This window comes from Streptomyces sp. NPDC058307 (assembly GCF_042880295.1).
In the GTDB taxonomy this organism is placed as follows: domain Bacteria; phylum Actinomycetota; class Actinomycetes; order Streptomycetales; family Streptomycetaceae; genus Streptomyces.
This window is the reverse complement of sequence record NZ_JBHVYZ010000047.1, coordinates 1,319-57,574: the sequence shown is the minus strand read 5'-3', so window position 1 is coordinate 57,574 and position 56,256 is coordinate 1,319. Positions and strand designations below refer to the sequence as shown.

Genomic DNA, 56,256 nt, shown 5'->3' with positions numbered 1-56,256 from the left:
TGCTCAAGAGTTCGGAAAGAATCAGAACGGCGTCGTCGATGACCGATTCCGCCACGCCACCGCTGCGCAGTTGCACGCGCATACGGTGTCTCGCTTCCCCCACGCCCGCAGGGCCATGGGGTACGGCCATGCTCGACGACGTGGGCACCTCCTGTGCCACCACAAACGCCACCCCCGAGACCTCCTTCGCCCCACGCCACGGTGTGGATGCCCCATTGGCCTGTACCGGAAACCGGCCACTCACGTTCCGCCGACGCATTCGTAACGATCGAACACGCACCGAACGCGCCGGGGCACACCCTGTGACAGAGGCGACGTCAGCGGCCCAGCCGGTCGAGCACCGCGCGCGGGCGGTTGGTGATGATGGCGTCGACGCCCAACTCGACGCAGAGGTCCACGTCCTCGGGCTCGTTCACGGTCCACACGTGCACCTGGTGGCCCGCCCGCTTCAGGCGCTCGATGTAGCCGGGGTGATTGCGCACGATCCGGATCGAGGGACCCGCGATCCGCACGCCCGCCGGCAGCCGGCCGTCCCGCAGCCGCGGTGAGACGAACTGGAGCAGATAGACCGTCGGCAGGGTCGGCGAGGCGGCACGCACGCGATGCAGCGACCGGGCCGAGAAACTCATGACCCTGATCGGCGACTCGGCGGCGGAGGCGGGAGCGTCCAGGCCGAACCGCTTCAGCAGCTCGAGCAGCCGCTCCTCGACCTGGCCGGCCCAGCGCGTCGGGTGCTTGGTCTCGATGGCCATCTCCACCCGCCGCCCCGCGTCGGCGACGAGTTCGAGCAGCCGCTCCAGGGTGAGCACGGAGGTGTCCTCCCGGTCCTCGGGCCGGTACACCCAGTCCGGCTCCTCGTCTTTGGTGCGCCAGAACTCCCGGGTCCTGCGCGAGCCGAAGTCGAGTGCGGCGAGGTCGGCGAGTTCCAGGGCCGAGACCGCGCCGCGTCCGTTGGACGTACGGTTGACCCGTCGGTCGTGGACGCACACGAGATGACCGTCGGCGGTGAGGCGTACATCGCATTCGAGGGCGTCCGCACCGTCCTCGATCGCCTTCCGGTAGGCGGCGAGAGTGTGCTCGGGAGCGTCTTCCGAGGCTCCGCGGTGGGCGACGACTTGAGTCAGCTGCTGCCGTGCGTGGGTCACCGCGTCATGGTGCCACCGCTCGGGGGTACGCGTGCGAACGGAGGCATATGGATTGCGCCTCATTTGTCTTGCATGGCCTATATAAAGAGCAGCCGCGGACGCACAGGCACCGCTTATGGTGCCCTGACGGCCTGTGGGAAAAGCTGACGGCATACAAAAGGACATGCACAGCTGACGCACGCCGGACACGAATGCGGCCTGGCCGGGCGTGACCGAGTGCGACCGACAATCGACAGCCGTGGACCGAGGAGAGAAGCTGTGAGCACCGAGAACGAGGGCACCGCGGTACCCCCCGCCCCGTCCGCACCCCCCGTGCCGGTGGACGCTCCCGCGGCTTCGGCACCCCAGGCCCCCGAGACGGGCGCCGCCGCCACCCCGGCCCCGCAGCACGCCGCCCCCGGTGGTGCCCAGGGCCCGGAACTCGTGCACGCGGGGCCGGCTCCGGCGTATGCCTCGGCGGAGGGCCGGCCGCACGGCGGCGCGGGCGGTCCCGAGGGCGCCTGGCCGCCCCCGCAGCCGCCGCAGGGTCCGCACACCCCGTCGTACGACGGTGGTGCGGGCGGCGCCGGTCCGACGGGTGTCTGGGGTGCGGGCTACCAGCAGCCCGCACCGAAGCCGAAGAACGGCCGCGGTGGTCTCGTCGCCGCGATCCTGGTGGCCGCGCTGGTCGCGGGCGGTCTCGGCGGCGGTCTCGGCTACACCCTGGCCAAGAACAACGACGACGGCTCCTCCACGACCCTGTCCGCCTCCGACAGCGGCGGCAGCGTCAAGCGTGACGCGGGCACCGTCGCCGGCGTGGTGCAAAAGGCCCTGCCCAGCACGGTCACCATCGAGGCCGAGTCCACCAGCGGCGAGGGCGGCACCGGAACCGGGTTCGTCTTCGACAAGCAGGGCCACATCGTCACCAACAACCACGTGGTCGCCGACGCGGTCGACGGCGGCAAGCTGACCGCCACCTTCCCGGACGGCAAGAAGTACAACGCCGAGGTGGTCGGTCACGCGCAGGGCTACGACGTGGCGGTCATCAAGCTCAAGAACGCGCCGGGCGACCTCGAGCCGCTCACCCTGGGCAACTCCGACCAGGTGGCGGTCGGCGACTCCACGATCGCGATCGGTGCCCCCTTCGGCCTGTCGAACACCGTCACGACGGGCATCATCAGCGCGAAGAACCGCCCGGTGGCCTCCAGCGACGGCAGCGGCAGCAACGCCTCCTACATGAGCGCGCTGCAGACGGACGCGTCGATCAACCCGGGCAATTCGGGAGGCCCCCTCCTTGACGCGCACGGCAATGTGATCGGCATCAACTCGGCCATCCAGTCCACCGGCAGCGGCGGCCTCGGCGGCACCAGCCAGTCCGGCTCGATCGGCCTCGGCTTCGCCATCCCGATCAACCAGGCCAAGTACGTCGCCCAGCAGCTGATCCAGACCGGCAAGCCGGTCTACGCCAAGATCGGCGCGTCCGTCTCCCTGGAGGACTCCTCGGGCGGCGCGAAGATCACCACCGAGGGCGCCGGCGGCTCCGCCTCGGTCGAGGCGGGCGGCCCCGCCGCCAAGGCCGGTCTCAAGCCCGGCGACGTCATCACCAAGCTGGACGACCACGTCATCGACTCCGGCCCCACCCTCATCGGCGAGATCTGGACCCACAAGCCGGGCGACAAGGTCAAGATCACCTACGAGCGCGACGGCCGGACCCACACGGTCGATCTCACCCTGGGCTCCCGCACGGGCGACAGCTGACCCCCACCCGCCCGCCCCGACCCGTTACTCTGGTCCCCGCGCCGCGATCACCGGTGGCGCGGGGTGGGTTGCCCGAGCGGCCTAAGGGAACGGTCTTGAAAACCGTCGTGGCGCGAGTCACCGTGGGTTCAAATCCCACACCCACCGCAGGTGAACGGCCCCTGACCAGGTAAATCGGTCGGGGGCCGTCGTCGTGAACGCTGACCGTGAGTGCCTGCGGTTCCCCGGTGTACCCCGCACGATCGGGCACGCGAGGGGCACGTCTATCGGCTCACCTGGGGACGTCGGCTGTTCCCAGCTTGGCTACCGCTGCAGCAAGGGCCAGAAGTGCCTCAACCTGAGCGGCTGCTATGGCGCTCTCGGGTGAGGCGAATTTCCCGCTGATCACTCTGGGATTCATCCCGGCGAGCAACTCGTGGGCCCTCTGAGCGTGCGTGGCGTAGTCAGCCATGAGACCTCCCGTGTCGGTGATCTGCACACTAGCGATCACGCAAGGTCGGCGGAACGACTTTGGGCGGGAGCTGCCATGGGGCGAGTGATCATGGCCCCGTAAGCTTCCGGCGAGTCGGGCAGTCTGCCGGTCTGACCGGCGTGACCTCACACGATCTCCGGGCCTCGCACGGGACTTGGGTCGCCGACAAGTACGGTGTCATGACGGCCGCGCACCGCCTCGGGCACTCGAACGCGAGCGTGACCACTCGGCACTATGCCCGCCCGGTCGCCGGTCGTGATGACCAGGTGGCCGAAGCCTCGGATGCGTGGGTCAACGGGCACGATCTCGACCGTGGGGCACGTAGCGGGCACGACGATGATGACGACGGCTTGGCAGACGCACTCGTACCCGTTTGACCTGCGGCGGAGACCTCACCGCTCTTGATCGGCGAAAGGTCTTGAAAACCGTCGTGGCAGCGATGTCATCGTGGGTTCAAATCCCACACCCACCGCATCGCAGGTCAGAAGCTTGCAGGTCAGAAGGGGTGCCACTCTCCGGAGTGGCACCCCTTCGGCGTGGCCGTGTCTCACCCTGGCTCGCCGGTGTCCCACCTCTGACCAGCGCGTGCGGCCAACCTGCGGCCAGGATTCACGGCTCCGCCGTCAGGTCGGCGGCGGTGTCGGGAAGATCGTCGTCGTGGGTGTCTGCCACGAGTTCAGCGAGCATGAAGTGAGCCTCCTTGGTAGACATCCTCTTTTCGACGCGCACAAAGTAGCTGCGTTCAGAGACGCGGAAGACCTGTCTCCTCTGGCGTCGACGCCCTGCTGCGGTGGCAGCCTCTTCAAAGGTGTCGATGATGCGCAGCATCCCGGCCAGGGCTTCGGTTTCGGTCCCCTCGAGTTCACGGCAGACGGTGTAATGGGAAATCTCTGCCAGACCGAGGGCTCGCATAACGGCCCATCCGGGCATGGTGTTCTCCAGTCCGTGAGACGACGTGAGCCTCGAAGTCCCGTACCCCGTCGCGCAGTCGACCCGAATCCGGCTTCCGGCTCGGTGATCTTGGCGCGGGGAGACTATCGGAGAGGGAGCGGCTTGGTGCCTCCCTTCTGGCCTTTACGGGCGTGATCCTCGGTCCTCATGCTCTGCCCGCCCCGAACCGGGTGGCGACCTCTGGATCCTGACCGGTGCCGGTTCCCCCAAGCACGAGCCGATCCGGGCAGCGGGCCGCTTCTCCCCGCTGGACGAGACCGTGGGCCGCGTTCGGCATGACTGACGGTGGCCACCAGCAGGGGCGCCGCTGGGTTTTGCCCAGGTCTGGTTGTCGCCATGGGTCACCTCGCCGTGAAGAGGGGAAGACTCGTGGTGACGTGAGCCGCACCGGTGACAACGCACGGCTTCCAGGGAGGACTTGAGGCCACTGCCGTCGAGATCAAGCCGCACACGAGCGAACGGCCTCTGCGCGCTGGTCGTCGGTTGATCTGTGTGCTTCCCTGAAACGAGAACTGCACAGCGCCACCTTTTCCGCAACTCGGCGTCCGGGCGCCCGGTTGCGGCCCGACGCATGTTGACATCCACGGAGTCCGGGACCACGGCCGGGGTCCGCGGGGGCTAGCGACACGGGGGGTTCATGGAGACGTCAGGAACTGACGTGGAGTTCGACTTCGACGTGGTGAACCTCAGCGGTTCCGCAGACGTAGATATGGACGAGTTGCCCAAAAACGCCCTCGGCCGATCCATTCAGCGGGTTCGGCGGGACACTTTGGAGCACCACCGCGCAGGGGATGTGTCCATGTTCCAGTCGGCGCTCTGACTTGGGTACGTAGGCAGCGGAGGCCCGTGGCAGGAGGTGGCACGTGCGTGATGCGAACCCCTTCGTCGAGTGGATAGTCAAGGTTGCTCAGCCATGCAACCTGGCGTGTGACTACTGCTACGTCTACGAGCTGCGCGACCGCACCTGGCGGGACAAGCCGGCCGTCATGGCGGACGGGACCGCGGATCAACTGGCCCGCCGCATAGCCGAGCACGCCCGACGTCACGCCCTGCCCCGGGTCCGGGTGACGCTGCACGGGGGTGAGCCGTTGCTCGCCGGCCTGTCTCGAATCGAACATCTTCTGGAAGTCCTGACGCGGGAGCTGCGCGGCACGGCTGAGTGTGATATTTCCCTTCAGAGCAATGGGACACTTCTGAATCCCCCATGGATGGACCTGTTCCGCCGACACGGGGTGTCGGTGGGCGTCAGCCTCGACGGCAGTCGTGCGACCAACGACCGTCACAGGCGTGCCAGGAACGGACGGAGCAGCTACGACTCCGTCCAGAGGGGATTGGAACTCTTGGCGAGGCCCGAGAACAAGGCGCTGTTCGCGGGCCTGTTGTGCACGGTCGACATCGACCATCCGCCGCTCCAGGTCTTCGAGGCGCTTCTTGCGCACGAACCGCCGGCCGTCAACTTCCTGCTGCCGCACGCCACCTGGGAGCATCCTCCGCCCGGCCACGATCCGAATCGAACGCCGTACGCGAACTGGCTTCTGGCGGTGTTCGAAAGGTGGTACGCCGCGCCGCGTCAGGAGACCAGGATCCGTCTGTTCGAGGACCTGATGGACCTCGCGCTCGGCGGTCACGTCCGGTCGGAGAGCACGGGACTGGCCGACACGGATTTCCTCGTGGTCGAGAGCGACGGCACGATCGAGCTGTCCGACTCGCTCAAGGCGACCCGGAACGGCGGTGCCGCCACCGGCGTCGACATCTTCGCTCACGACTTCGACACCGTGGCGCGGCACCCGGTCGTGGCCGAGGCCCGCCGCGGGGGCCTGGCGGCCCTCGCCGACGTCTGCCGCGGTTGTGAGGTCGTGCGCCTGTGCGGCGGCGGACTGCGCGCGCACCGCTTCAGCCCCGGAAACGGCTTTGCCAACCCCAGCGTCTACTGCGCCGACCTGCGCGTTCTCGTCACTCATATCCGGGACCGCGTCCTGGCCGATGCCGGCGCCCTGCTGGGGAGTGCCTCGTGACGGCCCCGGCGACTTTGCGGATGACCGCAGACGACTTCGCGAGTCTGGCTGTCTGTCACCCGTCCCCGGCCGCCCTTCGGGTCCTACGGGACGGGCAGGTCTCGCGACGCCTGCTGATGCTGATGAGCGTGGCCGAGGCGGCCCGCGGCAGTGCGCCGGAATTCTGGGAGGCGCGGGGCGCGGCGGCCTGGGAGCTGTGCAACCGGGCCCGCAGAGCGGACGTCGGCGCTTTCGAGGACGTACTCCTCCATCCCCATGTCGGCGTATGGCTGGGCCGGTGTCTGCGAGCCCTGAACGATGCGTGCCCCGCCGCCCGGGCGGGCGCGGACCTCGACCGGCTCCCGGGAGTGGCGGCCGCGGCCGCGTTACGCGCCGGACTGCGCCCGCACCTCACCCTCCCGGCACCGGGCTCGCTCGTCTGGCTGCCCACGCTGGGGGTCGTCCGGTTGGCGGGCGGCGCGGCCGAGGCATGCCTGCGAGGTGACGTACTGGACCTGGGCGGGCGGTCGACGGCCATCGGGGAGCGGGGCGGGCCGGCGGCCCATGACATGACCTGGGAGGGCCCGCGCCGTATCACCGTCGGTGCCCTCGGAGGCGCGCCGCCGTTGTCAGTGGTCCTGGAGGACGCCGATCCCTACCGGGACGCGCACGGCCATCCCGTGTCGCCCGGTCAGACGGCCGGGGAACTGCGTGCCTGGCAGACGGTGGTGGCCTCGGCCTGGCAGGTGGTGACCCGCCTGGTGCCGGAGCGTGCCGCCGCCTGCGCCTGGCTGTGGACGGCGCTGGTGCCGCTGCGGCCTCCGCGGACCGGGCGGGGTGTGAGTTCCTCCGCGCGGGAGGCGTACGGGGCGATCGCGGCCTCCTTCGCCGCCGACCCGGTGCGGTTGGCCGAGACCGTGGTGCACGAGAGCGCGCACATCGCCTTCGGAGCCCTCGCCGATCTGACCGATCTCGCGGATCCGGAGGATCGCACACTGCAGCGTGTCGGCTGGCGCAAGGACCCCCGGCCGGTCGGCGCGATGCTCACGGGAACCCATGCACATCTGGCCCTTCTGGAATTCTGGCGCCGACGCGGGCAGGAACTGAGCGGCGCGGGGGCCCGTGCGGCGCGGGCCCGGTTGCACCACTACGGCGCACAGGTCATGGACGCTCTGCGGATCCTCCAGGCCCATCCCGCGCTCACGCCCATGGGGGCGCACTTCGTCTCGGTCATGGCGGACGAGTCGGCGCGCTGTGGCTTTTCCCCGCGCACGTTCGCCTCCGTTCGCCCCAACCGCCCCTCACACCATCGGGTGGTATCGCGGGAAACGCCGGACGTCGTTCGAAGGCGCGGAGTGTCCTCGTCCGAACAGGGCGGGGCGGGCTTAGCTGTGGGCTCAGCCGGGTGCCGGGAGAAGACTGTCGACGAGACGACACCGGGGGCGAGCTGATACATGAGGACGCGGTGGCACGGCGGAAAGACGATGGCACAGCGGAAAGCCGCGAACGCCCGGGGAGCGGCGAGAGCGCGGGGCGCAGGCACGCCACCAGATTTTCGCCATGTCCGGAACAAACATCGACGTGGTGGGGCCGGTGGTGACGCGTCGCACGACCTGTGCGCCGCACCCTCTCGGCCCGTCGCCCGATCCGGCTCGTCCCGGGACCGCGTCGCCCTACGGGAGCAGCCATCGTGAGCCACTTCTACTTGAGTCACGTTCGCACCGTCGACGAGGAGTGGGTCGCGTCGTTCTTTCACGACCTCTGCCAGCTCGTCGCTCGGCGGACCGGACGCTCCCCGGAGGCCGTGGGCGTCCGTGGGAAGCCGCAGTCGGCCGATGTGTCGGTGGACCTGCTGGGCCGGTCCACCGTCCTCGTCGTGCTGCACTCACCGCGGTATTTCAGCCAGTCGTACTGCCGGGCCGAGCTGTCCTACTTCCAGCGCCGACTCAACATGCAGCGGTCCCGGACCGGCCGCAGTGCCGACGCGGTCGTCGCCGTCACGTGGGAGCCCGACCTCACGCACTCCCTGGAGGCCGTCGGCCCGTACCAGCCCCTCGGTGTGCGGTCGGAGGCCTACCGGCGTGACGGGCTGCTGCATCTGCTGCGGCTGAAGGCGCGCTACCGGTCCGAGTACGAGGAAGTGCTGGGGGCCGTCGCCGACCGGATCGTCGCGGCCGCCGAACAGCTGCCCGAGGTCCATGGATTCGACGCGACCGGGAGCCATTCGCCCATGGGCGCGCCCGCGCACGTAGGCAGCCAGGAGGTCCGTTTCGTCGTCGCGTCCACGGCCAAGGACGACGTGTCCGACGAACGGCGCTCGCTCCAGTACTACGGGAAGACGGCCCTTGACTGGTCTCCCTACGCGCCGGGGGAACACGAGGCCCTGGTCTCCCTGGTGAAGAACACCGCCACCGCGCTGGACTTCACCGCGACCGTGCTGCCGCTGGACGAGGAGACCGTCGACCGGATCGTCGGGACACAGGACGCCGAGCAACTCGTCGTGCTGCTTGTTGACGCGTGGGTGGCGATGCGGCGGGAGGAACACCGGCTTCTGGCGGCCGTCGACGAGCGCAACCCCGATGCGACCACCGCGCTCGAACCGAGGGCCCGCGACGACACCGAGTCGGCCGAATGGGCTGACACCCTCGACGATCTCCTGGACCGCACGCTCCCTCGCATGCGGGGACGGCACAGCGAGTACGAACGCTGGAAGCTGCTGGACGCGGAGAGTTTCACCTCCTCTCTCCGCAAGGTGCTCATCCGCCTTCAGAACGAAGCGCTCAAGTCAGTGGAAGCCGTTCAGCCGCCGGCAACGCCGACTGAAGGCCTCCCTACGTTTCCCCTGCTCGGAAGGTATTCCTCATGACGTTCGACTCGGGTGACGCCGGCGCCCGCGAGTCCGGCACGATCGTCACGTTCTACTCCTTCAAGGGTGGAACCGGTCGCACCATGGCCCTGGCGAACGTCGCTTGGATCCTGGCCAGCAACGGAAAACGTGTATTGGCCATGGACTGGGACCTGGAGGCTCCGGGGCTGCACCGCTACTTCGCTCCCTTCCTCGGCGACCCGGAGCTTCGCTCCACCCCGGGCGTCATCGACCTGATCCGCGGGTTCGACCTTTCCCGGCCGAGGCCGACCGGGGGCGACTACAGCCGACAGGCCCGCGTGGAGCGCTACGCCTCCGCCCTGACGTGGTCCTTCGACAGCGGCGGTTACGTCCTCTTCGTCTCTCCCGGGCGAAGGACCCCCGAGTACTCCGAGACCATCAACACCTACGACTGGAAGGGGTTCTACGAACAGCGCGACGGTGCCGCGTTCCTGCGTGCCCTGCGCGAGGACATGCGGAGCAACTACGACTACGCGCTGATCGACAGCCGTACGGGCTGGAGCGACACCTCCGGCATCACCACGGTGCTGATGCCGGACGTGCTGGTCAACTGCTTCACCCTGAACACCCAGTCGGTGGACGGCAGCGCCAGCGTGGCCGCGGACGTACGGCGGATCGCCCCGCACGTGAAGATCCTTCCCGTGCCCATGCGGGTGGAGGACGCGGAGCAGGAGAAGCTGGCGGTGAGCCGGGGACATGCCCGGCATCGCTTCCAGGAGTTCCTGAAGGACACGCCGAGGGCGGTGGATCCCGACGGCTACTGGGGTGCGGTGGAGATCCCCTACAAGCCTTTCTTCGCCTATGAGGAGGTCCTGGCCACCGTCGCGGACACGCCTCGCCAGCCCGCCTCGCTGCTGGGCGCCTACGAGCGCCTCACGTCCGTGATCACGGACGGTCGCGTCACCTCTCTGCGGCCGGTGGAGGAGCCGGTGCGCAGGCAACTGCTCTCCCGCTTCCAGCGGGTTCCGGTGCCCGGTGGCCGCATCGTGCCGCGCGTGCGGGTCGACTTCGCGTTGCGTGACGGCGCCTGGGCGGAGTGGATCGCGGCCCAGCTGCAGGGCGGGGGGATCGCTGTGACGCTGCACGGCAGCAGTCCGTCGGTACCGCTGCCCGGTGGCCCGGCGGACGGCGCCGACGTGGTCATCGCCCTGCTCTCGCCCGACTTCGCCACCACGCCGGTCGCCGACGAGGTGCGTGCACTGGCGGCGGCTCCCGACGGGCCCAAGATCATCGGGCTGCGCACCCGGGAGCATCAGCCGGAGCCGGCCCTGCGCGGACTGCCCGGTTTCACCCTGGCGGACGTACCCGCTCAGCACGTGCTCCACCAGGTTTTCGCCCTGCTCGAACTGGAAGTGCCGTCCTCCGCCCTCGGCGAGGGCATCGCCTATCCGGGCCTGGTTCCCCGGATCTTCAACGTGCCGCGCCGCAACAACGCCTTCACCGGCCGTGACGTACAGCTGGACCGGCTGCGGTACGAGCTGAGCGCCGACTCGCTGCGTGCGGACACGCCCGTCGGGAAAGTGTTTTTGTATGGTTTGGGGGGAATTGGCAAAACTCAGATCGCGCAGGAGTACGTCCACCGTTACGGTTCCCAGTACGACCTCGTGCACTGGATCCCGGCGGAACAACCCAACCGGATTCCGCAGCTCCTGGCGGAGCTCGGGATGGAGCTGGGCATTCCGGGTGACACGGTCGACGAACGTGTCCAGGCGACGATCAACGCTCTCCAGAACGGCGAGTATGGTCGCTGGTTGCTGGTTTTCGACAACGTCACCGAAAACCAGGACGCGTACGGAGAGACCCCGCACAGTGACGAGGGAGACACAACGGTGGAACGGTACCTTCCAGCCGAGGGGCCGGGGCACGTCATTCTCACCGCCCGGCGCTCTCCCCACGAGGAGAACCAGATCGCCGTCGAGATCGACGCCTTCCACCGGTCCGAGAGCATCGCCCTGCTGCGCCGCCGGGTGGACGGGCTCTCGGTGGAGGACGCCGACCGGATCGCCGACACGCTCGGTGACTTCCCCATGGCCATGGAGATCGCGGCGGCCTGGCTGCGCCAGACGGCCATGCCCTTGGACACCTACCTCGACCGGGTCAACAACCAGGTCAGCGCGGTACTCAACGGCTCCGGAGGCGCCGGCGACAGTCAGCAGGAGTCCCTCCTCGCGGTCTGGCGGCTCACTGTCGACCGGCTCGGCAACGAACGGCCCGCCGCGGTCCGGCTTCTCGAACTGTGTGCCTACCTGTCCCCCGAGCCGATCGCGCACTCCCTGCTCTACAGCGACGCCATGCGGAACCGGCTCGCCGAGGAGACGGGGGACGAGTCGGTGCTCGACCCCATGGTGATGGGGTACCTGATCCGTGACCTCGGCCGGTACGCGCTCGCAACCGTGGACCAGCAGAGCGGATCCATCCAGGTGCACCGACTGGTCCAGGCCGCGGTGCGGGAATGGCTGAGCGAGGATCCCGAACGCGAGAAGCGGACCCGGCGTCAGGCACAGCTGGTGCTGGCGGGAGCGCTGCCTTCGGCCGCCTTCCAGGAGGACAGCGATGCCGCCCGGCAGAGGTTCGCAGAGCTGCTGCCCCACCTGGAGCCCTCGGAGGCGCTTTCCAACACCGATGCGCGGGTGTGCGAGTGGGTCATCCGCCAGGTACGCAACCAGTGGCGGATCGGCGACCACCGGGCCGCCGCCGCACTGGGCCAGAAGGCGCTCGACGCCTGGACACAGTCCCTCGGCGCGGACCATCACCTCAGGCTGCGGCTGGCCGCCCAGGTGGCCAACCCGCTGCGCTCCCTGGGCCGTTACCGGGAAGCCCACGAACTGGACGCCGACACGCTGCGGCGTCAGCGCCAGCAACTCGGTGAGGACGACGGATACACGCTGGTGACCGCCCGCAACTACGGTGGTGACCTGCGTGGCCTCGGCCGCTACCAGGAGGCGTACGACGAGGACTCCAGGACGTACGAGCTCTACAAGAACAGCCCGCACTTCGGCCCCGACCACGAGGACACCCTTCGGGCCGCGCACAACCTCGGGGTGTCGCTCATTCTGGCGGGCAGGCCCGCCGAGGCCCTGGAGCGGGCCACCGAGACCTATCAGAGGGCACGGCAGGCGCTGGGCCTCAAGCACCGGCTCACCTGGGCCTTCGCGGTCAGCACGGCCCTCGACCGCCGGGAGACGGGCGACTACCAGGGAGCCCTGGATCTGCTCTTCGAGATCCGCAAACGGTTCGCCGGTGTCCTGAAGGACGAGAACTCCGACGACGTGCTGAGCACGGACGCGTCCCTCGCGGTGACACAGCGCCGTCTCGGCCACTACGTCGAGGCGGAGGCCCTGACGCGTTCCACCCTGAACGTGTACCGGCAGCGCTACGGTGAAGCGCACCCCGACACGATGTCGTGCACGGCGAACCTCGCCTGCGACCTGCTCGCCCTCTCGCTGACGGATCCGGCCAGGGGGGAGGAGGCGGAGAAACGCGGGCGCCAGAACCTCGTCGGCTATCGGGAACGCCTCGGAGCCGGACACCCGTTCTCGCTGGCGGCCGCGACCAACCTTGTGGCCATCCTCAGAAGCCGGGGAGAGATCGGGGAGGCGATGGAACTCGCCGACGAGACCCTCCCGCGCCTCGTCGAGCGGCTGGGCGCCTCTCACCCTGCCACTGTGGCCTGTCGGGCCAACCGGGCCGGCGTGCTGTCCGAGCTGGGCCGTTACGAGGAGGCGCTGGCCGAGGACGAGGACACGCACGAGGCGTACCGCGTCCTCTACCGGGACCATCACCCGCGGGTGCTCTGCGCGGTGTACAACGTCGCTCTGGACCGCATGCTGATGGGCGACGACGACGCCGAGCAGACCCTCACAAGGGTGACGTTCGACGCGGAGCAGGAGTTCGGTCGGGAACATCCCACGGTCCAGGTGATGCGCGACCGCAAGCGGATCGACTTCGACCTGGAGATGCCGCCGACCTGATGCGACCGTACGACCTGACCGCCCCGGGGCGGTCAGGTCAGTTGCTCGCGGTCGTCCCGTACCGCCGCACGAATCGCCGCACCGTCCGGTTCATCTCCTCCTCCCGCCAGGCGGGCAGGCCCTCCAGGCGGGTGTGGGTCCCGGTGGCGCCGAGCAGTTCGCCGTCCACCACGAACAGGAACAGCAGCCCCCCGGGGTACGCCGTGTCGAGCGCTCTGACCAGGTCGGCGTCCGGGGGATGCGGGATGATCACGACCACCGGGCCGAAGTCGTGCTCGTGTTCCCGCAGGGTCTCCTCGTCGTGGATGTCGAACTCCTCCCGGAGTGCTTCGCCGATACGTTCCACCAGATCGGCCAGGACACCGGTGCCCGCGGTCAGCGGGACGACGAAGTGGTCCCAGGGCAGCGGAAGTTCACTGGCCCGGTGGATGTAGCGGCGTGCCGTGTCCATGGAGAGCGCCGGCAGCACCGCGACCCTGGGGGAGCCGGCGCCCAGTACCCCGCGCATTCGGGCCGCCTCGGCCAGGGGTACCCGGGCATGGGTCACGCTCAGCTGGATGAGTTCCCGCGAGGCGTCCGGGCCGGACAGGGGCAGCAGTTCGGTGAGGGCCGCGCGCAGCGGATCGGCCTCGGGCTCGCTCGGGCGCTCGGCCAGCAGGCCCGAGGCGAGTCGGTGACGCATCAGCGGGGACAGGGTCTCCAGAGGGACACCCAGCGTCGCACCGGCCCGGCTCAGGCTCTCCGCGTCCACCTCCCGCAGATGATGGACCACCCGGTGGTGCACCTTGGCACCCGTCGACTCGGCCCGCATCAGGTCCAGTTGGGGTCTTATGTCATGCCGTACGGCTTCGAGGTCGTCCTTGCCCGGCCACTCCACCATCTGCCGCCGGTGCGGGCTGAGGGAACCGAGCCCGCTCTTCTCCAGGGCGTCCAGGGTCACTTCCGGCAGCATCAGCAGGATCACCGGGAAACCGTCGTGCCGGTTGCGCAGTTCCGCCATGGCCAGTTCGTTCTGCACGTGCTCGGACCGCAGGGCGTGATCCGACACGATCAGGAGCATGCCGTGCGCGCTTCCCATGCCGTCGGAGATGGCCGCCATCCAGTCCTGCCCGGGAACCAGCGACTCCCGGTCCACGACGACCGGTTCGCATCCCTCCTGGTGCAGCAGTTCCTCCATGGCGCGGCGGGCCGGCCAGCAGCTGCAGGTGCAGCCGAGAGGCTCGCTGCGGCTGAGGAAGACATGGGGACCGGACATGGGACTCCTAGCAGGGGGCCGTGTCGCGTCAGCGGGCGGGCGGGGCGAAGGGATCCGTGGGTTCGTCCGGGGGCGGGTGGGTGTCCGTGCGGATCCGGAACCAGCGGGTGCGACCCGCGTCGAGCTCCACCGTGACCAGCCCGTCACCGGTGGGCCGCAGGACCCGTGGCGGCGCGTCGGGCGGGTGGTCCGGGGTGTCGTGGACGATCTCGATCAGCTCGGTCGCGCCGGTCGCGGCGGTCGCGTCCGGCAGCGGTACCCGGGCGGTGACCGGAACGTCCACCGTGCTCGTCAGGCACAGGACGGTCTGCCCGGCGTGGTCCCTGCGGACAGCGGTCACCCCGGTGACGCCGGCGGGCACCCGCTCGACTCCGCCGGTTCGCAGAGCGAGCTGTTTGGCGCGCGCCGCGAGCAACGGTCGTAGCACCGAAGGCGCCCGGCCGGCCGGAGCCAGGACCGAGGCGGGCACCTCGTGACAGCCCGGGAGCGCCAGCAACAGAGCCGCCTGCGGATCTGCGACATCCGAGGGGAGGGCCCACGCGCGGTATCGCGCAGGGGGGCCGGGGGCAGCCGCGGGGTCGGGCGGGGGGCCCAGGCAGAGGTGGCCGGGAGGGTCGGGGTGGGTCGCGGCCGTGGTTGTCGTGACCAGCGCCGCCTGCGGGTAGGCGCCCAGCAGATGGCGCAGGCGGGTGAGCAGCGACGCGGGCCACCGGTCCGTGTCGCTGAGCCGGAGTCCGTCGATCGGTTCCTCCAGCAGGTCGCAGGCGCGCCTGAGCAGTTCGCCGTACGGGGAGTCCTCGTCCGGGGGTGCCAGTTCCACCAGTACGCGCAGCCCCAGCTCACGGGCCCGTGCCAGCAGCGCGGCGAACTCCTCCGAGTCCGCCGGCAGGGCGGCGGGCAGGCATATGTGTCCGATGCCCCAGCGCCGGATCCCTGGTGGCAGCACGGCGTTGCGGGCCGGCAGGACCACCCCGACACTGTCCCGGAGCCAGCCCGGCCCCGCTCCGTCCGGCGGGGAGGCAACCGGTCCCGGGGTGAGCAGATGGCTCCGGCCGTCCTCCGCGCGGATCTCCACCTCGCCGCCGTGCCCCGACACGAGAAGCAGCCCGCCTGCCGCCGGATGGACCTCCCGGACCCGGAAAGGCATCGGCACCGCCGTGACCGCCCCGCCCTCCGGCCAGCCCAACCGCAGCAGTCGCTCACTCCCGTCCGCGGCCACGACCAGACCGGTCTCGGGAAGCAGCGCGAGTGAGGACGCCGGCGCGGGCAGCAGGCCCAGCACGGCGGCGTCACCGGCCGATCGGGACGAAGGGTCCGCCGTACCGCCGGACCCGGCTGTAGAGGGCTCGGCAGACCCTTTGGATCCACCCGCCGCGGAACCCGTCACCCCCATACCCGGCCCGGCCCACACGCGGCCGTCCGCCGTGCCCCACACCACCGCCCCCGACCGCGGATCGCCGCACAGGGCGGTGATCTCGGTCCCCGCGTGCCATCGGCCGGCCCCCGGGTCGGAAGGCGAGGCCAGGTGATGGACCGTCACGGCGCCGCTCGCGTCCGCCGCGGCCACCAGGGCCGAGCGGACCGAGCACCACAGCCGTACGACCGGGGCCGGATGCGAGAGGATGCGCAGGGTCCGGTCGGGGTCGCCGTCGTCGACGAGCAGGACGTCGGCGCCCGTGGCGAGGCAGAGCACGCCGCGTTCCGCCGTCCGGGACCAGCCCACCGCCGTCGGCTGCACCGCCAGAGGGTGCAGGACGGTGTCGGCGGTTCCGTCCACGGCCGTCGTCACCACGTGCAGCCCCTTGCCACTGACCACCGCCGTGGCCGCGGGGCCGTTGTCGGCGACCGTGAGCAGCCGTGGCCGGTCGGGCAGTTCGACCGAGAGCACGGACTCGCCGTCGTCGATCCGTAGCACGGTCCGGCCGTCCGCCGTCGTCGCGGCCGCCGCCCGGTGGCCCGCCCGCGCGCACAGCAGGGCACCGCCCAGCTCCGTCTGCGCGGCCAGGAGCGTGCCGTCGGCGCGGGCCTCGGCAGCCACGCTCAGGTCCAGCGCGGTCTGTTCGCCGTGGTGCAGGTCCAGTTCGTGCCACTGGGTGCCGGGCAGGGCGCCGCGCAGCCGCAACCGGACCCGGCCCGCACCGCTGGCTCCGCACACCAGGGCGTCCCGTTCCGGAGGGCGGCTGATGACCAGGCCGTCCGCCACGGCCCGGACTCCGATGTCCACCTCGGTGTGGACCAGCGTCCGCACCGCCCGGATCTCGTCGGCGTCGGCCCGCGTCACCAGAGCGCGCGGCGGTTCCATGCCCAGCCGCTCCGCCGCCATCACCTGCAGCCGCCAGGCGGGCGGCGACTCCCGTACGGCTTCCGGCAGTCGGGGGAGGAACCGCAGGATCCATCGGCCGGCCTCGGCTGCTGTGCCGCCCTCGGCGAGGACCTGCCGGAACAGGGGGGTAAGCGTCCGCTCGATGCCGGCGTCGGTGGGCCGCGGGCCGGTGGTCGCCGACCACAGCAGCTCCTCGAAACCGCGGACGAGGGGCGGCGCGCAGCGATGGGTGGCGACGGTGAAGTCGCGGACCGAGCCCAGCAGATCCGGGTCGTGGTCGGACAGCTGCCGCCGCAGCTCCGCGCTCACCTCCGGGTACAGCACCAGGGCGTGGCTGTCGGCGGCCTCCACCAGGGGTGAGAAACACAGCCTGGCCTCCAGGCCGGTGCTGCTGTCCGGGACGAACCGAAGCCGGGCGCCGCGCAGGAAGTGCGGCTCGGCCTGGGCGGCCAGGCACAGCGACCGGGCCAGCCGCACCACGTCGGGCTGGTGCCTGCGCTGTTCCGTGATCAGCCGGTACGCGCTGGTGCGCTCGGGTGCCGCGGTCATCGTGGCCGACCGGCCCGCCGTGGGTCCCGGCGGGCCGCGGTCTGCGCGCTCCTCACGGACAGCCGACGGTCCAGCGGAACGAGCGCCACCGTCTGTCGTACGGCCGCCGGGTACTCCTCGGCGGAGTAGGGGGTCAGACAGACGACGGGGCTGCCCGCCGCTCGCAGCCGTCGCAGATAGGGGAGCCAGCTGGTCGGCGAGGAGTGGTGGCGGCCGGGCACCGGCGGCTGCAGGTGCCCGAGGTCGGACAGCAGGAGCACCGGCTGCCCGTGCGGCGGAACCGGATGGGGTTCCCAGGTGCGCCCCCGGTCGCGGCTGACACCCTGAGCGATGCGCAGGTCCAGCACGCGCAGCCCGCCCGGCGGCAGCATGCGGGCGGCGAGCCGGCCGATCCACTCCTGGTCGTGCCGGAACGGCCGCATCGACTCACCACGGTCGATCAGCAGCAGTGCTCCTGCCCGGGTGGTGGACCGTTGCCGGTAGGGCACCTTCGGCCGGTCGACCTGGCCGCCGGCGAGGCCGCGCACGACCAGGCCCACCAGCCGGGAGTGGTCGATCGCGCGTCCGGTCATGGCTGTGGCGGCCACCGCGAGGAAGACGGCCCGCTCGGTCCGCGGGTTCCACGGCGGGGCGGGCCGGGGCAGAGCCGTCGGCCAGGGCACGTCGAACGCCTCGGTGCGACCCAGGAGTTCCTCGGTGGCGTCGTCCGGGGTACCGGACGGAGCGGGTTCGCGCCACAGCGGCGGTTCCGTCTCCTGGCTCGCCGCCGGACGTGCGGCACGGACCAGGAGCAGTGAACCCCCGGTGGCCGTGCGGGGGGCCGGGCCGGGGGCCTGCTCGCCCGGGCTCGTGGTGGGGGAGGCCGGTGTCCGGCCGTACGGCGCCGAGCCGGCGGGGTCCGCGTCGGCCCGCCGCGCGGGGTCGGGCGGTGCGCCCGGGGTGCCGGTCGGGTCGGGCGAGCCGGCAGCGGTCCCCGGGCGGTACGTACGGGCCGTCGTACCGTCGCCCCGGAGCGGTCGCTCCGTGCCCCCGGCACGGCGGCCGGGACGGTCGGACGGGGTGCCGGCACGTGCGGACGGGACGGGGCCGGCGGAGGGAAGAGCGAGTCCCAGGGCCGCTGCCAGGGTGGCCAGGCCGTCCGGGTCGGACACCCGCAGGGCGCGGGCCGTCCGCAGCAGATCGCCCAGCCGGGCCGGGTTCCCCGGGTTCATATGGAGGACGACGGGTCGGGGGAGCCCTTCACCATGGCGAGGCCCGCGACCGCCCGCCATTCCGGAGAGTCGGCGGTCAGGTCCATCTGGTGGCAGGCCCGCAAGGTGTCCAGGAACTCGGCGGTGCTCGCCGCGGGCCGGGTCCCCACCGACTCGTGGTCGAACATGTCGGCCAACTCCACGGTGAGCGCCTCGTCGTAGTCGTCCCCCATGTGCAACCGGGCGACCTTCAGGAGATGTTCGCGGCCCGGTGGGCGAAGTCGCAGCAGGATGCAGCGGCGCAGGAAGGCGGTGGACAGTTCCCGTTCCTCGTTGCTCGTGATCACCACCAGGGGTGCGTCCGTGCCCTCGGCCGCGGTCACCGTCCTGCGGTCCGGGCCCACGAAGCGGAGGTTGTTGAGCGGATCGAGCAGGGCGTCCGGGACATCGGGGTCAGCCTTGTCGATCTCGTCGATGAGGACCACGGCGGGCCGATCGCGCAGTGCGGGCACGCCCTCCTCGTCCATGGCCGGATCGAGCGCCTTCCACAGGGGGCCCGGCCGGAAGTAGGACCGTGAACCGGCATCCTCGAGCGTGCCCCGCGTGGCGTCGTTGAGCTGGCGGAACGCCTCCTCGCGCCAGAGCAGGTCATGCGGCTCGGTGCGGGCGGTGACCACCTCCGCGTAGTAGCGGAAGTGCATCAGCCGGGCCACGTTCGGGGCGAGAGCCGACTTTCCCGAGCCCGGCGGACCGAGCACGAGCAGTGGACGGCCGGACGCCAGCGCGACGTTGACGGCCAGGACGGTCCGGTCGTCGAAGAGGTAGACCTGTTCGTCGAGGCGAGCCGTGCCGCGTGCGGGCTTCCGGCCGGTCTGCGCGGGCCGGTCCGTCTCCGCGGCCGGGTCGAAAAGCTTGATCAAGCCCACTGCCCCCCATAGTCAGCTCACGGCTTGGACGTATCGCACCCCGTTGCACTCTTCCCCATGGGACGCACGGTCACTACTCGGTCGACGAATATGGCCGACAGCGCGGTTCTCCCGCACGGACCTGGGAACCGGGGCCGCCGGCCGTGGAGTTGTCAGCTGTGGAGCCGACGCCGTACGCGGATTTCCGGGAACAGGGTGCCGGCGGGTGGCGGCGCGGCAGCCGGGCCGGGCCCGCGGCCGCCGGTCACCAGGTCCACCCGGCTCAGCCAGGGCGCCCGGCGCAGTGCCTCCGGTACGGGCAGGTACGGCCACGGGTCGATGTCGAGGAACATGACAGTCGAGGACTCCAGCGTCGTCAGATCCCTCAGGTTGGGGCAGCGCAGCACCCGCACCGACCTCAGCGACCGGCATCCGGCCAGCTCGGGCAGGGCAAGGAGGGAGGGGTCGTCCGCGAGGGACAGCGAGCGCAGCCCGGGCAGCCGCGGCAGCGTGTCGGCCAGCCCGTCCACCGGGCCCGAGCAGCGCAGTTCGGGTACGGCGGTACCGGTCCGGAGCAGGGCGTGCACCTCGGCGGAGGACCGTACGACCGCGCGCAGTACGGCAGGAGGCGGCGGCGGTTGGCCGGCCGACAGCCGTCGCGGGCGGTCCGCCGACCTCGCCAGGACGCTGCGCGCGGCGCCGGTGCCGGCTTCCGCGGCCCGCAACTGGGCCAGCAGCTCGACGAGTTCGGCCGACGGTCGGTGGCCGGGCAACTGGTCGGTGTCCGTGCCGGGCGTGTGCGCCAGATGGTGGGCCGCCAGGAAGGTTCTGACCTCGGGGCCCGGGAAGGCCACGGTGTCGGGTCCGGGACGGAACACCACGCCGGCGCGGTCCGCGAGTGCGGCCAGCAGCCGCTCGGGCGAGGCGGTGTCGAAGGCACCGGGCGTCCGCAGCGCGCTCAGCGCGGTCCGCAGGGGTATGCGGGAGCTGTCCAGCGCGAGGGCGGCGACGGCCAGCCGGCCGGAGGCCGCCCGCAGGACGCTGTCGGGAACCTGGTTCGCGGCGAGGCCGGGCACCCGAGGGGCGGGCGGTCCGGTCGTCTCCTCCCGCGCCCGGCGCCACACCGCCGAGACGGCGGCCCGCAGCAGCCGGTACCTGGGCACCGGGGCCGGCAGACCCGCGGCCGCCGCCCGCAGCAGCGCCGCCGCGGCGGCGGGGCGGCCGGCGACGCCGACGAGCAGTGGATCGGTGTCGAACTGCCGCAGCAGCACGCCGAGGGCCTGCCGGCCTCCGGGGGCGGCCACCGCACGGGAGTCCAGGAAGGTGCGGACGTCGTCCGGGGACAGGGGCCTGAGGCCGGCGATCCGGAAGTCCCCGAGTCGGGACCACGGCACGCCGGTACCGTTCGTGGCGATGACGCAGGGCGCTTGTGGGTGGGTCTCCAGCAGACGCAGGAGCCACTCCCACACGGCGGCGCGGTGGCCCGCGGGCAACCCGTCCAGGTCGTCTACGGCCAGGAACGCCCGTCCTGCCCGCAGTTGGCGGGCGGCCCAGCCGGCCGGTTCCCGCGGAGCCGCCGACGGGGCGAGCGTCGGTACCATCCCGTCCAGCCGGGGCAGTCCCCCCGACCGCGCCGACAGTACGAACGGTATCCGGCACCCCCAGGGCCTGCGGCCCGCACCGCCCGGCTCACCACCGCCCCGCCCAGGCGACGTGTCGTCCAGCGCCCGGTCGGCGAGCCGTGCGAGCTCGGTGCTGTGGCCGGCTCCCGAAGGGCCGACGAGGAGGATCCGCCGTCCCAGCTCCGGCAGCAGCTCGGCAGCCAGGACCTGGTCCGGTTGCGGGACGCTCTCATCCGGCTCCCCGTTCCCGTCACTCCCGGCATTCCCGGCATCCGTGGCACCGCGGGCGCTCAGGACGCGGGCGACCGGCAGGGCGGGCAGAACGGGGGCCATCTCCTCGCGGAACCGCTCGGTGAAGGCCGCGTCGTCCGCCGACAGCGCGTCGGGTGCCTCCCCGGCGAACCGGTCGTCCAGCTCGGGTGCCGGGGCACCGGCCGTGGCCATCTCGGTCATACGGGCCACGATCCCGTCGAGCGCCCGGTCCAGCACCGCCCGGTACCGCGTGGCCTGCATGGTCATCAGGGCCAGCCCCAGCGAGCGGTACTCGGCCGGCAGGCCCGCGGAGAGGGTGTCGGCCGTCGCGATCGGTCCCGGAAGACGCCGGTCGACCGGCTCCCAGATCAGCGGCAGGACCGGCTGCGGGGAGACACCGGTCCGGGCCTGCCCCAGGCTCCGGCGCATCGCCAGCACCGCCCAGTCCCGCTGGGCCGGCCCCTCGTCGAAGTACGCCGGACTGCACAGGGCCAGCACGATCTCCGCCGACCTGACGCCGTACGAACCCTCTTCCCGTCCCCCGGGCGGACCGGCCGGTGGGGCGAGACGCTGGAACCGCGGCCCGCTCCCGGTGTCCAGACGCCGTCTCAGCTCGTCAAGGAATCTCGCGACCCAGGCCTCGTCCCTGCCGTGCGCATAACTGACGGCATAGCGGTACACGGGCACCATCTCATCCCCCGTATGTGGCTTGCGTACCTCGTTTCCAGTTTCGCACGAGCCCACCGACCGGGCGTGGCACAATCCAGGCCATCGACTCGTAACCATTCAGGCTTTATTGGCGAATTGTCAGGTACAATGCCCATTGTGTCCGCCGGGGCGCAGCCCCTGGGGAAGAAGCAGGCGAATCTGCTCACTGCCATCATGCGGGGGGTGCCTGTCCTGGGATCCGGCAAGGAACCCCATCTCCTGACCGACGCAGACGTCCGCGGCCTCCTGGACACCCTCCGGCCGTGCACGGACGCTCAGGAGACCGGAGAGGTCAACCGGCTGCGCCCCCGCCTGCTGAACGCCGTCATCGGCGCCGAGGCCAGACGCTCGGGTTACATCCAGGGCCTGCCCCGCCACGGCGCCGCTCCCCTGCTGCGGGCCGTCGGCGAGGCCGTCCGTGCCCCGCTGGTGCTGCGGGTCGTGTACGGCGCCAGCACCACGATGCCGCTCCGGGCACTCAGCTATGTCCTCCCGGCGGTGCGCATGGCGTCCCGGCTGACCGAGGCCGGCCACCGCGCCCCCCATCTCCAGATCGTGCTGGCCGGTGCCCTCGGCTGCTGGGTCAACGGCCTGTCGGGGCCCGCCGTGGCCGAGGAGACGGCCCTGCTGGCCCGTTGCCTCGGCCGCCTGTTGTCGTCCCTGGTGCCGGGCGGTTTCGGGGTGTACGTCACGCTCGCGTCGGCCGATGTCGGCGCCGCGCTGGACGGCCTGGTACGGACGCTGACCCCGGCCCGGCGCGCGCACGTCCTGGAGCGGCTCAGCGGCAAGGGCGGAGCCACCGCCGACGAGCAGACGCTTCGGTACTCGGCCGCCCATGTCCTGGTGCACGACCGGGGGACGGTCCCGCTCGCTCTGCAGCAGGGCAACCCCGTCCCGGAGAACGCCACGGTGATCGACATCGGAAGTCTGCAGGAGCGCCACTTCCACGACGTACGACGCCTGTTCGGGCCCGGGGAGGGCGCCGGTCCCGGGGCGCTGGTGCTGTCCCGGCACTCGGTACCGCCGTACACCATGGCCAGGGGCGGGGACATCGGACTGCGCGAGTTCCGGGACGGCAGGAGTCCGCAGGGCAGAACCCTGGCCTCCGCCGCCCGCCATGACCTGCGGCTGCTGTGGACCGCGCTGCCGCCCGAGGAACTGCGCCGGATCACCGACGCGTCGCACGAGCGGCTGCGCACGGTCACCGGCGTCCCGGGCGTCCCGGGCGTCTCGGGCGTCTCGGGCGTCTCGGGCGTCACCGGCGTCTCGGGCGTCGACCCGTACAGAGCCGCCGACGTCTTCGAGGGAGCGCTGCGGTGACCGTCCGTGCCGCCCCTCCTGCCGGCGCCTCCGGCTCCCTCGGTCCCGAGGAACTCGCCTTCCAGCTACGGGCCTTGGGCATCCGGCCCGGCGACACCATGCTGGTGCACGCGTCCCTGAGAGCCGTCGGGCGGGTGCGCGGCGGTGTCGGGGCGGTCGCCGACTCGCTCCTGGACGTGCTCGGTGCGGACGGCACGCTCGTCGTCTACACCCAGACCCCCGACAACTCCGACCCGTCCCGCTGGCCGGTCACACGCGGCTGCGCGGTGCCGCCCTCGCAGTGGCCGCGGCTGCGGGCCGCCCTGCCCGCGTTCGATCCGGGACGGACCCCGAGCTTCGGCGTCGGCGTCCTGCCCGAGGAGGTCCGCACCCGGCCCGGCGCGCTGCGCAGTACCCACCCGCAGAGTTCGTTCGCGGCCCTGGGGCCGGCCGCCGCGGGGATCACCGCGGGCCACGCCCTGAACTGCCATCTGGGTGAGGAGTCCCCTCTCGCCCGACTGGAGGAACTGAACGCCCGCGTTCTGCTCCTGGGCGTCGGCTACTCGGTCTGTACGGCCTTCCACCTGGCCGAGTACCGCGTGCCGGGCCAGGGCAGCCGCGACTACGGCTGTGCGGTCGCCGACGGTTCGGGACGGCGCTGGCATCGCTACCGTGACGTGGACTTCGACTCCTCGGACTTCCCGGCGCTGGGCGACGCCTACGAGTCTCTGCCCGAACGTCCGGTGACCCGGGGCCGGGTGGGCGCGGCCGACTGCCGCCTGTTCGACCTGGCTCCGGCGGTGGCGTTCGCGTCGAAGTGGTTGATCGAACACCGGCCGCGGTGGCGGCCGGTCGAGTAGCGGGAGCGGGGCGCGTCCGGGGGACGCAGAGTGCGCCGGGCTGCCGGGTCACTCGTGGCGGGGGTTCCGCGATGTCCGGGAACGGGGGAGCCGAGCGACCATCCGCGCCGCCGGGATCCCGCAGCCGTCCGTCCGTCACGGCCGGTGGGCCGTCATCCGTGCCGCCGACGCGATCGTCGCCCGTGCCTCGCGTTCCGTGAGTCCCGTGTTCAGGGCCGCGTCCACCAGGGGCGCGACCAGCGCCGGGCCGATGCCGTTCTCGTAGGCGCGGCAGGCGGCCCAGAACAGGCGGGTGTTGCGCTGGCCCTCGTGGGCGGCGAGGACGAACTGGACCAGACCCTGGCCCCGGTCGCCGGCCGAGGGATGGGTCGCGGGGTGGATGGGGCGTGGTGGGGGCAGGAGCAGCCGGAGCAGGGCCGGTGGGCAGGCCGCGGGGGCGAGGTGGGCGGTGCCCGGGGCGGTTGTGTAGGTGCCGTGGTCGGTGCGGGAGCCGGGGCCGACGAGGTAGCCGCCGGCGCCCCTGATGTCGATGCCGGGGGCCAGGCGGCCGGCCGAGTTGGGGACGGCGGTGTCGGGCGGGCCGGTCAGCCAGAGGTGGCGGCCGCCGCTCGGGGTCAGGACGACCACCGTGTCGGGGATCGTGAAGAGATGGCGCAGGGCCAGTTCGCGCAGGGCCGCCGAGGAGTCCGTGTCGGACTTGGTGTCCAGGTCGACGCCGATCAGATGGTGGGGTGGCAGGCCGCACGCGATGCCGTAGCCCGTGGCCCAGGGGGCCGCCGCGAAGAGTTCGCGGATGCGGACGGGGTCGGTCGAGGCGTCGTAGACCCCGTGGCCGAACGCGCCGCACTCGCCGTGGCAAGGGGGCGTCAGGACGTTCACGTCGCGGTGGGGGGAGCGCAGGGCCGGGAGTTTGGTGCGGGACAGGGGGATGACGGCCAGCCCGCGCTCGGCGGCGGACAGGGCGTGGGCGAGGGCCAGCGTCGTGGCCTGCCGGTCTGTGGTGGCCATGACTCCATGTTCGTACGCATGTTCGAAAAAGGGAAGGGGTGGTGGGCTTGACGCGCCGAGGTCCGGGGATTGGCTGGAAAAGTGCAGGAACGCTTCCTCTGTTGTCCTGCTTGGCCATCTACGGTCGGTATCGTCCGAGATTGTCAGCTGAAGTCGCGAAAGGGGTTTATCGACTTGTCCTCACGCTTCAGGGGGAATAACGGCTTCCGCTCTGGTTCGCCGGGGATTCGGTGGGCAACTCTGGACTCGCGACGTCGTGCACAACACCGGGGTGGTCGGCCAACCGCCCTGGAAACAGCCTCACTTGACGTACTACCGGCCACAGGCCGGGTTCTGGAGGAAACACCATGGCAAGCATCCGTACCGCCCGCGTCATCGCCGCCGTCTCCGCCCTCCCGCTCGCCGCCGCACTCTTCACCGGCGTCGCGGCGGCGGGCAACGGCGGCTTCGCGGACGACGGATCGAACGCGGGGGTCGCGAGCATCGTGGGCAGCGGCGTCGGACACGACAACAAGGGCAACTCGTCCACGACACAGCAGAGCGCCGTCGGGTCGGGGGCGTCGAACCAGAGCAACACGGCCCAGGTCAACGGCTCCGCGTTCACGGCCGTCAACCAGGGGAACAGCAACACGTCCGTCAACTTCACCCCGCTGTGGTGGTGATCCGCGAGGGCTGACAGGCCCGCGACGGGGGGATTCACGGGGTGGGATTCACGGGTGGGCTTCATGGGGTGGGACACGTCCGCGCGGCGGTGCTTCAGGCGCCGCCGCGCAGGCGTGTCCGCATGCGCGGCGACAGCCTTGACACCGCACCGCAGGCGTGTCCGCATGCGCGGCGACAGCCTTGACACCGCACCGCAGGCGTGTCCGCATGCGCGGCGACAGCCTTGACACCGCACCGCATCTGACGGACAGTCAGGAAATCTTGCGGACAAGGAGGTTGCCGTCATGGGGGACGATCCGGACCACCAGACGCCCCGGCCCCAGCCCCGCCCACAGCCCCGCCCACAGCCCCAGACCCACCCCCAGGCGGACAACTCGCTGACCCGCCTCAAGTCCTACGAAGGACGCCCCGCCGCCGTCTCCGCCACCGGCAAGGATCCCGTCAACCTCCCCATGATCCGCCACTGGTGCGAAGCCCTCGGCGACTCCCACCCGGCCTACACCGGCCCCGACGCCATCGCCCCGCCCACCATGCTCCAGGCCTGGACGATGGGCGGTCTGTCCGGCCACACGGGCAGATCGTCTTCGTACGACGAACTCCTCGCGCTCCTCGACGCCTCGGGCTGCACCTCGGTCGTCGCGACCGACTGCGAGCAGGAGTACCTCCAGCCGCTGCGCCCGGGCGACGAGATCACGTTCGACACGGTCATCGAGTCGGTCTCCGACCGCAAGACCACCAAACTCGGCACCGGTCACTTCGTCACGACCCGTACCGACGTCCGCGTGGGCGGGACCCTCGTAGGTACCCACCGCTTCCGCATCCTCAAGTACGCGCCCGTACAAGGGAAGAAGCCCCCTCCCCGGCCCCGGCGCCCCCGCCCCGTCGTCAACCGCGACAACGCCGGCTTCTGGGAGGGCGTCGAACAGCGCAGGCTCCTCATCCAGCGCTGCACCGCCTGCGCCGCCCTCCGCTTCCCGTGGCTGCCGGGCTGCGCCCACTGCGGCGGCCCCGACTGGGACACCGTCGAGGCGAGCGGAGAGGGGACCGTCTACTCGTACGTCGTCATGCACCACCCGCCCTTCCCGGCCTTCGACCCTCCCTACGCCGTCGTACTCGTCGAACTCGCCGAGGGCGTGCGGATGATCAGCAACGTGGTCGGGACGCCGTACGACAAGGTGCGGATCGGGATGCCGGTGCGGCTCGCCTTCCAGTCGTACGACGGTGATCTCACCCTGCCCGTCTTCCGCGCCGCCGAGGAGGCCGCCGTATGAGAGCGGGCGACGAGCTGCCACCCCTCGAGATCCCGGTCACCCGCACGCTGATCGTCGCGGGCGCGATCGCCTCCCGGGACTACCAGGACGTGCACCACGACCCGGAACTGGCCCGGCAGAAGGGCTCCCCGGACGTCTTCATGAACATCCTGACGACGAACGGCCTGGTGGGGCGCTACATCACCGACCACTTCGGACCCCGGACGGTGCTCAGAAAGGTCGCCATCCGGCTGGGAGCGCCCAACTACCCGGGGGACACCATGGTGCTGACCGGGACGGTGGAGAGCGTCGAAGGCGCCACCGTCACCGTCCGGATCGTGGGGACCAACGGCATCGGCAATCACGTGACCGGGACGGTCACCTGCTCGATCAGGGACGCCGAATGAGCACACGCGCGCGTGACCGGCTCGGCGGCCGGGCCGCGATCGTCGGCATCGGGGCCACCGAGTTCTCCAAGGACTCCGGCCGCAGCGAACTGCGCCTGGCCGCCGAGGCGGTCCGCGCGGCGCTCGACGACGCGGGCCTCACGGCGGCCGACGTGGACGGCCTGGTCACCTTCACCATGGACACCAGCCCGGAGATCACCGTCGCCCAGGCCTGCGGGATCGGCGAGCTGTCCTTCTTCTCCCGCGTCCACTACGGCGGCGGCGCGGCCTGCGCGACCGTCCAGCAGGCGGCGCTCGCGATCGCGGCGGGCGTGGCCGAGGTGGTCGTCTGCTACCGCGCCTTCAACGAACGCTCCGGCCGCCGCTTCGGCTCCGGCGTCCAGCACCGCGAACCCTCCGCCGAGGGAGCCGCCCTCGGCTGGTCCCTCCCCTTCGGCCTGCTCACCCCGGCCTCCTGGGTGGCGATGGCGGCCCAGCGCTATCTGCACACCCATGGCCTCGGTCCGGAGGCCTTCGGCGAGGTGGCGGTGACCGGCCGCGCGTACGCGGCCACCAATCCGGCCGCCTGGTTCCACGGCCGCCCCATCACCCTCGCCGACCACGCGGCCTCCCGCTGGATCGTCGAGCCGCTCAGGCTCCTGGACTGCTGCCAGGAGACCGACGGCGGCCAGGCGATCGTCGTCACGTCCCTGGCACGCGCGCGTGACCTCCCCCACCGGCCCGCCGTCATCACGGCCGCCGCCCAGGGCGCGGGCCGCGCCCAGGAACAGATGACCAGCTACTACCGCGACGACCTCACCGGCCTGCCCGAGATGAACGTCGTCGCCCGCCAGCTGTGGCGCACCTCCGGCCTGACCCCCCAGGACATCGACGTGGCGATCCTGTACGACCACTTCACCCCGTTCGTCCTGATGCAGCTGGAGGAGTTCGGCTTCTGCGCCCGGGGCGAGGCCGCGGAGTTTGTACGCCGGGCCGCGCTCCCCCTCAACACCCACGGCGGCCAGCTGGGCGAGGCCTACCTCCACGGCATGAACGGCATCGCGGAAGCCGTACGGCAGGTGCGGGGGACGGCCGTGAACCAGATACCCGGGGCCGAGCGCACGCTGGTGACGGCGGGGACGGGGGTGCCCACGTCCGGGCTGGTGCTCACGGGGGACGACGGGTAGCCCCCAGGGGTAATCCCGCAGTAGATGCGCTCCCCTCGTCCACCTTCAGGAGGTGCAGTCAGCACCACCTCTACAACCTGAGGGGGAGTCTTCATCGGGACCTGTGGCCGATGAGCGAGGGGCGGTCGCGAATCTAGCGTGGAGTCATGACCACACCCGTCTGCACCAGTGCTTCGAAGGCCGCCGTACCGGCGACGCAGACCCTCGCGTACCCGTCGTTCGCCTCGTACGTGAAGGCCCGCCAGCCGGTGCTGCTGCGTACCGCCCGCTCGCTCACCGCGAACCCGAGCGACGCGGAGGACCTGCTGCAGACCGCCCTGACCAAGACCTATGTCGCCTGGGAGCGCATCGAGGACCACCGCGCCCTCGACGGCTATGTGCGCCGCGCCCTGCTGAACACGCGCACCTCGCAGTGGCGCAAGCGCAAGGTCGACGAGTTCGCGACCGACGAGATCCCCGAGCCCGACCCCGTGCCCGGTGACGACGACGCCGCCGAGCAGCAGGCGCTGCACGACGCGATGTGGCGGGCGATCATGAAGCTGCCGGCGCGGCAGCGGGCGATGGTCGTCCTCAGGTACTACGAGGACCTCAGCGAGGTGCAGACGGCCGAGGTGCTCGGAGTCTCCGTCGGGACGGTGAAGTCGGCGGTGTCGCGGGCGCTGGGCAAGCTCCGCGAGGACCCGGAGCTGGTGGTCGCCCGCTGAGGCCTGGCCGGCGGATCAGGTCGGCTTCAGGCAACGGTGACGGCAATGGATCCAGGCCGGCTTCAGGCAACGACGGCAATGGACCAGGCCGGCTTCAGGCAACGGCGGCAATGGACCAGGCCGGCTTCAGGCAACGGCGCCTCGTCAACCCGCCATGGGGAGTCGGCGAGTGACGACAACAGGGTCGGGGATGCCGCGCTGGGCGAGTGCCTGCCAAGCCCCCGGCGACACCGGCATGATCGCCCGACAGGCCCTCGGGAGGCCGGGAACCGTCGGTGACGCTCGGCCGTTGTGAGGGCATGCACGAACGATCGGTTGCCGTGTGAGGGCATCTCGTTCGGCCGTCGTGAGGGCATCGTGACGTGATCGATCGCCCGGCTCTAGTGACATACCACGCGGTATGTGCGCAGAATCGGCGCGACCCTTACTACCGCGTAGGCAATGTCGCCCCGGGAGGACGCCGTGCTGAGCACGATGCAGGACGTACCGCTGCTGATCTCCAGGATCCTGACCCACGGGTCCTCGATCCACGGCACCTCACAGGTGACCACCTGGACCGGCGAGCCGGAGCCGCACCGCCGCTCCTTCGCCGAGATCGGCGCCCGCGCCGCCCAGCTGGCGCACGCCCTGCGCGAGGACCTCCAGGTCACCGGGGACGAGCGGGTGGCGACCCTCATGTGGAACAGTGTGCCCAAAACATGCGGGGGCCCGATGGGTCTCTGAACTGGGGCGATACGCGGTAGCGGCAGCAAGCGACCCCGGCACCTGTGGTCATGGTGCCGGGGTCGTGGGTTGATCAGGGGAGAGCGTGAGCGCCCGTCTGCTGGTCGTTCTGGCGGTATGTGGCCCATGTCTGCGCGGCCGACGTGAGGGCGGCCCTGTGCGGCATGGGGCGCGTACGCTCCCAGTTCTCCCACGCGGTGTAGACGGTGCGCGCGAACGTGGTGACGGTGGCGGGGTCGGCCGTGCGGTACGCGGGAACCTGCTGGGCGAAGCTCTCGGCCTGTTCGGGCGTGTGGCCGGCGGAGATTAGTCGGGGCACCGTCAGTGCGGTGTCTGCCCACGCGGGGGCGGGGCAGGAAAGGGCCCAGTCCAGTAGCAGCAGCTCGCCGCCTCCGGCCATCAGCATGTTGTGCGGAGACATGTCCGTATGGGCGAGCCCTCGGCCTTGCATCCCCGGCGGTACGTCCTCGGGCAGGAACTCAGTCCATCGTGTGTGTAGTGGCTTCTTGTTCAGATCCTCTGGCCAGGGAGCCTGAGACGTCACGGTAAGGGTGCGCACCAGAGAGGCGAGGTCGTTAGAGCCGGGAGTCAGGTCTGGGTGTCGGCCGTCGATGTACTCGTATCCGTAGAGCAGCCACCCGCCAGCGTCGACCTCCCACAACACGCCAGGCGCGAGGGGTGCGCGTCGAGTGACCCGCGCCTCGTGGCGGTACACCCACGCCTGTGGGTCGTCGTGCCGGGTGCCCTTGGCGAACACTCGGCCCGCTGGTGTGTGGAGGGTGCAGGCGAGCCGGGACATGACGCCGTGCGGCGCGGTCTCGGCCCTCCCGACCGGGCCTGTGTGTCGCTCGACGGCGGTCCGGGTCGGTGCTGGTAGGTCGTGCCATTCGATGCGGTCCACCCGCGGTCTCCTGCGTCGGTCGAGCGAAACGGGGTCGGGCCCCCGGCCTGGCCACAGCGTGGCACAGGCCGGGGGCCCGACAGAGTGCTGTTACGGGTGGTTCGGGCTGTCCGAGCAGTTCGCGTGGCACTGCGAGCAGTCGGCGAGGTCCAGCTCGGGCCAGAACTCCATGTCGATCTCGTACCCGGCGAGGGTGATCGAGTCGACGGTCAGCGCGCGCAGAGCCTTGCCGCCGCCATGCTCCTCCTTGTCGAGGAATCCGGGCTGGTGGTGCAGGAACCGGCCGAACCGCTGCTCGCAGAACTCGGCGTACGCCTTGGTGTGGAGAAGGAAGGCGTGCCAGAAGTCATCGACGAGCGGCGAGGGGCTGAGCGGCCTGTCGGCGTAGTCGCACGCCGCGAGAAAGGCCAGCATCTGGCCGACGCCCCGGTCTGCCTTCTCCTCGGTCAGCTGCGGGAACTTGGCCCGCATGTTGTCGACCAAGATCTCTCGCATTTCCGTGCTGATCAGTGTCCGCGCGTCGGTTGTGCGCTTCTCTGCGGTAGTCACGGTGCGTATCTCCTCGTGTTGGGTGGCACTTCGGACGTGGTGCGCACCACGGCGGCCCCAGTGGCGGCCTCGACCGCGGTGGAGCCCCGCCCGCCCGGGGGGAGCAGGAAGCATCCGGGCGGGCGGGGGGCCTTATGCCGCTTCTGGTGCGGCGTCGGGGGTGGTCAGTGCCGGGCCGTTGGCGAGCGGCTCGTTGAGGTGGTTGTCGGCGAGCATGCCGAGGCAGACGAAACCGCTAGCCGTGCCGATGGCCCACAGCAGGCTGAGGACGAACCCGATCGGATCGGAGCTGCGGCACCGTAAGCCGGACGCGTGGCGGGCGCTCACGTTTCGTGCCTCGCCGCTTCGTCGCGGGCAGCCAGATGCAGGCTCAATTTCTCACGCGCCGTCAGTGGCCTGACCTTGAAGGCGTCCCACTCAGTTCCCCCGCTGATCGGGCGGAGCTGCACGCGGTCCGCCCCTAGGTACCCCATGACTTCGCCGACCTTGTTGCGTTCGAGGTCTTTTGCGAGGGTGCCGAGTTCGAGGCTTTCGGGCGGCACGGCCGTCTGATGTCTCTCCGTGGTAGCCATGCTCTGGACGCTATGAGCTGCGGTCACCGTGCGTCGATGGCACTTTTACGGAGAGGTAGACGGAAGTGCCACACAGGGTCACACAGGCAAGGCCACCAGGTCCGCTAGCTCGCGCATGTCGGGAGTCAGCGTGCGCCTTCTGCTCACGATGCGGCCGAGGATGTCGCGGGCGTAACGCTGATTCGGGAGCCATTGCGGAGAGCCAGCGCGGATCTTCTGCAAGACGTCAACGGCCTCAGCGTATTGCCGCTGCTGTGTGTAGGCGTTGGCGACGTCGAGCAGATGCCTGTTTCGGTTGTTGGAGCTGGGCTTGAGGCTGTCTGCGGGGATGCGTGACGCCAGGGTGAGCACCTTGTCGGGCTGGCCGGCCACCATGGCGTTCTCCGTACGCTTCAGGGCCACCGTGACGGGACCAAAGGTCCGCAGGAAGTCGTCTTCCGGTGTGCACTCGCGGCCCAGTGCCACGGCGGCTGAGTTAGCGAGGCGTAGGGCGTCCTCAGCTTCGCCGGGACGGTTGTCACGGATGGCGGCGGCTGACAGACGTAGCAGTAGCCAGCCCCAGGTACTCAGTTCCGCGGGCGTGGCTCGGGACATACGCGGTTCGACATCGTCGGCCCACTGCGCGGCCAACTCGCGTGCGTCGGCGAGTCTCCCCCTGCGGAGAAGAAGCCAGCACTGTGTGTTGACCGTGGCAGCACCTTGAATGCGGTCTGTGGCGTCATCCAGGGCCCGGGCGAGGGCCAACTCCGCAGCGTCAAACTGCCGCGTCTGGGTCATCAGCCACCCAGTGAGTTCGAGGAGGCGCGCGCGTAGCGGTCGGCCACGTGGGTCGATCTCTAGGAGGGTTTCGGCGTCGCGCAGGAGAGGCGGGAGGGCCGCGCCGAGTTCTACGAAGCGGTCATGCGAGAAAAGGGGCACGGCCGCCTGGAGCGCGTCTCGTACGCCTTCGAAGGTGGGCGCCTCCCCAAGCGCGTCAAGCTCGGCGGGAGCCGCGAGAGCTGCGTGGACGGGGGCCCAACGGTCAACGGTGGCGTCATCGGCTGGTGCCTCGGCGTGTTCCGCGATGAGTTGCGTGGTGGGCACTTTGAGCGCGGTAGCGAGTTGCCTCGCGGTCTCAAGGCGGGTGTCTTCTCGCTCCCCCTGCTCCAACTTGCGGACAAGCGAGAGGGAGACCCCCGAGATTTCCGCCAACTCACGTTGGCTCATGCCCCGGCGCTTGCGGATCTCTCGGAGCCGTTCACCGAAGTTGGCGCTCATGATTCGAGAGTACGGCGTCGCAGAGTAGGGCGTACTGGTTACGGAACGCGGGAAACGCCCTCGTACGGCCAAGCGCGGCCGTACGAGGACACCTTGTGGCGAGCCGCCTAGCGGACTCGGCTCTGACTACGTGCTCCTCTCCTGCCTCGCCCTCACTGCTTCGGCCACTGCTCGCGCGGCTTGCTCCGGGTCTTCGTGTTCCCACACGCGGATGACAAGCCAACCGGCGTTGCTCAGTGCCTCGTTAGTCTCGGTGTCACGTGCTCGGTTCCCGGCGATCTTCTCTTGCCAGAACGTGGCGCCCTTCTTCGCGGGCCGGTGGTGTTCAGGGCAGCCGTGCCAATAGCAACCATCGACGAAGACGGCGACACGGGCCTTGGTGAACACCACGTCGGCTGTCCGGCGCAGGTCGGGGAGTGGTCGGGTTCCCACGCGGTATCGCAGTCCGTGTCTGTGGAGCGCGGAGCGCAACAGCTTCTCGGGCTTCGTGTCCCGTCCCTTGTTGGCGGACATGACCGCTCGGGAAGCAGCGGAGGACGCCCACGAGTCGGAGGGAACGGTTTCCGTGGTCACGTAGCCGGCGGCATGAGCCATCTCCCAGGCCTGGGCCAGGTTCGCGGCGCGAGTCTCGGCGTCTACCTCGCCGACGTACCTTTCCTGTGTCTCGCCCTCTTGCGACCACCGGAGGTAGGCGCGGATGCGGCGGGTACTGCGGTACAGGCGCAGCGCGATGGACGCACGCGCGTACCGGCCCTCGCCGAGGTCGACCGCGCGCGCGAGGCGGCTGCCAGCGGCCCGGTCCTGCTCAGAAGCTCGGGCCTCCCTGCTTATCCCCGCTCGCGGCTTCCACGCACGATCGGGAGGCATCCGATCCTTCCAACGCCTCTGCCGATCGCTCGCGGCTTCAGTCACTTCCGCTTCTCCGGGTCCCCCAGAGCCCCAACCGACTTGAGAGCGTTGGCGACCGCCGTTGAGAAGGCTGTTCCGAGCTTGACGGGCACGGCGTTGCCCAACTGCCGCATCTTCTCGCCCCGTGGTCCGTCGAGGACCCAACGGTCCGGGAACGTCATCACGCGCGCGGTCTCCCGCACGGTCATGTACCGGTATCCGTCCCCGCCCCCGAAGTTGGCGAAGTGGGGATTGTCCAGCTGCATGACGGATTCTCCACCTGGCACGCCATGTACACCCGCCTTCACGGTCTTCGCGGGCCGGTCGAGCAGGTTCGGGGTGTGCCCGGTGTACATGCGAGCGCCGGGCCATCCGATGTGATCGGGGACGCTGCCTACTGGGAGCTTGTCCTTGACGGCCTCTTCCGTAACGTACGGAAGAGGCTTTCCCTCGTTCTCGTCGATCCCCGCGATAGCGTCGCGCAGCGTGCGCCACGGCTCCAGCTTCAGCTTTTCCTTGACCTTCTTGTTCTCGTAGTCGAGTTCCGGAAGGTTGGCGATGACGCGCTTGCGAACGTCAGCGGGCACCTTCTTATGCCGCTCCGTCCAGTAGGGTCCGCCCTCGCGCATGGAGTGGATTAGCGACTCCTCGGAGTGCGTCTCCTTGGGCATGAACTCGCCCCAGTCGATGCCGAGGTCGGCGCGGAACGCGACGATGATCACTCGGTTCCGAATCTGCGGAACCCCGTAGTCAGCCGCGTTGACCTCCATCTCCTTGACCATGTATCGCTCCGACAGGTCAACCGAGTCGTTTGCGATCAGCTTCTCAAGGATTTCGTTGTGGTCTTCCCACGTCGCGTCCTTGTCGCGCTCTACGAAGGGTAGACGCATCTCGTTCAAGATGTAGTTGAAGTAGGGCCTGAAGGACGGCCTAAGCAGGCCACGCACGTTCTCGCAGATGACCGCCTTGGGTTTCATCTCGCGAATGGCACGGAACATTTGCGGGAACATGTTCCGCTCGTCTTCCATGCCCTTGTGCACGCCGCCCAGGCTGAATGGCTGGCAGGGCGGCCCGCCGGCGAGGACGTCGACTTCGTCCGTGACGACATCGGTGAAGTCGATGTCACGCACGTCGCCCGGGATGAGCGGCCAACGCTTCGTCGGTTCACTAGGGTCCGGCGGGTTGCTCCTCAAGGTCTCGCAGGCCCGCTTGGCGTACTCATTCACCAGGAGCGGGCGGAAGCCCGCAGCGTGCACAGCCATCGCGAGCCCCCCGCCGCCGGCGAACAGTTCGACACAGGTCCCCACCTCTTGGCGTTCTTCTCGCAGCTCAGGCATGAGAGAAGCGTACCGCGGAGTTTATGATCATGGTGACGTATCCCGCAACTTGGTACGCATGTCCCCCAGTTGCACCAGGTAGGGTGCCCGTGATCAGCAGTTTCGTAGGGGACGGGGTGTCAGGTGGCAGACGGGTACAGCGATCAGTTCCGGCTCAGCATCACCGAGGCGCTGAGTACACAGCTGTACGCCGCCCTGAAGGAGTTGGAGCCCGCGCCCCTCACTCAGGAGAACCTCGACGCCCTCGTTGCCCAGGCCGAAAGGCTCGGTCTTCCCAGTAAGTCCGGGGTGTACCAGCTGTTTCGTCAAGAGCCCGGCAAGGAACGCCAACTCACCTATGTCGGAAAAGCTGACGAGCCGCTCCCTGAGCGGCTGGGGAATCACCTTTACAAGCTGTCCGGGCGAGAAGGTATTTCCATTGATGAGATGTCGTTCAAGTGTCTGTTCGTGGAAGAGGATCTCTCCTCGGTCTCTCCGGAAAAGATGCTCATCAAAGAGCATCTGAAAACCGGAAAGATCGTCTGGAATAATCGCGGATTCGGCAATAACGATCCGGGCCGCAATCGCGACCGAACCACGATCAAGAGCACTCATTTCGATCTTGAGTTCCCTATCGATCTCTCGCGCGAGGTAAGGGGGCTGACTCCCGGTGTCCAGTCGCTCCATGACGTGCTGTGGGAGATCAAGCGCGGCATACCGTTCAATTTCCGCTTCAAGCACTCGGCTGCCTTCAAGGAGCTGATGGTCACTGTTCCCGAAGGGAACATGACCGTAGACGAAGCGTTTCGTTTCGTCGCACAGCATCTGCCTGACAAGTGGCAGATCTGCGCTCTGCTCGGCTGGGTGATCATGTACGACGACAGCCCCACGACGTATCCGAGCGCTCGGCGTTACTACCGGTTTGAGGGGGTCTCCACCCAGACTCCGAAGAGTCGAAAGCCGGGTAAGGGCGACGCGGAAGACGGCGAAGAAGACGGCGACTTCGACGAGTAGCGTCGTACAGTGCCAGGTGTGCTCTCCTCTATCTGAGTTGGGCGAGTGCGGCGAGGATGAGACCGGCGAAGCCGATCAGGGCGCCGATGCTCGGGAGAGGCCACCGGCGGGTTTCGAGGTTGTCGACACGGGATTCGAGTTCGTCGAGGCGCCCGTCGGTCTGGTCACCGCGCTGTACGAGCAGCGCGAGGGAGCCGTCGACCCGTGCGAACCCTTCGGCCATGGTGCCGCGTAGCTTCTCCAACTCGACGGCGACCGACTCGGGCGGGGACGGCTGAGTCACGCGCTACCGCCCTGGTCGTCGTTGACCAGGCCGAGGCCGACACGGTCGAGCAGCTGCTCGACGGCGGGCAGGGCCATGACTCGCGCGACGCCGGCGGCGACGGCGAGGGCGCCCGCGACCCACGGCAGGGACTCGGGGATGCCGGACGCGGTCACGATGGCGGGGAGGGCGATGGCGAACATGACGACGCCCTGAATGACGGTGCGGACGGTGCGCTTGTTGGCGGGGCTCATGAGGGGTTCCTCGTTTCTGGGGGTGAGGGTATGGGGGCCCGCCCCGGGGCGCGATGCCGGGGCGGGAGGGGGTCTACTTGCCGTAGGCGAGGCGGTGCAGCGCGGCCCAACCCTTCGGGCCGATGGCCGGGTCGCGGGTGACGCCCTCGGCGCGGTACTGCGGGTGCTTGGTGTGGAACGCGATCACGGCGGCCTGCGTCTTGGGCCCGTAGTTGTCGGACTCGGTGACGCTCTTGGACATGAACCCGGTGGCCTTGAGTGCCTTCTGAAGCGGGCGGGCCGAGGGCTTGGCCTTGCCGGGAGCGAGGCCGGCCGGGAACTTCGGCGGGGTGTACGTCGCCGGCTCGTCGTTGTCATCGGTGTCGCCCTGGGCCCACTGGCGCAGAGCCGAGGGGGACATGTACGCGATGTTCCGGTCGACGGGGGTCGATGTGAACTGCCAGAACGTCACGGTGCGCCCGCTCGGCTTGGGCCGGGTCGCGGCCTCTGCTCGGGCGTAGGTCGCCGCTCCCCACGGGTAAGCCGGGTACCACAGGGGCACGCCCGACGGGACGTGCCCGGCGGCGATGTCCGAGGCGGACGTGTAGATGCCGACGACCTGCCCGGGGAACGCCTTCTTCACCGCGGCGATCCACGCCGAGGCGTACGCCTTGATCTGCGCGGCCGTCCGCCCCTTGTAGTTGCGGCCGTCGCTGTACGCCTCAAGGTCGAGCCAGTGCAGGAAGCTGGGACCGGCGTGCGCCTTCACGGCGGCGATGTAGTTCGCGGCCTCGGTGGCGGCCGACTGGTTCGGCCACGCGAAGTGATACGCGCCAGCGACCAGGCCGGCGGCCTTGATGCCCTTGATGTGGGTCGCGAACTTGGGGTCGTGGGTCTTCTGTCCCTCGCTCGCCTTGGCGAACGCGAAGGTGAGGCCGTCGGCCTTGAGCGCGGTCCAGTTCTGGGCGGCCTGGTACGCGGACACGTCGATGCCGCGCGAGGTGGTGCTCATACGGGGTGCCTCCTGGGCATGAAAAAACGCCCGGCGCGGTGCGCTCGGGCGTGCGGTGTGAGGGGGTGGCGCGGTCTACGCGAGGCCGGCCCAAAAGCGGTTCGCGCCGTTCTCCATCGAGGTCAAGGTGATGGACGCGGGGGCTGCGGCGACGCCGGTCGTGTAGACGCCGAACCGGCGGACCAGGGTGTAACCGAACTGGTTGGGAGGGGCGCCGGCTCCGGACTCGGCGGCGAGCAACATCGGGCCGTCGCCGGTCGTGGTGTTGTAGACCATGCGCCACATCACGTAATAGATGCCGGCCGCTGCGGAGTACGCGGCCGTGAGCGGGCTGGATATCGTGCCGCCCCCGGCGTCGTGCTCCTCGGCTGGCTCGTACGTGGCCGTTGACATGTCGCCGGTCGCGGCAACGCGGGTTCCGCTGCTGTTGTAGAGGGCGGCCCATGATCCGGTCTGGAGTCCGCCGGCGTAGCCGGTGGCGAACCACACGATGCGGTTGATGGTCGCCGCGGCGCGCAGGATGACGGCCGTTACCCGCATCGGACCCGACCCCGGGTACAGGCCGGTCGACACAGCGAGGGCCGGGTCGAACGCCCAGCAGGCGAGGCCGTGGTCTGCGGGCGACCACTCCCCCGCGAACGCGGCGGCGTCCACGTAGCTTTTGCGCGCGAGGTGGTTCGCGGTGGTCGGTGCGACGGTGCTCGACGGGATGGCAGAGAACGTCTTGGTGCCGGTGATCGTCTGCGTTCCGGCGAGCAGTACGGCTGTCCCGGCGGCCTCGGCGCTTACGTCGGTTGCGGTGAGCACGACGTCGCCGGTCTTGGTGTTGACGGACGTTACCGGCGCCGTGCCGCCTGCGGCGCCGAGGGTGAACGCGGTTCCGTCGGCCTGCCGCACCTTCAACGTGCCGGCCTCGGCCCACAGCAGGGCGCCGACGGGGTTCGTCGTGGGCGGCGTGGCGGCGTTGGCGAACGCCAGGATGCCGCCGGCTCCTCCGCCGAAGGTGGCTGCCATGGTGCCGATTCGCGCATCTGTGAACGTGGCGGTGGCATTGGTGATCAGCTCGGCGTTCTTGTTGACGGCGGTGTACTTCGACTGCGCGGTGTCCGACACCTTGAACGCGTCGGCCTGTGTGCCCGCGTAGATGACGTGCAAGGTGCCGTCCATGCGGCTGTATCCGCCGTTGTTGGCCACGGCGCCCACGTCTGCGGCGGCGAGGACGACCGCGGCGGCTGACTTGCCGTTGACGGACTGGACGACGCCCGGTGCGCCGGTCGCGCCCTGGGGGCCCTGCGTTCCCTGTGCGCCGGTCGCTCCCTGCGGGCCGGTCGCGCCCGTGTCGCCCTTGAGTCCCCGGGGACCGACCAGGGACGCGAGCCACTGGGCGATGGTCCCCACGAATCCGGCCTCGACGGCGACCTCGTACGCGCTGTCGCCGCGTACGGCGACGTAGTTCGGTGTCGAGGGGTCGGTCGGCGCGATGTCGGCGAGGTCGACCTCGGGCGCCTCGGCGGGCAAGAGGACCTGATAGACGCGGTTCATCGACACGCCCGCGAGCTGTTCGGCGACGCTGTACGACCAGTCGCTCGGGTTCATGCCGGGGGCGTCGGTGGCCGGTAGCTCGACCTCGAACGCGCCCGTGGCGTCGAGCGGGACCGTGACGGGCCCGCCGAGGATCACGTCGTACGCGCCGAACGTGATCAAGTTCGGGGCGCGGAAGACGACTTGCCCGGAGAGAGGACGGCCGTCGGGGAACAGGAATCGTCCGGTCACGCGGACGGTGGGGATTCCCTCGGGCAGCATCACACCCCCTTGTCCGGCTCGGCAACGGCGGCGGTGCCGGCGGCGGCGACGGTGGCGGCGGTGCGTACGGGGGCTTTGGGTGCCTCGTCGGCGGCGAAGGTGTTCCGGGTGTAGGCGCGGTACAGGCGGGTCTCGACGTTCTGCCCGCTGGTCTTGGCGCGGTGGCTGACGTCCCACACGACCGTTTGCAGGAACTCGACGTCGTCGAGGGGGGCCTCGATGGTGCGCTGTGTCCACGTGTTCGCGGCGACGTCGTACTCGGCGAGCGTCTGCGCGGTGCCGCCGGATGGCGTCATGGTCACCTTGACCTGTCCGCCACCGGTCCCGGCGTACGTGAAGATGACGATCACGGCGACGGCGTTGTGTGCCGGGTTGGCGCCCCACCATGCGGTGTCGTAGGTGGTGCCGGTGTAGGACTGGCGCGCGGTCGGGTACAGGCCGATGGGCATCCAGGGGCGGCCGAGGAACCGCTCGGAGTACGCGTCATCCATCACGAGCACATCGCGGTTGCCCTGGTCGCGGTTCCATATGCGGATCATCTGGCCGGCGCCAGCGGCGTCCTCGTCGCCGACGGTGAGAGCGGCCGTGCCGTCCGTGGGGCGCGCGATGCCGACGGCCCAGTCTCCGGCGGGGGTCTGGCCGGTCACGAAAATGCGGTTGCCGTTCGGGGCCAAAGCGATCAGCCGGCCCCCCTCGCCGATCACCACGTCGCCGTTCAACACCTGGTTGAGGGCGGGGCGCATCTGCGCCCGCCCGCGCAGCTGCCGTACCTCGCGTTCGAGGGCGGCGAGCCGGTCCAACACGTCCTGTGGGACGTACGTCACTGGGGGACCTCCAAGTACAACTTGGCCGTCTCGGGGCGGCCTCGCTCGGGCGGGGTGATGGACAGGCCGACGACGCGGTACCGGGCGTCGAGGGTGTCGGGGTGCCACAGGTCGCGGATGCGGAGCCGGATCGTGGCGCCGAGCAGGGCGGGCGTGATGTTCCCGCCGAGCACGACCTCGACCTCGGGTATCTGCACGGGGTTGCGGGCGGCGGTCCAGTCGGCGCGGGCGTGGGCATCGAGGGTGCCCTGTACCTCAACCGTCGTGTAGTCGCTGGAGCCGTCGAGGCGCGGCCACCCGGCGGCGATATCGGCGTCGTCGACCAGAAACGGCGAGGTGAGCGGGTAACTGTCCTGCGCCTGGTTGCTGTTGATGCTGGCGCCGCGGGACTGCCACGCGTTCGCCTTACCGGTGGCGTCGACCGGCCATGTGTAGGACAGGACCGGGCCGGGGTGGTCGAGCACGATCTCGGACGCGCCCGCGCGGATGATCGGGTGTCCGAGTTGCAGCTGCTTTACGCGGCGGCCGTCGGCGTCGCGGAACGATGCGATGCGCCACTCGAACCCGTCCTCGACGGCGGCGAGGTCGTCGAGCAGGTCGCCGATGGTCGGGAGGTCGTAGCGCAGGTACGTACGGTCGCGCGGGATGCCGGACACGGCGGTGTCGTACGTGATCCCGACGTTCCCGCCGGGGGTGTTCTGCACGTAGTCGACCAGGCCGCGGGCGATGTCGAGTTGGTCGACCTGCTCGGCGGTCTGCGTGTCGAACAACAGTCGGCGGTACAGGTAGGACTCCCACCCGCCGGCCTGAATCTGCGCGCCGAGGAACCCGCGGGAGTCCGAGGCGAGGGCGAGTGTCCACAGGATTCCGCCCCACCAGATGTCGCGCCCCCGCTCGACCCACACGGCCGTTCGGCCGGGCACGATCGCCCGGCGGGCCCGCTCCGCAATGGCGCGGTTGGGGATCGGCACGGTGCCGATCAGTCGGCCGGTCTTGCCTATGTAGTCGTCGAGGGTGACGCCCTGTACGGGCAGTGCGTCGAGCAGCTGGTCGGAGCGCAGGTCGCAGAACAGCACGCGGTACGCGGGAGTCGTCACAGCTGTGATCCCCTCCCGTACGGGCGCTCATGGCGATCAAGAAGGCGATTGGGTATTTTTAAAAGGGAGTTGGAGAACCACAGCAACGAGGACTGTGGGAAACCGCCCGGGCGGAGGCCCGGGGGTCGGAATCGGCGCCGCGTCTGGCAGTTCGGGGGGCGTCCCGGCCAAGGAGGAGTCCCAAGCTGACAGACGCGGGTCTCAGCAGATCACCAGGTAGAGCGTGGTGGTCGAGCTGAGGCTGCCCGCCCCCGGTCGACCACCCTTAGTTGGAAGGTCCGACCGTGCGATTCACATCCGGCCACGTCAGGGCACTGCTTGTGGCCTTGGCGTTCGTGTCGTCTGTTCTCGTGGGCGTGGTAGCTGGCATGCTCGCCCATCAGGACGACAAGAGCATTGCCGGTTCCGTCTTGTACGGCGGCGGCGCCTTCATCTCATGGATGACGCTTTCCCTGCTCGTCATGGGGGCGCTCGGTTGGATCAGCCTCGGGGAGAGCACCGAACCCGCAACAACGGATGCGGATCGGTCGTCGGCACGGAGCGGCGGCTAGGCGCAGTCACTGGACAAACTCCACGGTAAGTTGCCCGTCTTGCACGAACACGTCCGTGCCGCCGTTGCTGCTGACGTTCCACCCGGGGATGAGCGTGATCTGTCCGCCGGGGGTGAGGCCGTCGCGGTAGACGCGCCGCGAGGCGATCACACGGCTTGCCTGCGCCGAAATGCCGTTCAACGCGCCGTGTGCCTCGGTGTACGCGCCGGTCGCCCGCCACGTCATCCACGCGGTTGAGGCCGAGGTCGAGCGGTTGGACACCTGCCCGCCGACCGTGACGAACACTGCGCCGGACGGCGGCACGGTGAAGGTGATACGCGGCCACGCTGCGGCGGTGAAGTCGACGAACGCGCCCGTGGTGGTGAGCGGCGCGGCCGTGACCTGCTTCGTGCTCATGGGCCGTGTCGGCGTCGCCGGGTACGCCTGCCACGCCTTGGCGGCGGCGTTCCAGCGTTCCAGTCCGGTGCCGTTGTCGCGGTACTGGCCGTCGTACGCGCCGTTGAAGGCGAGGCCGTACCCGCGCGGGATGATCCCGCCGTAGGCGGAGGTGAAGCGGCGCCGGTCGCCGAGGGCGGACGACCAGGGGATACCGCCCGTGCCCGCCGAGGCGCCCGGGGGCACGGTCACGTCCCACAGGCGCAGACAGGCCGAGGGCATGCTCGGCGCGGTCGGGGTCGCCGCCCCTGTGCCGCGGATGATCTCGACGGTGGCGAGGTTCTGGCCGGCCTGGTCGAACAGTTGGTCGTACACCCGTAAGGCGACGGAGTCGATACGGGCGAACTGCGCCTCGCCGTCGGTGAACGTGAGGACCGTCGGGGCGTCGACCGACACCGGATAGGCGCCCTGGGCGTCGGTGCCCTGCACCTGGGCGCGGCCGACGCCGATCTGTAGGGACATCGCCCCGGCGCTGGTCGCGGCGAACGGGTTCCCGCCGGCGATCACGCCGTCGCGGGTGCGCATCTCGGACTCGGGCGCGAAGGTGCCGACCGGCGTAAGGCGGGTGTCCTCGCGAGTCTGCGTGAGCGGCAGCAGCCATGCGGAACGCACGGTCACGGTGGGGTTCTCCTTACCAGTAGGCCGAGCGGTAGCGCACGGTCGCCGACGCCGTCGGGTCGTTGCTGCCGGGCGCGGCGCGGAAGATCAGGTTCGTGATGCCAGGGGCGAGCGTGAACGTCTGCTCGGGCACGCTGCGCGAGGTCGCGGTGTAGATCCGCGAGGCGGTGCCGTTGAGGACGACTGTCCCCGCGAGGGTGTCGACGGTGAGCACGTCGCCGGCGGCGAGCGGGGTGTCGTACTCGACCGCGTCGCCCGTGCTGAGGCTGGTCAAGGACGGGCGGGTCACCGGTCCCCGGAACTCCACGATGGGGTGGGTCTCGGCGTCGCCGACGTTCATCGTCGACAGGGCGCCGGTACTGCCCGGATTGCCGAACGGGAGCGGCCACGACAGCGGCCACGACAGACCGGCCTCGGACATGGGCAGGGTCGCCGACACGGTGCGCTCGGCGAGTTCGTACCGGCGCGGGTCGGTCGCCTGCCACTCGATCGCCCCGCCGGTGATGGTGCCGAGGCGGTACCCGAGGCCGGCGGGGACCGCGCGGCGGGTGGCGCGCGCGTAGGCGAGCAGGGGCCCGCGCTCGTCGAGCCAGACGACGAGCGGTTGCTCGTCCTCGACCGGCGCCGTGCCTGCGTTGAGGGCGGCGACAACCGCGCCGATCGTGGCGCGCGGGGCCCGCACGAGCAGGCCGTCGAGGGTGACCGTGCGGGCCTGTGCGAGCAGCCGGCCGGGGAACGCGCCGTGCGCGTCGGACCGCGCCACGGTCCCGGAGTCGAGGGCGGGAAGGTCTTCCCAACCCCCGATCGAACGCCACCCGTAGGGGGTGCCGGGGCCGAGCAGCAGCTCGCCGTATTGCACGTGCCCCGGACGGGTCACCTGGTCACCAGCGGCCACGGTCACCCCCTCGCCTTGGCCAGCCACGCGAGCGCGCGGGCGTTGTCGTCGGGGGTGCCGTTCTCGGCGGCGTGCCAGTGCTCGACGTGCACCAGGGCGCCGCCGGTCGAGGCGGCGGCGAACGGTGAGCCGTACGCGCCCGCGCCCGCGAGGGCGGGCGAGAACGTCGGGACGGCGGGCGGGGTCACCAGGTTGCGCATGGTGCGGTTGAGGGCGCCCGCGCCGCCCTCGATGCCCTTGACCACGCCGGCGGGTATCCACCGGCCCACGTCGCGCGCCATGACCTTGGAAGGTGAGCCGATGCCCAACGCGTCAGCGATCGGACCGGGGATCATGTTCTTCGCGAAGCTGATCAACTGCGACTTGAGCCAACTGCCCATCGACATAACGCCGTTGAGCAGGCCGCGAACGATGTCCTTGCCCTTGTCGACCAGCAGCGAGCCGAGGTTCCCGATTGCCGAGGAGATACGGCCGGGCAGTCCGCGCGCCCACGCGATAGCCTCGCCCGCCTTGGTGACGATCGAGTCTTTGAAGCTGCGCAGTGCGGACACCGCGCGGTCGCGCAGCTGCCCGGCGAGCGGGGCGAGGGCGTTGTACGCGCGGCCGGGCAGTCCCTTGATCCAGTCGACGGCGGCAGTGATGCCCTTGCCGACGAATTCGCCGATCCTGGTCGCGGCCTCGCCGATCAGTTTCCCGGCGTTCGAGACGGCCGTCTTGGCCAACTCCCACGCCTTGCCGAAGTCGCCGGACAGCAGGGCGACGATGGCGCCGATGACGGGTACGACCACCTGCTCGATCACGGCGGCGAGGCCGTTCGCGAGGATGCCCGCGAGCGCTCCCACCAGGCCGATCAATGGCTCAATGACCGGCATCAGGGCGTTCAGGACGCCGATCAGCAGTTCGCCGATAGCGGGCAGCAGCGGGGCGAGCGCGACGAGGATTTCACCGAACGCCTCGCCCACCGTGGCGAGGGCGGGCGACAGGGCGACGATCAGCCGCGCGAGGAGCGGCAGGACCGTTTTCGCGAGGTCGCCGAGGACAGCGGCGAACGGGGCGACCAGGCCGGGCAGTTGCGCGATGATCGGCCGCAGCCCGCCCGCGAGGGCGTCGACCAGCAGTTCGACGACCGGCGCGGCCTGGGCGATGACGTCGCCGATCGCCGTCAGAAGGGGCGTGACGGCGGGCAGCAGCGAGGCGACCAGCTCGCCGACCACGGGCAGGATCGGCGACAGGGCGTCGATCAGGACGCCGAACGCGTCCGCCGCGGCGGCGAGGACGGGGCCGAGCGCGTCGACTATCGGCTGTAGGCCGTCGCCCAGTGCCTTGACCAGCCGCGCGAGCGGCGGGCCGAGCGAGGCGAGGGCGGGACCGAGGGCGCCCGCGAGGGACGACACCAGGGGGCCGAGCGCGCCCGCGAGGGCGGACAGGACCGGCCCGCCGGCCTCGGCGAGGGCGCCGACCAGACCGCCGAGCGCGGGCAGGATCTCGCCCACCGCGCCGAGCAGGCCGCCGAGTCCTTCGGCCGCGCCGCCCGCGCCGGTCGCGACGCCCTCGAAGAACCCTCCGAGGCCGTCGCCGACCGCGCCGAGGCCGGTCGACAGTGCGTCGATGACGGGCCCGGCGGCCTCGACGGCGGCGACCAGGCCGGGCATGGCGCCCTTGGCGAGGGCGCCGATGCCGTCGACCAGGGGCTCGACCAGCGGGGCGACGCCCTCGAACAGGGCGCCGATCTGCGGGGCGAGGTCGTCGAAGATGCCGCCCAACTGGTCGGCGGCGTTGACGAACGGCTCGACCAGCGGGGCGGCGAGTTCCTGCATTCGCCCCTTGACGTGCTCCGACAGGTCGGTAAACGCGCCCTTGACCTGCTCGTTCTCGGCGAGCACTTTCGCGCCGAGGCCGATCACGGCCAGCGGGACGGCGGCGAGCGCGCCCGCGGCCACGACCGCGCCGCCGGCGAGCAGCTTGGTACTGGTCGCCGCGGCGCCGAGCAGGGGGCCGATACCGGCGAGGCCGCGCCCGGCGTCCGCGGCGCCGTCGCCGATGCCGTCGCCGAGGGCGCCGCCCATCTCTGCGCCGGCGGCGACGAACCGGCCGCGTAGGTCCCTGAGCCGGCCGTCGGCGTCGCGTTGGAGACCGGCGAGAGCGGCCTCGGTGCGGTCGACTCCGCGCTGTGCCCCGGAGTCGTCGAGGTCGATATAGCCGGTGAGTTCACCGATGGTGAGGGACAAGGGGCACCCCCCACCGGGCTGTTCAGTTGTTATTCAGTTGTCGCGCTGATCACCGCCCTGTGAGCCGGGCGATTTCCTCGGGGTCCGTCACCACGCGGGGTGTATTCCGCCACGTGTGCGCGAACCGTGATTCGGCGGGAAGTCCGGCCAGCAGCACCAGGAACCGGCGTGTGGAAAGTGTCGCCAACTCGGCGGCGCCGAGGCCGTATTCGCGGGCGAGGTCGGATTCGACCACGCCCCAGTTGTTCAGGACCGCTTGCCAGAATTCCGCAGCTTCCCCTTGCCCTTGGGCCGGGGCTTGGCCGGGGTCTTCCGCGCCGGTGCTTTTCCCTTGGCGGCCTCGCGCTCGTCGTACAGCTGCGCGGCGCGTTCCATGGAAATGGTGCCCGGGTCGGCGACGTTGGCCGTCGACCACAGAAGGACGATGCCGAGGTGACGGTCGGACATGCCCGCCTCGGTCCAGTGGTCGACCGCGTCGGGGCCGAACAGGGAGCTGAGCAGGCGCCGGATGTCGTCGGGGCGGGCGGAGTGCTGCACGCGGTGCAGCTGGAGAGTGAACAGCGCGGGCAGGGCCGGCGGGAGGGTGTACGTGCGGCCGTACAGCCTGAGTGGTACGCCCTTGCGTTCCGGTTCGGCCTGCTCGGCGAAAAACGCGTCGAAGTCGGCGACCTCGGGGGCGCCGTCCTGGTCGAGGGCGGGCTCGGTCATGTGGTCACCACCGGGGCGGTAGTCGGGGCGCCGCACCGGGTGAAGGTGCAGCCCCAAGAGGTCTTGGCGTTCGTCTCGCCGCCGCGCTCGCCGGGCGTGACCGTGCATTCCCACACGGTCCATTCGGTCTGCGAGGTGTGGCGGTAGCGCATCGTTCCGCGCGACGCCTCGCCGAACCGGTACGCCCACACCTTGTCGACGTAGTCCTGTCCGGGGTCGCGGGTGCCGGATGTCGCGCTGTACTGGCCCGACAGTTCGATCGTCGCTCCGCGCTGCATGACGTCCTGTTCGTAATAGCCGTCGCTGTCGAAATCGGTCGTGTCGGCGGTCTCCTCGTTTTCGCCGGGATTCTCGTTCCAGCTGGTGAGGTTGCCGATGCGCGCGAAGGTGTTCGCGGTGTCGGTCTCGACCTCGAATTCCCAGCCGCGGGCGTCGATGGGTCGCCCCATTTAGGTTTATCTCCCTAGGCATAGAAAAAGCCGGAGCGACAGGAGTCGGCCCGGCTCTTTCTGGCGGATTCGGATTGACGCGCGGTTAATTGCTGCCATGGCGAGTGAAGATGATCTCAAGCACTCGATAGGCGCGGGAACGCACCGAGGGATTGGGGTGCGCAATCGCCGCGAGGATTACAGCGCTGATGATCGCGCTCATGAACGTGAGCGGCGCAATGGCCGACAGGGTTTCTGGCATGCGGCAAAGGTAACGCAGCCGTGCCCCGAACGCTGCGCGGAAAAAGTCCGAAGCCTCGCGCGCGCGCGAATTAAGAATTAATTCGAAGAAGAATTAACTGGAAATTGAATGCTTGATATTCTGGAGAGATCGAGCAATTGATATTTTCGAAAACTCAAACAGAGTAAGCATTGTAATCTAGTCACGCGCGCGCACGCGAGGGCAAGCGTTCGCCGAAAGTTGGCGGAAAAGTGCTGCATGGTTGGCCATGATTGGCTTGATTGTGCTGTGTGAGGGTCGTGATCACGATCGGCCGGGTCGGTAGAGCGAGGGTGTCTCACTCGCTCTACGCGGCGCGGTGGTCGGTGGGGGCCGACACGTCGAGGTCGAAATTCACGACGTGTTCGTGTCGGCCGGAGGAATCGGGGCCCATCGGGGCCGGGGTGCCGCGCGCGGCGGCGAGCACAAGCCACGTCCCGTCGGCGAGGGCGACGCCAGCGAGGCCGTGCAACGCGCTGTAGATCGCCCAGCAGCGGCGGCGGGAGACGCGCGGGTCGGGCCCGCCGCGCACGCGTACCTGTAGGCGCGGGGTGTCGTAGGCGTTGCGGGTGTCGGGCGCCTCGCCGTCGTACAGCCACAGGGCGACCGCGGCATCGGGCGCGGGCGGCATGGCCTCGACGAACAGATCGCCGGTCACGCCCTCGGGGTCGTAGGTGACCAGGCCGCGCGCGGCGAGCAGCTGGGCGACGCCGTCGAGCGGGTCGAGGTCAGCCACGGAGCGACCTCCGCAGCTGCGCCGCGATGATCTCGGCGACCGTGTCGGCCTGCTCGGTGAGCGGGCGTTCGAGGTATTTCGCCGAACGACCGGCGTCGTGCCGGTAGTTCAGTTCCTCGTGCTGCCTGATCGCGTACGGGGTGTCGTACGACACGGCGGCCGTGAGCGACGACTCGTCGACCGTGGCGACCCCGGAGCGTTCGAGGGTGGCCTCTTCGATCGGGACGACCTTCCGCGACTCGGCGAGGACGTGTTCGGCGGCGATCCGCAGACCCCGGACGGCCCCGGCGCGGGTGCCGCGCATGGCGGCGGCGCCGTTCCATCTCAGGCGGGCGCGCTGGGTCACTCGGCGCTCACCTCCGTGCACTGCGGCACCGGGAGGCCCGGCGCGGTGTGGCGGGCGACGCTGATCGCCTTGGTGGTACGGCCGTCGGGGAGGGTGATCCGCGACTCGGCCGGACAGTCGAGGCCGGGCTCGGCGATGATCTGCGCGGTGGATGTGACCTCGCGTCCCTCACGGTCGCGCACGGTGCGGATCTTCTCGGCGACCAGGGCGGGCACGTCCTCGACCGGCGGGCCGTACCGCTGGCCGTACGCGCTGTCGCCGAGGTACGGCTCGACGGTGATCCGGTGCGGCAGCAGCCATGCGGGGACATTCACCAGATCACCCCCGGCAGCAGTCCGGCGCGCGTGAGGGCGCGGTGCGCGCGGGGCGCGAGGTCGACGTCGCCCGCCGCGGCGGGGGTGTCCTTGCGTCCGGACAGGGACACGGGGCCGATAGAGACGCTGTCCCACCGTCCGGCCGCGCCCGTGCCGTCGTCGCCCGTGGCCGCCCAATACTCGATCTGGGCCCGTACCGCGTCGGCGAGCGCGGTCACGACGGCCGGCTCGGTCGGCATGCCCGCGTCGTTGACCCGGTAGACGGCCGTCAAGAGGGCGTCCTCGACGTCCTCGGACGCCCGCGCGAGCAGACGGTCGGCGTCCGCTGGGGGCGGCTGACCGGTCCACACCTGCTCTGGGGTGGCGTAGACACGGCCCACCGGATCACCCCTTGGAACGGGGACGGCCCGCGGGCTTGGTCGCCTGCGGCCCGTTCGGTTCGGTCGTGCCAGGGTCGCCCGGCGGGTCGCCGTCGGCCTGCTCGCCGTCCTCGGCGGTGACGGTGTAGCCGTGGCGCCGGAAGTAGGCGACGGCGCCCTCGCTGTCGGTGGTGGCCTCGCCGTCGACGAACCACACCCCCGCAACGCATCCGTTGAACTCCCGTACGGGAGTGGTCACCTGGTACATGGGTCACCTGACCTTGAGGTTGCGGAACACGGACGCTGCCTTGGTCGCCTTGAGGACGACACCGATCGGGCCCATCTCGACCTCGCCCCGCTTGACCGCGCCCGCGCCGGTGAAGTCGGGGAGCCACGCGTTCACCAGCTGCCCGCCGACGGTGGCCACTCCGTGGAAACCGTCGAGGCCGATCCGCACCGCGTACAGGTCCGTGAGGCCGGTCGCGGCGGTGCCGCCCACGGTGCGGTTCTCAATCGGGATGATCGGCGCGGAGCTTCCGGCCTTGTCGCCGGGGTCGACGAACGTGATCCCGCCGTAGCTCTCGCGCACGATGGGGCGCCCGCCCGCGCCGATCAGGCCGTCGACCGGGTCGCGCGTGTACTGCCCGGCGCGGCGGGCGAGGGCCCGTACGCGGGCAAGGGCGGTGCTGTTGCCGATCACCAGGGACGGGGCGCCGTCGAGCAGGGAGAGCCATTCGTCGAGGACGTCGAGGGCCTTCTGTTCGGCGCGCGGGTCGGTGTCGAAGTCCGTCCAGTCGGTCACGGCGCTGAGGCGGAACTCGGTGCTCGACCCGGACAGGGCCTTGTCGAGGCCGTCGAACGAGTCCTCGTTCGTCGCCACGTCGCCGTTGATCACGGCGTCCTGGAACGTGGTCCGGGCGTCCTTGATCTTCTGCTGCATGTTCAGCGTGACGGCGTTGGACGCCGCCGCACCGATGCGGGCGATCACACGGTCGACCTCGAACGACCCACCGAGTACGGCCAGATCGACGCTGTACCGCTGCGTCTTGACCTCGCTCGGCGCGTACTCGGTGTTCAGCTTGCGGAAACTGGCCGTCGGCTGGGTGACGAGCCGGCGGTACGTGTAGGTGAGGGTGTCGCCGTCGCCGGCGGGGTTGACGACGTCGTTGAAGATGAGCGAGTCGAGTAGGACGGATTCCTTGCGGAACTCGTCGATGACCGTCACGTCCACGTCATCGGTGGCGTTGTTCTTGGCCTCGTCGAGGGTTACGGGCATGGGCGGTTACTCCTGTCGTGGGTCAGCCGGCGAATCGGGCGGCGATGGCGTCGGCGAGGGTGGCGGGCTTGCGGTCACCGGTCGGTGGCCCGTTGAACTCGGCGCCGCCGCGGGTCGGGCCGGTGCCCGGTGCGACGGCGAGCCGCGGATTTGCGGTGACGGCGGCTGTGATGGCGGCCGTCACTGCCGCGGCGTCGTTCGGGTCGACGGCGGCGAGCGCGGTCATGGCGGTCTGGCTGTCGAGCAGGGCGACCGGGTCGGCGCCGGCCGCAGCGGCCGTGCGGTAGACGGCCGACTGAACAGCCGCGGTACGCGCGGCGGCCTGGCTGTCGGTGATCGCGCGCTGTGCCCACTGGGGCAACCGGCTGACGTCGCCCTCGGCGACCGCCGGCGGCGCGGCTGGGGTGACCGGCGCGGGCGGCGCGGGCGGTGCGGTCGGGGCGGGCGGTGCGGGGGCCGGGGCCGGTGCGGCCGGTGCCGGGGGTGTCTCGGCGGGCGGCACGGCCGGTGTCGGCGGTGCGGCGGGGGCGGGGTTGGTGACGGGCGCGGGCTGCTGCTCGCTCTGTCCCTGGGCGCCGGTCTGGCCGTTGTCGGTGGTCATCTGGGGTGCCCTCCTGGGCTGGTGAGCCCGCTCCCGGCGGGCGTCCGGGCATGAAAAAAAAGGGGGGCCCGCTCCCGCTGGGCCCCACTGGGGGGTGGTGCTGTCGGTGGTGTGTGCTAGTCGGCGGCGCGGTCCTGCTCCCGCGCGCGGCGGGCGGGCGCGTAGCCCTTGCCCCACGCCGTACGGAGGATCGAGGTACGCGGGTACGGGCAGGCTGTCGGCTCCTCGCCGGTCTCGCCCGCCGTCCGGCCCTTGAGAATCGCCTCGGTGATCTCCGCGCGCGTGCCCACGTCGCCCCCTTATCGCTTTTGCTGCTCCTTGGACTCATTGAACCGGGCATTGGTCGCCCATCGCTGGGGTTGGCCGGTGGCCTTCTCGATGAACTCGGCCTGTGTGAGGCGGCCGTGTTGGGCCCACCACCCTTTGAGTTCGTCGCTCGCGTTGGCGTACGCGATGCGTGCGGGACCGCGGAACAGGCTCTGTGCGGACCAACCGGCGGCCTGCCCCTTCTTGTTGAGCAGGTAGCCGTTACAGTCCTCTTCCGCCTTGAGGAACTGGAGATACACGTACTCGTCATACATCTCCCGTGCCTGTCGGCGGGTGATCCGAGGCTCGTCGTCGTGGTCGTCGTCCGGCGCGGTGCCGCCCTGGTCGTCGCCCACGGCGGCGGCCCATACGACGTCGTCGGCGAGGGCGCCCCACCCGTCGGGGTTCGCCGCGGGGGCGAGGGCGTCGGCGAGGGCGTTCGTGTCGGCGAGCAGGTCGTCGGCCGGGTCGCCCGTATCCGCCGGCTGCGGCATGCCGACGGCGTCGCGCCGGTCCATCTCGGCGGCGATCCTGAGCATTTCCTCGCCGGTCGCGTACGGCATGCACCATGCGAGTTCGTCGTTGCCGACCTCGGACAGGTCGGCGAGCAGCTGCCCGCCGGGGAACAGGCGGGCGAGCAGGTCACGGCGCGCGGCCTCGGCGGTGAGCAGGGCGAGCGTGTCGGGGTCGGCGACGCGGGCGCGCTCGGCGAGGTCGTGCGCGGACAGGCCGACCAGATCCGGGGACACGCCCGGTAGGCGGGTGGCGAGGTCGCGCCGGTCCATCTCCGCCATGACGCGCAGTGCGTCGGCGTCGTCGAGGTGGACGAACGCCCGCGCGAGTTCCTGGTCGCTGAACTGCGTCAAGTCCTCGGCGAGGGTGCCGCCGGGACGGACGCGGGCGAGCAGGTCGTCGAGGTCGCGGCGGTCGGCCTCGGCCTCGATCCGGGCGCGGGCGCGGTCGTCGAGCAGTTTCGAGCGCACGGCGGCGGCGAGGTCGTCGTCGCTCATCTCCCGTACGGCCCGTTCGTCGCCCGACCACACGCGCGCGGCCTCGACCTGCTCGGGCGTCGCCTCGGTGCGCTGCTCGGGGAGGTTCGAGGCGCCCGGCTGCTCGCGGTGCCGCAACCGGCGTAGGTCGGGGTGCGCGGCGAGGTGGTCGCGCATGGCGCCCTGCCACTGCCTCACCTTGAGGCGTGCGGCGCGCTGCGCCTCGGGCGTGACGGCGGCGGCCTCGCGCCGCTTGTGCTTCCTGATGTTCCGCTCGATCGCCCGCTGTCGCTGCCCTGCCTCGTAGCCGACGGGATCGCTCTCGGCCTGCTCGGGCACCGTCAGACCAGGGGTGTACGCGCTGACGCTGTGCCGGCAGTTGGGATGCTGGAACCCTGCGAGGCGGGCCTCGTCGAGGGTGCCGGCGACCTTGACGGGGATCATGTGGCCGTCCTCGACGGCGTGCTCGACCTCGACCGTGCGCTCGCCGGTCGGGCCGACGATAGCCAGTACGCGGCCCTCCCACGGCCGGCAGAGGGGGCACTCGCGCGGCGCGTCCGACACGATCACCAGGTCGATACCGGCGTCGGACAGGGTCCGCATGTGCGCCTCGGTCGCGGCGCGGCCGACGGATGTCCGTACGGCCATCTCGGCGTAAGAGGTGAGCTGCCAACGGCGGCCCGCGCGGTCGACGAACGACCGAATGCCCTCGTCGGCGAACCGGCGCATGGCGTCCTGCGTGGCCTGTCGGCGGGTGCCGGTGCCGAGCAGGGGCGTTGCGGTGACCTCGGCGACGATCGCCCGGAACCGGTCGACGACGGCCCGCAGAATCGAGCGGTGCGTCGAGGTGACCAGGTCGACCGTTTCCTGTGCGAGCCGGTCGACGGCCTGTGCGTTCGGGGTGACGTCGTCGACCAGGGCGCGGGCGTCGTCGGACAGGGCGCCCAACTCGGCGACCGCGGCGCGGTGTCCCTCGTTGTACGCCTCGGCGACCACGTCGAACACCTCCAGCTCGACCGCTTTCCCCAACTCGTCGACAACGGTCTGTGAGGCGCGGCGCAGCTGCTGAATGGCGGCGAGCTTGCGCTCGGCCCACCCCGGGGCGTCGAGACCGGCGGCGAGCTGCCGGGCGATGATGCCCAACAGGCGGGCCTCGGCCTCGGCGTACAGGTGGCGGGTGCTGGCGGCGAGGTCTTCGACCATGCCTGGATGGATCGCCACAGCACCCCCAAGCATCCTCGATGAACCCAATACCGGTTCGGACGCCCGCATACCGAGCAACGGCGGAGGCACGAAGCCATGACGGATGGAAGCAAGAGAGGGGGTGGCCCGCGTACATACAGGTAGTGGGCCCATTCTGGGCCCAAAATGAGGGTTGTTCACTCGAAAGTGTGATGAAAAATTGCCAAAATGGCGAAAGACCGTACAGCCTCCGCCTCCAGCTTGGCTAGACCCTCCCGGAATATGCCATCCGGTCGAGTGAACGCGCGATCCGCTCACGCGGCGACAGCTCTAGCGTTCGATGCAACGACTACGCGAAAGCGGGAGCCATGGCCGAGTACTTCACCGTCAAGATCCGTCGCATGGGCGTGAGCCTTGGGACGGTCAACGCTTCAGGTGCGATCGCGCTCATAGCAACGGGCGTCGCGCACACTGGGGCGCAGATCGCCGGGGTGGTGATCATTTCTGTATCTGCCCTGGCGCGAGACGCGGTGATCGCACGCATCCCCGGTCGCCGTGATGACAACGACACTCCGCCGAGGCCGCACATTGCATCGGTCTAACATGGAGTTGAGGAATGCGGGGCACGGAGCCTAGGGCACCGTGCCCTTTTACATGGGGAAGTTACCAACGGGGTCGGGCGCGGCTGCTCCGGTCTCGGCGAGGATCGCCGCGACCTCGGCCTTTACGGCGGTGTCGTCCCACGTCGGGTTGAGGATTTTCACCTTCGTTGCGGTCGATACGGCCCCGGCGCGGGCGAGCAGGTCGAGGGTTGTCGCGGTCGCCTGCTCGCTCTCGGCGACGCCGTCGCCGAACTCGACCCGTGGCCGCACGGGCGTGATCCTGCTACCGAACAGCTTCGCGTCGAGCAGCAACAGGACGAGCACCATGTCGGCCACGCCGTGTCGCCAGTACCCGGCTTTCTTTCGGCGGGTCACCATCGAACGGGCGTCGCGGCTGTCGACCTCGGTCGCGGTGACCGGCTGTCCCTCGCCGTCGAGGCCGAACGACTGGGGCGAGTAACCGGCATCCTGCGCGGCCTGTCCCATGATCGCCTGTGTCGTGGCGCGGTGCTCCTCGACCCGTATATCGAACTGGGCGAGCGTGATCCCGGGGCCCTCGTTGGGCGGCATCTTCAGGCCGTGCCAGACCTCGCGGTCGTCATCGAACGACGCCCCGCGCCCGGAGCCCTCGTTGCGCATGTACCCGTCCGGGACGATCAGGCGCGCGCGGGCGAGGCGGATGTCGCGCATCCAACTTGTCCACGTCTCGTCGAGGGCGTCGAACAGGTCGTAGATCGGAGCGGCGTAGTCGCTGCGCCCGATCGGGCTCCCCCTGTGCAGCCGGTTGGGCAGCATGTTGGGCACGTACGCGGCGGTGAGCTGCTGAATGCCGGTCGTGATGCTGTCGCCGTCGGCGTCGAGGCTATCGACCAGGTCGGCCGTGTCGGGGTGCTCGGTGAGCGGCACCCGGGAGCCGAGGTTGTCGCGGCTCCCCTCGTACAGGGCGTGCACGATGCGGCCCGGCTCGTGGCGCTCGAAGTGCCGCCACACGGTCGACTCCGTCGAGCCGGGCAGTTCACGCCAGAAGTTGACGGCGCGCAGCATGCCGAATCGCCACTCGGGTACGGCTCCGTCGGGCTGCATGACGGTGAGCAGGGGGCGCGGTACTAGGTCGCGGTCCCACGTGACCCGGAGGAACACGCCGGACAGGGCGGCGGCCTGCTCGGCGGCGCCGAGGAACACCTGTTGTGCGCGGCCCTCGTCGAGCAGCTGGTCGAGGCGTTCCTGTGTGGCGGTGTCCTCGACGGTGATCGTCGGCATGTCGGCGAACAGCAGGTCGGCCGAGGTCGACGCGATGTCGCCGGCGAGGGGGACGTGTAGCCGGTGGTCGCGCCCGTCGCTGCGGTGCTCGAACGACTTCCGGCCCCACAGGCGGCGCCGCTCGGTGGGGCGCTTGTGGTTGCCGTATACGCGCGCGAGGCGCTGCCGGTCGCCGCTGTACCACGCGTCGTCGATACGCATCGCGTCGTAGTACGGGGCCCACGCCGGGGGCGGCCACGCTGCGCCCGGGTCAGGGAGTGCCATCGTCGCCCCCTTCCTGTGCGGTGGCCTCGCACGCGTCGGCGGCGCGGCGGAACAGGGCGGCGAGGGCGGGGCGTACCAACTCACCGGGGGCAAGGTTCAGTTTGCCTAC

At 70.4% G+C, this 56,256-nt stretch carries 56 protein-coding genes, 1 tRNA gene and 2 pseudogenes (1 of these 59 running past the window's edge); 19 read left to right on the top strand and 40 right to left on the bottom strand.

Going from position 1 to position 56,256, the window contains the following annotated elements; translation table 11 throughout:
- Positions 1-259, bottom strand: partial view of an ATP-binding protein gene (locus ACFVYN_RS29040; RefSeq protein ID WP_390003562.1) — the 5' portion only. The gene continues 377 nt to the left of window position 1, outside the view; only the first 259 of its 636 coding nucleotides appear in the window; it begins with the start codon at positions 257-259; its stop codon lies beyond the left edge, outside the window.
- A 58-nt stretch (positions 260-317) separates the two neighbouring features.
- Positions 318-1,145, bottom strand: a complete 828-nt coding sequence (locus ACFVYN_RS29035) for a glycerophosphodiester phosphodiesterase (protein WP_390003560.1) — start codon at positions 1,143-1,145, stop codon at positions 318-320.
- 258 nt (positions 1,146-1,403) lie between these two features.
- Here ACFVYN_RS29035 and ACFVYN_RS29030 point away from each other — a divergent pair, with 258 nt between their 5' ends.
- Both ACFVYN_RS29030 and ACFVYN_RS29025 read left to right on the top strand, forming a co-directional pair.
- Positions 1,404-2,882, top strand: a complete 1,479-nt coding sequence (locus ACFVYN_RS29030; protein ID WP_390003558.1) for a S1C family serine protease — start codon at positions 1,404-1,406, stop codon at positions 2,880-2,882.
- 62 nt (positions 2,883-2,944) lie between these two features.
- Positions 2,945-3,029, top strand: a tRNA-Ser gene (locus tag ACFVYN_RS29025).
- 124 nt (positions 3,030-3,153) lie between these two features.
- On the opposite strand, the gene ACFVYN_RS29020 is transcribed toward ACFVYN_RS29025, so the two are convergent.
- Positions 3,154-3,333, bottom strand: coding sequence for a hypothetical protein (locus ACFVYN_RS29020; protein WP_390003556.1), 180 nt, complete (start codon positions 3,331-3,333; stop codon positions 3,154-3,156).
- 53 nt (positions 3,334-3,386) lie between these two features.
- Between ACFVYN_RS29020 and ACFVYN_RS29015 the strand changes: the two are divergent.
- Positions 3,387-3,731, top strand: a pseudogene (locus ACFVYN_RS29015) (tyrosine-type recombinase/integrase); the annotation flags it as partial.
- A 232-nt stretch (positions 3,732-3,963) separates the two neighbouring features.
- Here the strand turns inward: ACFVYN_RS29015 and ACFVYN_RS29010 are convergent.
- Positions 3,964-4,284, bottom strand: a complete 321-nt coding sequence (locus ACFVYN_RS29010; protein WP_390003554.1) for a hypothetical protein — start codon at positions 4,282-4,284, stop codon at positions 3,964-3,966.
- Between the two features lie 679 nt (positions 4,285-4,963).
- Between ACFVYN_RS29010 and fxsA the strand changes: the two genes are divergently transcribed.
- The 5 genes from fxsA to fxsT all read left to right on the top strand — a co-directional run bounded on the left by fxsA (position 4,964) and on the right by fxsT (position 13,157).
- Positions 4,964-5,125 carry an FxSxx-COOH cyclophane-containing RiPP peptide gene (gene fxsA, locus ACFVYN_RS29005; protein WP_390003551.1) on the top strand — a complete coding sequence of 54 codons (162 nt, stop codon included), beginning with the start codon at positions 4,964-4,966 and terminating at the stop codon, positions 5,123-5,125.
- A gap of 43 nt (positions 5,126-5,168) precedes the next feature.
- The gene (locus ACFVYN_RS29000) at positions 5,169-6,320 is read left to right on the top strand and encodes an FxsB family cyclophane-forming radical SAM/SPASM peptide maturase (RefSeq protein ID WP_390003549.1); all 1,152 of its coding nucleotides are present in this window, start codon (positions 5,169-5,171) and stop codon (positions 6,318-6,320) included.
- 20 nt (positions 6,321-6,340) lie between these two features.
- Entirely contained in the window at positions 6,341-7,750 is a 1,410-nt protein-coding gene (locus ACFVYN_RS28995) for an aKG-HExxH-type peptide beta-hydroxylase (RefSeq protein ID WP_390003547.1), read from the top strand.
- 239 nt (positions 7,751-7,989) lie between these two features.
- Positions 7,990-9,165: an FxsC protein gene (gene fsxC, locus ACFVYN_RS28990; protein ID WP_390003545.1), complete on the top strand. Its 1,176-nt coding sequence runs from the start codon at positions 7,990-7,992 to the stop codon at positions 9,163-9,165.
- Entirely contained in the window at positions 9,162-13,157 is a 3,996-nt protein-coding gene (fxsT, locus tag ACFVYN_RS28985; protein WP_390003542.1) for an FxSxx-COOH system tetratricopeptide repeat protein, read from the top strand. The genes fsxC and fxsT overlap by 4 nt, the downstream gene beginning before the upstream one ends.
- Positions 13,158-13,194: 37 nt before the next feature.
- On the opposite strand, the gene ACFVYN_RS28980 is transcribed toward fxsT, so the two are convergent.
- The 5 genes from ACFVYN_RS28980 to ACFVYN_RS28960 form a co-directional block, all read right to left on the bottom strand.
- Positions 13,195-14,412: a toll/interleukin-1 receptor domain-containing protein gene (locus ACFVYN_RS28980; protein ID WP_390003539.1), complete on the bottom strand. Its 1,218-nt coding sequence runs from the start codon at positions 14,410-14,412 to the stop codon at positions 13,195-13,197.
- A gap of 28 nt (positions 14,413-14,440) precedes the next feature.
- Positions 14,441-17,284, bottom strand: a complete 2,844-nt coding sequence (locus ACFVYN_RS28975; RefSeq protein ID WP_390003536.1) for a hypothetical protein — start codon at positions 17,282-17,284, stop codon at positions 14,441-14,443.
- On the bottom strand, positions 17,281-18,495 hold the full coding sequence (locus ACFVYN_RS28970) for a hypothetical protein (RefSeq protein ID WP_390003533.1): 1,215 nt from the start codon (positions 18,493-18,495) through the stop codon (positions 17,281-17,283). Before ACFVYN_RS28970 ends, ACFVYN_RS28975 begins: the two co-directional genes overlap by 4 nt.
- Entirely contained in the window at positions 18,492-19,400 is a 909-nt protein-coding gene (locus ACFVYN_RS28965; protein WP_390003530.1) for an AAA family ATPase, read from the bottom strand. Before ACFVYN_RS28965 ends, ACFVYN_RS28970 begins: the two co-directional genes overlap by 4 nt.
- 152 nt (positions 19,401-19,552) lie before the next feature.
- Entirely contained in the window at positions 19,553-21,943 is a 2,391-nt protein-coding gene (locus ACFVYN_RS28960) for a large ATP-binding protein (protein ID WP_390003527.1), read from the bottom strand.
- Positions 21,944-22,135: 192 nt separating this feature from the next.
- Here ACFVYN_RS28960 and ACFVYN_RS28955 point away from each other — a divergent pair, with 192 nt between their 5' ends.
- Positions 22,136-23,281, top strand: a complete 1,146-nt coding sequence (locus tag ACFVYN_RS28955; RefSeq protein WP_390003584.1) for a hypothetical protein — start codon at positions 22,136-22,138, stop codon at positions 23,279-23,281.
- The gene (locus ACFVYN_RS28950; protein WP_390003524.1) at positions 23,278-24,120 is read left to right on the top strand and encodes an aminoglycoside N(3)-acetyltransferase; all 843 of its coding nucleotides are present in this window, start codon (positions 23,278-23,280) and stop codon (positions 24,118-24,120) included. The genes ACFVYN_RS28955 and ACFVYN_RS28950 overlap by 4 nt, the downstream gene beginning before the upstream one ends.
- A 135-nt stretch (positions 24,121-24,255) precedes the next feature.
- Here ACFVYN_RS28950 and ACFVYN_RS28945 read toward each other — a convergent pair whose 3' ends face one another.
- Positions 24,256-25,128 (bottom strand): bifunctional DNA primase/polymerase, encoded by an 873-nt coding sequence (locus tag ACFVYN_RS28945; RefSeq protein WP_390003521.1) that lies wholly within the window; start codon positions 25,126-25,128, stop codon positions 24,256-24,258.
- Positions 25,129-25,475: 347 nt separating this feature from the next.
- Here ACFVYN_RS28945 and ACFVYN_RS28940 point away from each other — a divergent pair, with 347 nt between their 5' ends.
- From ACFVYN_RS28940 to ACFVYN_RS28915, 6 genes and pseudogenes are all read left to right on the top strand, one after another.
- Entirely contained in the window at positions 25,476-25,790 is a 315-nt protein-coding gene (locus ACFVYN_RS28940; RefSeq protein ID WP_390003518.1) for a hypothetical protein, read from the top strand.
- Positions 25,791-26,075: 285 nt separating this feature from the next.
- Positions 26,076-27,062 (top strand): bifunctional MaoC family dehydratase N-terminal/OB-fold nucleic acid binding domain-containing protein, encoded by a 987-nt coding sequence (locus tag ACFVYN_RS28935; RefSeq protein WP_390003515.1) that lies wholly within the window; start codon positions 26,076-26,078, stop codon positions 27,060-27,062.
- Positions 27,059-27,448: a MaoC family dehydratase gene (locus ACFVYN_RS28930; protein WP_390003512.1), complete on the top strand. Its 390-nt coding sequence runs from the start codon at positions 27,059-27,061 to the stop codon at positions 27,446-27,448. The genes ACFVYN_RS28935 and ACFVYN_RS28930 overlap by 4 nt, the downstream gene beginning before the upstream one ends.
- The gene (locus ACFVYN_RS28925; protein WP_390003509.1) at positions 27,445-28,614 is read left to right on the top strand and encodes a lipid-transfer protein; all 1,170 of its coding nucleotides are present in this window, start codon (positions 27,445-27,447) and stop codon (positions 28,612-28,614) included. The genes ACFVYN_RS28930 and ACFVYN_RS28925 overlap by 4 nt, the downstream gene beginning before the upstream one ends.
- Positions 28,615-28,760: 146 nt before the next feature.
- Complete coding sequence (locus ACFVYN_RS28920; protein ID WP_390003507.1) at positions 28,761-29,318, top strand: SigE family RNA polymerase sigma factor; 558 nt, start codon at positions 28,761-28,763, stop codon at positions 29,316-29,318.
- 441 nt (positions 29,319-29,759) lie between these two features.
- Positions 29,760-30,005, top strand: a pseudogene (locus tag ACFVYN_RS28915) (fatty acid--CoA ligase); the annotation flags it as partial.
- A 109-nt stretch (positions 30,006-30,114) separates the two neighbouring features.
- On the opposite strand, the gene ACFVYN_RS28910 reads toward ACFVYN_RS28915, so the two are convergent.
- The 7 genes from ACFVYN_RS28910 to ACFVYN_RS28880 all read right to left on the bottom strand — a co-directional run bounded on the left by ACFVYN_RS28910 (position 30,115) and on the right by ACFVYN_RS28880 (position 35,545).
- Positions 30,115-30,840, bottom strand: a complete 726-nt coding sequence (locus ACFVYN_RS28910; RefSeq protein WP_390003581.1) for a phosphotransferase — start codon at positions 30,838-30,840, stop codon at positions 30,115-30,117.
- Between the two features lie 192 nt (positions 30,841-31,032).
- Positions 31,033-31,491: a glycine-rich domain-containing protein gene (locus ACFVYN_RS28905; RefSeq protein WP_390003504.1), complete on the bottom strand. Its 459-nt coding sequence runs from the start codon at positions 31,489-31,491 to the stop codon at positions 31,033-31,035.
- A 132-nt stretch (positions 31,492-31,623) separates the two neighbouring features.
- Positions 31,624-31,818, bottom strand: coding sequence for a hypothetical protein (locus ACFVYN_RS28900; protein ID WP_390003502.1), 195 nt, complete (start codon positions 31,816-31,818; stop codon positions 31,624-31,626).
- On the bottom strand, positions 31,815-32,063 hold the full coding sequence (locus ACFVYN_RS28895) for a hypothetical protein (RefSeq protein WP_390003499.1): 249 nt from the start codon (positions 32,061-32,063) through the stop codon (positions 31,815-31,817). Before ACFVYN_RS28895 ends, ACFVYN_RS28900 begins: the two co-directional genes overlap by 4 nt.
- A gap of 78 nt (positions 32,064-32,141) precedes the next feature.
- Positions 32,142-33,320 (bottom strand): helix-turn-helix domain-containing protein, encoded by a 1,179-nt coding sequence (locus tag ACFVYN_RS28890; RefSeq protein WP_390003496.1) that lies wholly within the window; start codon positions 33,318-33,320, stop codon positions 32,142-32,144.
- A 126-nt stretch (positions 33,321-33,446) separates the two neighbouring features.
- The gene (locus tag ACFVYN_RS28885; protein ID WP_390003493.1) at positions 33,447-34,232 is read right to left on the bottom strand and encodes a very short patch repair endonuclease; all 786 of its coding nucleotides are present in this window, start codon (positions 34,230-34,232) and stop codon (positions 33,447-33,449) included.
- The gene (locus ACFVYN_RS28880) at positions 34,229-35,545 is read right to left on the bottom strand and encodes a DNA cytosine methyltransferase (RefSeq protein ID WP_390003490.1); all 1,317 of its coding nucleotides are present in this window, start codon (positions 35,543-35,545) and stop codon (positions 34,229-34,231) included. The genes ACFVYN_RS28885 and ACFVYN_RS28880 overlap by 4 nt, the downstream gene beginning before the upstream one ends.
- Positions 35,546-35,668: 123 nt before the next feature.
- On the opposite strand from ACFVYN_RS28880, the gene ACFVYN_RS28875 reads away from it, so the two are divergent.
- On the top strand, positions 35,669-36,538 hold the full coding sequence (locus ACFVYN_RS28875; RefSeq protein WP_390003487.1) for a GIY-YIG nuclease family protein: 870 nt from the start codon (positions 35,669-35,671) through the stop codon (positions 36,536-36,538).
- A gap of 28 nt (positions 36,539-36,566) precedes the next feature.
- Here the strand turns inward: ACFVYN_RS28875 and ACFVYN_RS28870 are convergent, their stop codons facing one another.
- From ACFVYN_RS28870 to ACFVYN_RS28845, 6 genes are all read right to left on the bottom strand, one after another.
- Positions 36,567-36,821, bottom strand: coding sequence for a hypothetical protein (locus ACFVYN_RS28870; RefSeq protein ID WP_390003485.1), 255 nt, complete (start codon positions 36,819-36,821; stop codon positions 36,567-36,569).
- On the bottom strand, positions 36,818-37,054 hold the full coding sequence (locus tag ACFVYN_RS28865) for a hypothetical protein (protein ID WP_390003482.1): 237 nt from the start codon (positions 37,052-37,054) through the stop codon (positions 36,818-36,820). Before ACFVYN_RS28865 ends, ACFVYN_RS28870 begins: the two co-directional genes overlap by 4 nt.
- 73 nt (positions 37,055-37,127) lie before the next feature.
- Positions 37,128-38,045: a GH25 family lysozyme gene (locus ACFVYN_RS28860; RefSeq protein WP_390003479.1), complete on the bottom strand. Its 918-nt coding sequence runs from the start codon at positions 38,043-38,045 to the stop codon at positions 37,128-37,130.
- 75 nt (positions 38,046-38,120) lie between these two features.
- Complete coding sequence (locus ACFVYN_RS28855) at positions 38,121-39,848, bottom strand: collagen-like protein (RefSeq protein WP_390003476.1); 1,728 nt, start codon at positions 39,846-39,848, stop codon at positions 38,121-38,123.
- Positions 39,848-40,672, bottom strand: a complete 825-nt coding sequence (locus tag ACFVYN_RS28850) for a hypothetical protein (RefSeq protein ID WP_390003473.1) — start codon at positions 40,670-40,672, stop codon at positions 39,848-39,850. The genes ACFVYN_RS28855 and ACFVYN_RS28850 overlap by 1 nt, the downstream gene beginning before the upstream one ends.
- Positions 40,669-41,769 (bottom strand): hypothetical protein, encoded by a 1,101-nt coding sequence (locus ACFVYN_RS28845; RefSeq protein ID WP_390003471.1) that lies wholly within the window; start codon positions 41,767-41,769, stop codon positions 40,669-40,671. Before ACFVYN_RS28845 ends, ACFVYN_RS28850 begins: the two co-directional genes overlap by 4 nt.
- Positions 41,770-42,053: 284 nt before the next feature.
- On the opposite strand from ACFVYN_RS28845, the gene ACFVYN_RS28840 reads away from it, so the two are divergent.
- The gene (locus tag ACFVYN_RS28840) at positions 42,054-42,320 is read left to right on the top strand and encodes a hypothetical protein (protein ID WP_390003469.1); all 267 of its coding nucleotides are present in this window, start codon (positions 42,054-42,056) and stop codon (positions 42,318-42,320) included.
- A gap of 6 nt (positions 42,321-42,326) precedes the next feature.
- On the opposite strand, the gene ACFVYN_RS28835 is transcribed toward ACFVYN_RS28840, so the two are convergent.
- The 16 genes from ACFVYN_RS28835 to ACFVYN_RS28760 all read right to left on the bottom strand — a co-directional run bounded on the left by ACFVYN_RS28835 (position 42,327) and on the right by ACFVYN_RS28760 (position 54,042).
- Positions 42,327-43,373 carry a hypothetical protein gene (locus ACFVYN_RS28835; RefSeq protein WP_390003467.1) on the bottom strand — a complete coding sequence of 349 codons (1,047 nt, stop codon included), beginning with the start codon at positions 43,371-43,373 and terminating at the stop codon, positions 42,327-42,329.
- 13 nt (positions 43,374-43,386) lie between these two features.
- Positions 43,387-44,268 carry a phage distal tail protein gene (locus ACFVYN_RS28830; RefSeq protein ID WP_390003464.1) on the bottom strand — a complete coding sequence of 294 codons (882 nt, stop codon included), beginning with the start codon at positions 44,266-44,268 and terminating at the stop codon, positions 43,387-43,389.
- Between the two features lie 2 nt (positions 44,269-44,270).
- On the bottom strand, positions 44,271-46,496 hold the full coding sequence (locus tag ACFVYN_RS28825) for a hypothetical protein (protein WP_390003461.1): 2,226 nt from the start codon (positions 46,494-46,496) through the stop codon (positions 44,271-44,273).
- Positions 46,497-46,545: 49 nt separating this feature from the next.
- Positions 46,546-46,731, bottom strand: a complete 186-nt coding sequence (locus ACFVYN_RS28820) for a hypothetical protein (RefSeq protein ID WP_055512834.1) — start codon at positions 46,729-46,731, stop codon at positions 46,546-46,548.
- A gap of 11 nt (positions 46,732-46,742) precedes the next feature.
- On the bottom strand, positions 46,743-47,204 hold the full coding sequence (locus tag ACFVYN_RS28815; protein ID WP_390003457.1) for a hypothetical protein: 462 nt from the start codon (positions 47,202-47,204) through the stop codon (positions 46,743-46,745).
- Positions 47,201-47,653, bottom strand: a complete 453-nt coding sequence (locus ACFVYN_RS28810) for a phage tail tube protein (protein ID WP_328361388.1) — start codon at positions 47,651-47,653, stop codon at positions 47,201-47,203. Before ACFVYN_RS28810 ends, ACFVYN_RS28815 begins: the two co-directional genes overlap by 4 nt.
- Positions 47,654-47,738: 85 nt before the next feature.
- Positions 47,739-47,894: a hypothetical protein gene (locus tag ACFVYN_RS28805; RefSeq protein WP_390003453.1), complete on the bottom strand. Its 156-nt coding sequence runs from the start codon at positions 47,892-47,894 to the stop codon at positions 47,739-47,741.
- A 325-nt stretch (positions 47,895-48,219) separates the two neighbouring features.
- Positions 48,220-48,648 (bottom strand): minor capsid protein, encoded by a 429-nt coding sequence (locus tag ACFVYN_RS28800; RefSeq protein WP_390003450.1) that lies wholly within the window; start codon positions 48,646-48,648, stop codon positions 48,220-48,222.
- Positions 48,641-48,994, bottom strand: a complete 354-nt coding sequence (locus ACFVYN_RS28795) for a minor capsid protein (RefSeq protein WP_390003448.1) — start codon at positions 48,992-48,994, stop codon at positions 48,641-48,643. The genes ACFVYN_RS28800 and ACFVYN_RS28795 overlap by 8 nt, the downstream gene beginning before the upstream one ends.
- Positions 48,991-49,308, bottom strand: coding sequence for a hypothetical protein (locus ACFVYN_RS28790; RefSeq protein WP_355983849.1), 318 nt, complete (start codon positions 49,306-49,308; stop codon positions 48,991-48,993). Before ACFVYN_RS28790 ends, ACFVYN_RS28795 begins: the two co-directional genes overlap by 4 nt.
- Complete coding sequence (locus ACFVYN_RS28785) at positions 49,305-49,688, bottom strand: hypothetical protein (RefSeq protein ID WP_319124294.1); 384 nt, start codon at positions 49,686-49,688, stop codon at positions 49,305-49,307. Before ACFVYN_RS28785 ends, ACFVYN_RS28790 begins: the two co-directional genes overlap by 4 nt.
- 4 nt (positions 49,689-49,692) lie before the next feature.
- Positions 49,693-49,935 carry a hypothetical protein gene (locus tag ACFVYN_RS28780; protein ID WP_328361404.1) on the bottom strand — a complete coding sequence of 81 codons (243 nt, stop codon included), beginning with the start codon at positions 49,933-49,935 and terminating at the stop codon, positions 49,693-49,695.
- Between the two features lie 3 nt (positions 49,936-49,938).
- Positions 49,939-50,943, bottom strand: coding sequence for a major capsid protein (locus tag ACFVYN_RS28775; protein ID WP_390003444.1), 1,005 nt, complete (start codon positions 50,941-50,943; stop codon positions 49,939-49,941).
- 22 nt (positions 50,944-50,965) lie between these two features.
- Complete coding sequence (locus ACFVYN_RS28770) at positions 50,966-51,544, bottom strand: hypothetical protein (protein WP_390003441.1); 579 nt, start codon at positions 51,542-51,544, stop codon at positions 50,966-50,968.
- Between the two features lie 116 nt (positions 51,545-51,660).
- Complete coding sequence (locus tag ACFVYN_RS28765; RefSeq protein ID WP_390003439.1) at positions 51,661-51,834, bottom strand: Rmf/CrpP fold protein; 174 nt, start codon at positions 51,832-51,834, stop codon at positions 51,661-51,663.
- Between the two features lie 9 nt (positions 51,835-51,843).
- Positions 51,844-54,042 (bottom strand): phage minor capsid protein, encoded by a 2,199-nt coding sequence (locus tag ACFVYN_RS28760; protein ID WP_390003437.1) that lies wholly within the window; start codon positions 54,040-54,042, stop codon positions 51,844-51,846.
- Positions 54,043-54,389: 347 nt separating this feature from the next.
- Between ACFVYN_RS28760 and ACFVYN_RS28755 the strand changes: the two genes are divergently transcribed.
- Positions 54,390-54,623: a hypothetical protein gene (locus ACFVYN_RS28755; protein ID WP_390003435.1), complete on the top strand. Its 234-nt coding sequence runs from the start codon at positions 54,390-54,392 to the stop codon at positions 54,621-54,623.
- 48 nt (positions 54,624-54,671) lie between these two features.
- On the opposite strand, the gene ACFVYN_RS28750 is transcribed toward ACFVYN_RS28755, so the two are convergent.
- Positions 54,672-56,147: a phage portal protein gene (locus ACFVYN_RS28750; RefSeq protein ID WP_390003433.1), complete on the bottom strand. Its 1,476-nt coding sequence runs from the start codon at positions 56,145-56,147 to the stop codon at positions 54,672-54,674.
- Positions 56,148-56,256: the final 109 nt, after the last annotated feature.

Coding starts and splice junctions, on each gene's coding strand:
- ACFVYN_RS28760 (WP_390003437.1), bottom strand. CDS start 54,042: ATGGTCGAAGACCTCGCCGCCAGCACCCGCCACCTGTACGCCGAGGCC.
- ACFVYN_RS28970 (WP_390003533.1), bottom strand. CDS start 18,495: ATGAACCCGGGGAACCCGGCCCGGCTGGGCGATCTGCTGCGGACGGCC.
- ACFVYN_RS28755 (WP_390003435.1), top strand. CDS start 54,390: ATGGCCGAGTACTTCACCGTCAAGATCCGTCGCATGGGCGTGAGCCTT.
- ACFVYN_RS28960 (WP_390003527.1), bottom strand. CDS start 21,943: ATGGTGCCCGTGTACCGCTATGCCGTCAGTTATGCGCACGGCAGGGAC.
- ACFVYN_RS28945 (WP_390003521.1), bottom strand. CDS start 25,128: ATGGCCACCACAGACCGGCAGGCCACGACGCTGGCCCTCGCCCACGCC.
- ACFVYN_RS29020 (WP_390003556.1), bottom strand. CDS start 3,333: ATGGCTGACTACGCCACGCACGCTCAGAGGGCCCACGAGTTGCTCGCC.
- ACFVYN_RS28810 (WP_328361388.1), bottom strand. CDS start 47,653: ATGGGGCGACCCATCGACGCCCGCGGCTGGGAATTCGAGGTCGAGACC.
- ACFVYN_RS28895 (WP_390003499.1), bottom strand. CDS start 32,063: ATGGCTACCACGGAGAGACATCAGACGGCCGTGCCGCCCGAAAGCCTC.
- ACFVYN_RS28890 (WP_390003496.1), bottom strand. CDS start 33,320: ATGAGCGCCAACTTCGGTGAACGGCTCCGAGAGATCCGCAAGCGCCGG.
- ACFVYN_RS28815 (WP_390003457.1), bottom strand. CDS start 47,204: ATGACCGAGCCCGCCCTCGACCAGGACGGCGCCCCCGAGGTCGCCGAC.
- ACFVYN_RS28955 (WP_390003584.1), top strand. CDS start 22,136: ATGCGGGGGGTGCCTGTCCTGGGATCCGGCAAGGAACCCCATCTCCTG.
- ACFVYN_RS28770 (WP_390003441.1), bottom strand. CDS start 51,544: ATGACCACCGACAACGGCCAGACCGGCGCCCAGGGACAGAGCGAGCAG.
- ACFVYN_RS28980 (WP_390003539.1), bottom strand. CDS start 14,412: ATGTCCGGTCCCCATGTCTTCCTCAGCCGCAGCGAGCCTCTCGGCTGC.
- ACFVYN_RS28775 (WP_390003444.1), bottom strand. CDS start 50,943: ATGCCCGTAACCCTCGACGAGGCCAAGAACAACGCCACCGATGACGTG.
- ACFVYN_RS28865 (WP_390003482.1), bottom strand. CDS start 37,054: ATGAGCCCCGCCAACAAGCGCACCGTCCGCACCGTCATTCAGGGCGTC.
- ACFVYN_RS28780 (WP_328361404.1), bottom strand. CDS start 49,935: ATGTACCAGGTGACCACTCCCGTACGGGAGTTCAACGGATGCGTTGCG.
- ACFVYN_RS28935 (WP_390003515.1), top strand. CDS start 26,076: ATGGGGGACGATCCGGACCACCAGACGCCCCGGCCCCAGCCCCGCCCA.
- ACFVYN_RS28930 (WP_390003512.1), top strand. CDS start 27,059: ATGAGAGCGGGCGACGAGCTGCCACCCCTCGAGATCCCGGTCACCCGC.
- ACFVYN_RS28855 (WP_390003476.1), bottom strand. CDS start 39,848: ATGCTGCCCGAGGGAATCCCCACCGTCCGCGTGACCGGACGATTCCTG.
- ACFVYN_RS28995 (WP_390003547.1), top strand. CDS start 6,341: ATGACCGCAGACGACTTCGCGAGTCTGGCTGTCTGTCACCCGTCCCCG.
- ACFVYN_RS28940 (WP_390003518.1), top strand. CDS start 25,476: ATGGCAAGCATCCGTACCGCCCGCGTCATCGCCGCCGTCTCCGCCCTC.
- ACFVYN_RS28975 (WP_390003536.1), bottom strand. CDS start 17,284: ATGACCGCGGCACCCGAGCGCACCAGCGCGTACCGGCTGATCACGGAA.
- ACFVYN_RS28910 (WP_390003581.1), bottom strand. CDS start 30,840: ATGTCCCGGCTCGCCTGCACCCTCCACACACCAGCGGGCCGAGTGTTC.
- ACFVYN_RS28805 (WP_390003453.1), bottom strand. CDS start 47,894: ATGCCAGAAACCCTGTCGGCCATTGCGCCGCTCACGTTCATGAGCGCG.
- ACFVYN_RS28880 (WP_390003490.1), bottom strand. CDS start 35,545: ATGCCTGAGCTGCGAGAAGAACGCCAAGAGGTGGGGACCTGTGTCGAA.
- ACFVYN_RS28925 (WP_390003509.1), top strand. CDS start 27,445: ATGAGCACACGCGCGCGTGACCGGCTCGGCGGCCGGGCCGCGATCGTC.
- fxsT (WP_390003542.1), top strand. CDS start 9,162: ATGACGTTCGACTCGGGTGACGCCGGCGCCCGCGAGTCCGGCACGATC.
- ACFVYN_RS28920 (WP_390003507.1), top strand. CDS start 28,761: ATGACCACACCCGTCTGCACCAGTGCTTCGAAGGCCGCCGTACCGGCG.
- ACFVYN_RS28750 (WP_390003433.1), bottom strand. CDS start 56,147: ATGGCACTCCCTGACCCGGGCGCAGCGTGGCCGCCCCCGGCGTGGGCC.
- ACFVYN_RS29010 (WP_390003554.1), bottom strand. CDS start 4,284: ATGCCCGGATGGGCCGTTATGCGAGCCCTCGGTCTGGCAGAGATTTCC.
- ACFVYN_RS28860 (WP_390003479.1), bottom strand. CDS start 38,045: ATGAGCACCACCTCGCGCGGCATCGACGTGTCCGCGTACCAGGCCGCC.